General features: G+C 72.3%; 55 protein-coding genes, 1 tRNA gene and 1 pseudogene (2 of these 57 cut by a window edge). 26 read left to right on the top strand and 31 right to left on the bottom strand.

The features are described 5' to 3' along the window. From C2865_RS18535 to C2865_RS18515, 5 genes are all read left to right on the top strand, one after another. Window positions 1-4,377: the final stretch of a non-ribosomal peptide synthetase gene (locus C2865_RS18535; RefSeq protein WP_106399737.1), read on the top strand. Its footprint begins 5,034 nt before the window's first position; 4,377 of the gene's 9,411 nt are visible here — the last part of the coding sequence; its start codon lies beyond the left edge, outside the window; the stop codon is at window positions 4,375-4,377. Between the two features lie 66 nt (window positions 4,378-4,443). Beyond that, window positions 4,444-5,247, top strand: a complete 804-nt coding sequence (locus tag C2865_RS18530; RefSeq protein WP_106399736.1) for an enoyl-CoA hydratase — start codon at window positions 4,444-4,446, stop codon at window positions 5,245-5,247. Between the two features lie 84 nt (window positions 5,248-5,331). After that, a tRNA-Lys gene (locus tag C2865_RS18525) sits at window positions 5,332-5,405 on the top strand. A 187-nt stretch (window positions 5,406-5,592) separates the two neighbouring features. Beyond that, entirely contained in the window at window positions 5,593-6,087 is a 495-nt protein-coding gene (locus C2865_RS18520) for a SigE family RNA polymerase sigma factor (protein WP_232835691.1), read from the top strand. Further along, window positions 6,084-6,980, top strand: coding sequence for a hypothetical protein (locus C2865_RS18515; protein ID WP_106399734.1), 897 nt, complete (start codon window positions 6,084-6,086; stop codon window positions 6,978-6,980). Before C2865_RS18520 ends, C2865_RS18515 begins: the two co-directional genes overlap by 4 nt. A 54-nt stretch (window positions 6,981-7,034) precedes the next feature. On the opposite strand, the gene C2865_RS18510 is transcribed toward C2865_RS18515, so the two are convergent. Beyond that, window positions 7,035-7,418, bottom strand: coding sequence for an RNA-binding S4 domain-containing protein (locus C2865_RS18510; protein ID WP_106399733.1), 384 nt, complete (start codon window positions 7,416-7,418; stop codon window positions 7,035-7,037). 95 nt (window positions 7,419-7,513) lie between these two features. On the opposite strand from C2865_RS18510, the gene C2865_RS18505 reads away from it, so the two are divergent. After that, complete coding sequence (locus C2865_RS18505) at window positions 7,514-7,714, top strand: hypothetical protein (protein ID WP_157963795.1); 201 nt, start codon at window positions 7,514-7,516, stop codon at window positions 7,712-7,714. A gap of 19 nt (window positions 7,715-7,733) precedes the next feature. On the opposite strand, the gene C2865_RS18500 is transcribed toward C2865_RS18505, so the two are convergent. Further along, complete coding sequence (locus tag C2865_RS18500; protein ID WP_198653413.1) at window positions 7,734-8,231, bottom strand: MarR family winged helix-turn-helix transcriptional regulator; 498 nt, start codon at window positions 8,229-8,231, stop codon at window positions 7,734-7,736. 38 nt (window positions 8,232-8,269) lie between these two features. On the opposite strand from C2865_RS18500, the gene C2865_RS18495 reads away from it, so the two are divergent. Together C2865_RS18495 and C2865_RS18490 are read left to right on the top strand one after the other, a co-directional pair. Continuing rightward, complete coding sequence (locus C2865_RS18495) at window positions 8,270-8,692, top strand: nuclear transport factor 2 family protein (protein ID WP_106399731.1); 423 nt, start codon at window positions 8,270-8,272, stop codon at window positions 8,690-8,692. Between the two features lie 129 nt (window positions 8,693-8,821). Then, complete coding sequence (locus tag C2865_RS18490; protein ID WP_106399730.1) at window positions 8,822-9,808, top strand: LLM class F420-dependent oxidoreductase; 987 nt, start codon at window positions 8,822-8,824, stop codon at window positions 9,806-9,808. Between the two features lie 211 nt (window positions 9,809-10,019). On the opposite strand, the gene C2865_RS18485 is transcribed toward C2865_RS18490, so the two are convergent. From C2865_RS18485 to C2865_RS18470, 4 genes are read right to left on the bottom strand one after another with little or no spacing between them, the layout of a single operon-like run. Next, a complete protein-coding gene (locus tag C2865_RS18485) occupies window positions 10,020-10,496 on the bottom strand; it encodes a flavin reductase family protein (RefSeq protein WP_106399729.1) in 477 nt (158 codons plus the stop codon). Beyond that, window positions 10,493-12,187, bottom strand: coding sequence for a signal peptide peptidase SppA (gene sppA, locus C2865_RS18480; RefSeq protein WP_106399728.1), 1,695 nt, complete (start codon window positions 12,185-12,187; stop codon window positions 10,493-10,495). The genes C2865_RS18485 and sppA overlap by 4 nt, the downstream gene beginning before the upstream one ends. 9 nt (window positions 12,188-12,196) lie before the next feature. After that, window positions 12,197-12,679 carry a PaaI family thioesterase gene (locus C2865_RS18475; RefSeq protein WP_232835690.1) on the bottom strand — a complete coding sequence of 161 codons (483 nt, stop codon included), beginning with the start codon at window positions 12,677-12,679 and terminating at the stop codon, window positions 12,197-12,199. A gap of 47 nt (window positions 12,680-12,726) precedes the next feature. Further along, window positions 12,727-14,187 (bottom strand): serine/threonine-protein kinase, encoded by a 1,461-nt coding sequence (locus C2865_RS18470; RefSeq protein ID WP_106399726.1) that lies wholly within the window; start codon window positions 14,185-14,187, stop codon window positions 12,727-12,729. Between the two features lie 105 nt (window positions 14,188-14,292). On the opposite strand from C2865_RS18470, the gene C2865_RS18465 reads away from it, so the two are divergent. After that, complete coding sequence (locus C2865_RS18465; RefSeq protein ID WP_106399725.1) at window positions 14,293-15,105, top strand: NUDIX hydrolase; 813 nt, start codon at window positions 14,293-14,295, stop codon at window positions 15,103-15,105. Window positions 15,106-15,112: 7 nt separating this feature from the next. On the opposite strand, the gene C2865_RS18460 is transcribed toward C2865_RS18465, so the two are convergent. Beyond that, window positions 15,113-15,868 (bottom strand): GntR family transcriptional regulator, encoded by a 756-nt coding sequence (locus C2865_RS18460; RefSeq protein WP_232835689.1) that lies wholly within the window; start codon window positions 15,866-15,868, stop codon window positions 15,113-15,115. A gap of 120 nt (window positions 15,869-15,988) precedes the next feature. On the opposite strand from C2865_RS18460, the gene C2865_RS18455 reads away from it, so the two are divergent. The 3 genes from C2865_RS18455 (at window position 15,989) to C2865_RS18445 (ending at window position 19,035) form a co-directional block, all read left to right on the top strand. Then, on the top strand, window positions 15,989-16,201 hold the full coding sequence (locus C2865_RS18455) for a hypothetical protein (RefSeq protein WP_106400053.1): 213 nt from the start codon (window positions 15,989-15,991) through the stop codon (window positions 16,199-16,201). Between the two features lie 294 nt (window positions 16,202-16,495). Next, window positions 16,496-17,797 (top strand): glycoside hydrolase family protein, encoded by a 1,302-nt coding sequence (locus C2865_RS18450; protein WP_106400052.1) that lies wholly within the window; start codon window positions 16,496-16,498, stop codon window positions 17,795-17,797. After that, window positions 17,794-19,035 carry a cytochrome P450 gene (locus tag C2865_RS18445; RefSeq protein WP_106399723.1) on the top strand — a complete coding sequence of 414 codons (1,242 nt, stop codon included), beginning with the start codon at window positions 17,794-17,796 and terminating at the stop codon, window positions 19,033-19,035. Before C2865_RS18450 ends, C2865_RS18445 begins: the two co-directional genes overlap by 4 nt. Window positions 19,036-19,056: 21 nt before the next feature. Here C2865_RS18445 and hutU read toward each other — a convergent pair whose 3' ends face one another. Continuing rightward, a complete protein-coding gene (hutU, locus tag C2865_RS18440; RefSeq protein ID WP_106399722.1) occupies window positions 19,057-20,736 on the bottom strand; it encodes a urocanate hydratase in 1,680 nt (559 codons plus the stop codon). Between the two features lie 174 nt (window positions 20,737-20,910). Between hutU and C2865_RS18435 the strand changes: the two genes are divergently transcribed. Both C2865_RS18435 and C2865_RS18430 read left to right on the top strand, forming a co-directional pair. Next, window positions 20,911-21,477, top strand: a complete 567-nt coding sequence (locus tag C2865_RS18435; protein ID WP_232835688.1) for an RNA polymerase sigma factor — start codon at window positions 20,911-20,913, stop codon at window positions 21,475-21,477. Window positions 21,478-21,511: 34 nt separating this feature from the next. Beyond that, window positions 21,512-22,297 (top strand): hypothetical protein, encoded by a 786-nt coding sequence (locus C2865_RS18430; protein ID WP_106399720.1) that lies wholly within the window; start codon window positions 21,512-21,514, stop codon window positions 22,295-22,297. A gap of 302 nt (window positions 22,298-22,599) precedes the next feature. Here the strand turns inward: C2865_RS18430 and C2865_RS18425 are convergent, their stop codons facing one another. The 9 genes and pseudogenes from C2865_RS18425 to egtA all read right to left on the bottom strand — a co-directional run bounded on the left by C2865_RS18425 (window position 22,600) and on the right by egtA (window position 30,809). After that, entirely contained in the window at window positions 22,600-23,502 is a 903-nt protein-coding gene (locus C2865_RS18425; protein WP_106399719.1) for an ABC transporter substrate-binding protein, read from the bottom strand. Continuing rightward, window positions 23,499-24,185: an ABC transporter permease gene (locus tag C2865_RS18420; protein ID WP_106399718.1), complete on the bottom strand. Its 687-nt coding sequence runs from the start codon at window positions 24,183-24,185 to the stop codon at window positions 23,499-23,501. The genes C2865_RS18425 and C2865_RS18420 overlap by 4 nt, the downstream gene beginning before the upstream one ends. Continuing rightward, window positions 24,182-24,832: an ABC transporter permease gene (locus C2865_RS18415; RefSeq protein WP_106399717.1), complete on the bottom strand. Its 651-nt coding sequence runs from the start codon at window positions 24,830-24,832 to the stop codon at window positions 24,182-24,184. The genes C2865_RS18420 and C2865_RS18415 overlap by 4 nt, the downstream gene beginning before the upstream one ends. Window positions 24,833-24,864: 32 nt before the next feature. Beyond that, window positions 24,865-25,629: pseudogene (locus tag C2865_RS18410) on the bottom strand (ABC transporter ATP-binding protein); the annotation flags it as partial. A gap of 35 nt (window positions 25,630-25,664) precedes the next feature. Beyond that, complete coding sequence (locus C2865_RS18405; RefSeq protein WP_106399715.1) at window positions 25,665-26,681, bottom strand: LacI family DNA-binding transcriptional regulator; 1,017 nt, start codon at window positions 26,679-26,681, stop codon at window positions 25,665-25,667. Further along, window positions 26,681-27,691, bottom strand: a complete 1,011-nt coding sequence (gene egtD / locus C2865_RS18400) for an L-histidine N(alpha)-methyltransferase (protein ID WP_106400051.1) — start codon at window positions 27,689-27,691, stop codon at window positions 26,681-26,683. The genes C2865_RS18405 and egtD overlap by 1 nt, the downstream gene beginning before the upstream one ends. Window positions 27,692-27,698: 7 nt before the next feature. Next, entirely contained in the window at window positions 27,699-28,433 is a 735-nt protein-coding gene (gene egtC, locus C2865_RS18395) for an ergothioneine biosynthesis protein EgtC (RefSeq protein WP_106399714.1), read from the bottom strand. Between the two features lies 1 nt (window position 28,434). Beyond that, window positions 28,435-29,700 carry an ergothioneine biosynthesis protein EgtB gene (gene egtB / locus C2865_RS18390; protein ID WP_106399713.1) on the bottom strand — a complete coding sequence of 422 codons (1,266 nt, stop codon included), beginning with the start codon at window positions 29,698-29,700 and terminating at the stop codon, window positions 28,435-28,437. Continuing rightward, window positions 29,688-30,809, bottom strand: a complete 1,122-nt coding sequence (egtA, locus tag C2865_RS18385) for an ergothioneine biosynthesis glutamate--cysteine ligase EgtA (RefSeq protein WP_106399712.1) — start codon at window positions 30,807-30,809, stop codon at window positions 29,688-29,690. Before egtA ends, egtB begins: the two co-directional genes overlap by 13 nt. 256 nt (window positions 30,810-31,065) lie before the next feature. Here egtA and C2865_RS18380 point away from each other — a divergent pair, with 256 nt between their 5' ends. Genes C2865_RS18380 through C2865_RS18370 form a run of 3 tightly spaced genes read left to right on the top strand, consistent with a single transcriptional unit; the run spans window position 31,066 to window position 33,760 of the window. Then, window positions 31,066-32,718, top strand: coding sequence for a serine/threonine-protein kinase (locus C2865_RS18380; RefSeq protein WP_106400050.1), 1,653 nt, complete (start codon window positions 31,066-31,068; stop codon window positions 32,716-32,718). A gap of 52 nt (window positions 32,719-32,770) precedes the next feature. Further along, window positions 32,771-33,028 (top strand): hypothetical protein, encoded by a 258-nt coding sequence (locus C2865_RS18375; protein ID WP_157963794.1) that lies wholly within the window; start codon window positions 32,771-32,773, stop codon window positions 33,026-33,028. 48 nt (window positions 33,029-33,076) lie between these two features. Beyond that, window positions 33,077-33,760 carry a lamin tail domain-containing protein gene (locus tag C2865_RS18370; RefSeq protein WP_198653412.1) on the top strand — a complete coding sequence of 228 codons (684 nt, stop codon included), beginning with the start codon at window positions 33,077-33,079 and terminating at the stop codon, window positions 33,758-33,760. Window positions 33,761-33,810: 50 nt separating this feature from the next. Here C2865_RS18370 and C2865_RS40820 read toward each other — a convergent pair whose 3' ends face one another. After that, window positions 33,811-35,520, bottom strand: a complete 1,710-nt coding sequence (locus tag C2865_RS40820) for an NAD(P)H-binding protein (RefSeq protein WP_106399709.1) — start codon at window positions 35,518-35,520, stop codon at window positions 33,811-33,813. A 114-nt stretch (window positions 35,521-35,634) separates the two neighbouring features. On the opposite strand from C2865_RS40820, the gene C2865_RS18360 reads away from it, so the two are divergent. Together C2865_RS18360 and C2865_RS18355 are read left to right on the top strand one after the other, a co-directional pair. Further along, a complete protein-coding gene (locus C2865_RS18360) occupies window positions 35,635-36,597 on the top strand; it encodes an AraC family transcriptional regulator (RefSeq protein ID WP_106399708.1) in 963 nt (320 codons plus the stop codon). 5 nt (window positions 36,598-36,602) lie between these two features. Beyond that, window positions 36,603-37,307: a hypothetical protein gene (locus C2865_RS18355; RefSeq protein WP_106399707.1), complete on the top strand. Its 705-nt coding sequence runs from the start codon at window positions 36,603-36,605 to the stop codon at window positions 37,305-37,307. Between the two features lie 80 nt (window positions 37,308-37,387). On the opposite strand, the gene C2865_RS18350 is transcribed toward C2865_RS18355, so the two are convergent. Next, complete coding sequence (locus C2865_RS18350) at window positions 37,388-38,197, bottom strand: GntR family transcriptional regulator (RefSeq protein WP_232835687.1); 810 nt, start codon at window positions 38,195-38,197, stop codon at window positions 37,388-37,390. A 474-nt stretch (window positions 38,198-38,671) separates the two neighbouring features. Between C2865_RS18350 and C2865_RS18345 the strand changes: the two genes are divergently transcribed. After that, complete coding sequence (locus C2865_RS18345) at window positions 38,672-39,079, top strand: ATP-binding protein (RefSeq protein ID WP_157963793.1); 408 nt, start codon at window positions 38,672-38,674, stop codon at window positions 39,077-39,079. A 164-nt stretch (window positions 39,080-39,243) separates the two neighbouring features. Next, complete coding sequence (locus C2865_RS18340; protein WP_157963792.1) at window positions 39,244-40,290, top strand: WD40 repeat domain-containing protein; 1,047 nt, start codon at window positions 39,244-39,246, stop codon at window positions 40,288-40,290. 31 nt (window positions 40,291-40,321) lie between these two features. Here C2865_RS18340 and C2865_RS18335 read toward each other — a convergent pair whose 3' ends face one another. Genes C2865_RS18335 through C2865_RS18325 form a run of 3 tightly spaced genes read right to left on the bottom strand, consistent with a single transcriptional unit; the run spans window position 40,322 to window position 42,884 of the window. Beyond that, a complete protein-coding gene (locus tag C2865_RS18335; protein WP_106399703.1) occupies window positions 40,322-40,978 on the bottom strand; it encodes a hypothetical protein in 657 nt (218 codons plus the stop codon). Between the two features lie 39 nt (window positions 40,979-41,017). After that, window positions 41,018-42,127, bottom strand: coding sequence for an STM4015 family protein (locus C2865_RS18330; protein ID WP_106399702.1), 1,110 nt, complete (start codon window positions 42,125-42,127; stop codon window positions 41,018-41,020). A gap of 22 nt (window positions 42,128-42,149) precedes the next feature. Beyond that, entirely contained in the window at window positions 42,150-42,884 is a 735-nt protein-coding gene (locus C2865_RS18325) for a DUF1963 domain-containing protein (RefSeq protein WP_157963791.1), read from the bottom strand. Window positions 42,885-42,935: 51 nt separating this feature from the next. Between C2865_RS18325 and C2865_RS18320 the strand changes: the two genes are divergently transcribed. After that, complete coding sequence (locus tag C2865_RS18320; protein ID WP_106399700.1) at window positions 42,936-43,763, top strand: MOSC domain-containing protein; 828 nt, start codon at window positions 42,936-42,938, stop codon at window positions 43,761-43,763. On the opposite strand, the gene C2865_RS18315 is transcribed toward C2865_RS18320, so the two are convergent. Then, window positions 43,741-45,177: a pyridoxal phosphate-dependent decarboxylase family protein gene (locus C2865_RS18315; RefSeq protein ID WP_106399699.1), complete on the bottom strand. Its 1,437-nt coding sequence runs from the start codon at window positions 45,175-45,177 to the stop codon at window positions 43,741-43,743. The two genes, C2865_RS18320 and C2865_RS18315, sit on opposite strands and share 23 nt — an antisense overlap. A gap of 161 nt (window positions 45,178-45,338) precedes the next feature. Between C2865_RS18315 and C2865_RS18310 the strand changes: the two genes are divergently transcribed. From C2865_RS18310 to C2865_RS18300, 3 genes are all read left to right on the top strand, one after another. After that, window positions 45,339-46,235, top strand: coding sequence for an ATP-binding cassette domain-containing protein (locus tag C2865_RS18310; RefSeq protein WP_106399698.1), 897 nt, complete (start codon window positions 45,339-45,341; stop codon window positions 46,233-46,235). Then, window positions 46,232-46,981, top strand: a complete 750-nt coding sequence (locus C2865_RS18305) for an ABC transporter permease (RefSeq protein ID WP_106399697.1) — start codon at window positions 46,232-46,234, stop codon at window positions 46,979-46,981. Before C2865_RS18310 ends, C2865_RS18305 begins: the two co-directional genes overlap by 4 nt. Before the next feature lie 208 nt (window positions 46,982-47,189). Then, window positions 47,190-47,681, top strand: coding sequence for an RICIN domain-containing protein (locus C2865_RS18300; RefSeq protein ID WP_157963790.1), 492 nt, complete (start codon window positions 47,190-47,192; stop codon window positions 47,679-47,681). 51 nt (window positions 47,682-47,732) lie between these two features. Here the strand turns inward: C2865_RS18300 and C2865_RS18295 are convergent, their stop codons facing one another. The 6 genes from C2865_RS18295 to C2865_RS18275 form a co-directional block, all read right to left on the bottom strand. Beyond that, on the bottom strand, window positions 47,733-50,159 hold the full coding sequence (locus C2865_RS18295; RefSeq protein WP_106399695.1) for an HAD-IC family P-type ATPase: 2,427 nt from the start codon (window positions 50,157-50,159) through the stop codon (window positions 47,733-47,735). Between the two features lies 1 nt (window position 50,160). Next, window positions 50,161-50,283: a hypothetical protein gene (locus C2865_RS41450; RefSeq protein ID WP_269802727.1), complete on the bottom strand. Its 123-nt coding sequence runs from the start codon at window positions 50,281-50,283 to the stop codon at window positions 50,161-50,163. Between the two features lie 155 nt (window positions 50,284-50,438). Continuing rightward, window positions 50,439-51,086, bottom strand: a complete 648-nt coding sequence (locus C2865_RS18290) for a response regulator (protein ID WP_106399694.1) — start codon at window positions 51,084-51,086, stop codon at window positions 50,439-50,441. Next, entirely contained in the window at window positions 51,083-52,582 is a 1,500-nt protein-coding gene (locus C2865_RS18285) for a sensor histidine kinase (RefSeq protein WP_106399693.1), read from the bottom strand. The genes C2865_RS18290 and C2865_RS18285 overlap by 4 nt, the downstream gene beginning before the upstream one ends. Before the next feature lie 10 nt (window positions 52,583-52,592). Next, on the bottom strand, window positions 52,593-53,180 hold the full coding sequence (locus C2865_RS39470; protein WP_157963789.1) for a TetR/AcrR family transcriptional regulator: 588 nt from the start codon (window positions 53,178-53,180) through the stop codon (window positions 52,593-52,595). Between the two features lie 201 nt (window positions 53,181-53,381). After that, window positions 53,382-54,311 (bottom strand): hypothetical protein, encoded by a 930-nt coding sequence (locus C2865_RS18275; protein ID WP_157963788.1) that lies wholly within the window; start codon window positions 54,309-54,311, stop codon window positions 53,382-53,384. Between the two features lie 75 nt (window positions 54,312-54,386). Between C2865_RS18275 and C2865_RS39465 the strand changes: the two genes are divergently transcribed. Next, on the top strand, window positions 54,387-54,530 hold the full coding sequence (locus C2865_RS39465; protein ID WP_157963787.1) for a hypothetical protein: 144 nt from the start codon (window positions 54,387-54,389) through the stop codon (window positions 54,528-54,530). A 28-nt stretch (window positions 54,531-54,558) separates the two neighbouring features. Here the strand turns inward: C2865_RS39465 and C2865_RS18270 are convergent, their stop codons facing one another. After that, complete coding sequence (locus C2865_RS18270; protein ID WP_106399691.1) at window positions 54,559-55,224, bottom strand: hypothetical protein; 666 nt, start codon at window positions 55,222-55,224, stop codon at window positions 54,559-54,561. Between the two features lie 73 nt (window positions 55,225-55,297). Next, a protein-coding gene (locus tag C2865_RS40815; protein WP_106399690.1) for a hotdog family protein crosses the window boundary here: on the bottom strand, window positions 55,298-55,322 show its 3' portion. Its footprint extends 836 nt past the window's final position; 25 of the gene's 861 nt are visible here — the last part of the coding sequence; its start codon lies off the right edge, out of view; its stop codon occupies window positions 55,298-55,300.

The following is a 55,322-nucleotide window of genomic DNA, read 5'->3' as shown; positions in this document are numbered from 1 at the left end:
TTCCCGGACTCCGGAGGAGTCCCCCGGCAGCAGATCCTGGACACGGCCGCGGCGCGACCGCGGGTCCAGTACGCCGAGGCCACCGCGGCGACGCTCCCCGCCCTGCTGGCCCAGGCCGCAGGACACGGCTTCGACATCTCGGTGGAGCCGCCGCTGCGCGCCCACCTGTTCCGGCTCGCCCCCGACCAGCACATCGCGCTCCTGGTGATGCACCACATCGCCAACGACGGCTGGTCCCTGGCCCCCCTGGCACGCGACGTCATCACCGCGTACGTCGCCCGCGCCGAAGGCGGCGAACCCGGCTGGCAGGCGCTGCCCGTCCAGTACGCCGACTACACGCTGTGGCAGCAGGAGCTCTTCGGCTCCGAGGACGACCCCGGCAGCCTGCTGTCCCGGCAGATCGCCTTCTGGCGCGAGACCCTGGCGGGGCTTCCCGACGAGCTGGCGCTGCCGGCCGACCGGCCCCGCCCCGACGAGGCGTCCTTCCGCGGCGGGACCCTGCGGTTCACGCTGGACGCCGCCGTCCAGGCCCGGATCTCCGCGCTGGCGCGGGAGACCCGGTCGTCGGAGTTCATGGTCGTCCAGGCGGCGTACGCGACGCTGCTGTCCCGGCTGAGCGGAGCCACCGACATCCCGATCGGCTCCCCCATCGCGGGGCGCACCGACGCCGCGCTGGACGACCTGATCGGCATGTTCGCGAACATGCTCGTCCTGCGCACCGACACCTCCGGCGACCCCACCTTCCGCAAGCTGGTCGGCCGCGTACGCGAAGGCGGGCTGGCCGCGTACGCCCACCAGGACCTGCCGTTCGAACGGCTCGTGGAGGTCCTGAACCCGCCCCGCCACCTGGGGCGCCACCCGCTCTTCCAGAACGGGCTCGCCTTCCAGAACAACCCCGAGGCCAAGCTGGAGCTGCCGGGGTTCACCGCCGAGGTGGAACCGCTGCATGCGACCGTCGCCCGGTTCGACCTGCTGGTGGCCCTCACCGAGCGGTTCACCCCCTCGGGAGCTCCGGCGGGGTTCGACGGCGAGCTCGAATACGCCCTCGACCTGTACGACCCGGCCACGGCACGGGAGTTCGTCGCCCGGTTCGAGCGGCTGCTCAAGGGGCTCCTCGCCGCCCCGGACGCGCCGATCAGCACCGCGCCGCTCCTCGACGACGCCGAGCGCAGGACGATCCTGGAAACGTGGGGCGGCGGGACGGCCGAGCCGTTCGAGGCGGCCGAGGCGTTCGAGCACACGACGATCCCGGCGGTCTTCCACGCGCAGGCCGTGCGCGCTCCGCACGCGGTGGCCGTCACCTACGAGGACGAGCGCCTCACGTACGCCGAGCTGGAAGCCCGCGCCAACCGGCTCGCGCACCTGCTGATCGAACGCGGCGCGGGCCCGGAGAAGTTCGTGGCCGTCGCGCTTCCGCGTTCGACGGAGCTGATCATCGCGCTGCTGGGCGTGCTGAAGACGGGCGCGGCCTACGTGCCGATCGACCCCGACTACCCGGCGGACCGGATCGACTACATGCTGGCGGACAGCGAGCCGGTCCTGGCCGTCGACGCCGCCGTCCTGGCGGCCGCCTCCGACCGGCCTTCCACTCCCCCCGAGGTGCGGATCGACCCGGGCAACCCGGCGTACGTGATCTACACGTCGGGCTCCACCGGACGTCCCAAGGGCGTGGTCGTCCCCCACGAGAACGTCATCCGGCTGCTGAAGACCACCGATCCATGGTTCTCCTTCGGCCCGAACGACGTATGGACGCTCTTCCACTCGACGGCCTTCGACTTCTCCGTCTGGGAGCTGTGGGGTTCGCTGCTGTACGGAGGCCGCCTGGTCGTCGTGCCTTACGCGACGTCGCGCAGCCCGGAGGACTTCCTCGAACTGCTCTTCCACGAACGCGTCACCGTCCTGAACCAGACGCCTTCCGCCTTCTACCAGCTGATGGCCGTCGACGACGGGCGCGATCTGGCGCTGCGGTACGTCGTCTTCGGCGGTGAAGCGCTCGAACTCGGCCGGTTGCGGGACTGGTACGCCGCCCGGCAGGACGCCGTACTGGTCAACATGTACGGCATCACCGAGACCACCGTGCACGTCTCCTACATCGCGCTCGACGAGGCGTACTGCCTGACGGCACCCGGTTCGATCATCGGCACGGGCCTCCCCGACCTGCGCGTCTACGTGCTCGACGAGCGGCTCCAACCCGTCCCTCCGGGGGTCGTGGGCGAGCTGTACATCGCCGGGCCCGGACTGGCTCGCGGTTACCTGAACCGTCCTGGACTGTCGGCGGAGCGGTTCGTCGCCGACCCGCACGGGACGCCCGGGAGCCGCATGTACCGGTCGGGGGACCTCGCCCGGTGGCAGTCCGACGGGGCCCTGGAGTACCTGGGACGCGCCGACTTCCAGGTGAAGATCCGCGGTTTCCGGATCGAGCTGGGTGAGATCGAGGCCGCGCTCGCCGAGCATCCCCGGCTGTCCGGCGTCGCGGTCGTCGCCCGCGACCAGAGACTCGTGGCCTATGTCGTGCCCGGACCCGGCGAAGCCATCGACACCGCGGATCTTCGGCGGTACCTCGGTCAACGGCTGCCCGTCCACATGGTCCCGGCGGTGTTCCACGAGCTGGACGTACTGCCGCTGACCGTCAACGGCAAGCTCGACCGCGACGCCCTGCCCGAACCGGCGGCGCCCGTCGGCACCGACGGCAGGAAGCCGCTCAACGAGGCCGAGGAGACCTTCGCGGCACTGTTCGCCGAGGTGCTGGGACTGCCGCGGGTCGGCGTCGACGACGGGTTCTTCGACCTGGGCGGCGACTCGATCATCGCCATCCAGCTCGTGTCGCGGGCCCGCCAATCGGGGCTCCTCATCACGCCCCGCGAGGTGTTCCAGCTCCAGACGGTCGCGGAGCTCGCCGAGGCCGCCCGCCCGGCGGGCGAAGGCGACCAGGTCGAGACCGAACCTCCCGGGACCGGCACCGGGCCCCTGCCGACCACGCCGATCATGGCGTGGCTGCGGGAGCTGGGCGGCGTCAGCGACGGGTTCCAGCAGTCCGTGCTGCTGCGCGTGCCTCCGGGGCTCGGAGTCGAGCGGACGACGCAGGCCCTGCAGGCCGTCCTGGACCACCACGACATGCTGCGGCTGCGGCTGGAGGACGGGCGGCCGTTCGTGCAGCCCGTCGGGGACGTCTCCGCCGAGGGGCTCGTCCGCCGCGCCGAAGGGATCGACGCCGCCACGATCACGGCCGAGGCGAAGGCCGCGGCCGCCCGGCTGAACCCCGAGACGGGTCCGCTGGCCCAGCTGGTCTGGTTCGACGCGGGCCCGGACGACCAGGGGCGGCTGCTGGTGATGCTGCACCACCTCGTCGTGGACGGCGTCTCCTGGCGCATCCTGCTGCCCGACCTGGTCTCCGCGTGGGCGTCCGACGCCCCGCTCGCACCCGTCCCGACCTCGTTCCGGCGCTGGGCGCAGAAACTCACCGCCGAGGCCACCGATCCCCGCCGCGCCGAGGAGCTCGACACCTGGCTCGACCTGGTCGAAGGCCCCAACCCGAAGCTGGGCCGTCGCGGCCTCGACCCCGCCGTGGACACGGCCGCGACGGCGCGCCACCTGAGCGGCTCGCTGCCGCCCGAGATCACCGAGCCGCTGCTGACCACCGTCCCGGCGGCGTTCCACGGGCAGATCAACGACGTGCTGCTGACGGGCCTCGCGCTGGCCGTGGCCCACTGGCGCAGGCAGCGCGGCGGCCGGGGGACCGGCGTGCTGCTGGACCTGGAGGGCCACGGCCGCGAGGAGATCGTGCCGGGCGTCGACCTGTCCCGCACCGTCGGCTGGTTCACCACCCTCTACCCGGTCCGCCTCGACCCCGGCACCGCCGACTGGCAGGAGGCGGTGTCCGGGGGCCCCGCCGCGGGGCTGGCGCTCAAGGCCGTCAAGGAGCAGCTCCGCCGCATCCCCGACAACGGCATCGGCTACGGCCTGCTGCGCCACCTCAACAGGGAGGCCGCCGAGGAGCTGGGCGACCTGCCGCGGCCGCAGCTGGCGTTCAACTACCTGGGCCGGTTCGCCTCCTCCGCGGACGACTGGAGCCCCGCGCCCGAGGAGCTGCCGGCCGGCGAGGACCCGCGCATGCCCATGGCGCACGTCCTGGAGATCACCGCCGTGACGCACGACCGCCCGGACGGCCCCTGCCTGTCCTTCACCTGGACGTGGCCGGACGCCCTGCTCTCGGAGGCCGACGTGCGCGCCCTGTCCGAGGCGCTGGAGGCCGCCCTGGCGGGCCTGGTGGCGCACGCCCGCACCGAGGACGCCGGCGGCTTCACCTCCTCCGACCTGCTCGTCGAGCTCGACCAGCAGGAGATCGACGCCCTGCAGACGGCCTGGCGCAAGCGGTGATAACACGTTCCCACGAACCTGGAAGGCTATTGTCATTGCCATAGAACCTGTTCTACTTTCGCGTCCATGAGCTATGTTCTGCTGGACCGCCCCCGCGAAGGCGTCGCCCTGGTCACCCTGAACCGCCCGGAGCGCCGCAACGCCATGGCCTTCGACGTCATGATCCCGCTCCGGGAGACGATCGAGCGGGTCAGCCGCGACAACGACGTCCGCGTCATCGTGCTGACCGGCGCGGGCGACGGCTTCTGCTCCGGCGCCGACCTGGAGGACCCCGGGCCGCTCCCCGACATCGACGGCCTCACCCTGCCCTCCATCGCCCGGCGTGCCATGGAGGAGCTCGAGGACGTCGTCCTGGCCCTGCGCAAGGCGCACCAGCCCGTCATCGGCGCGATCAACGGCCCCGCCGTCGGCGGCGGCATGTGCCTGGCCATGGCCACCGACATCCGCTTCGCCGCCGAGACCGCCCTCTTCCGCGCCGCCGGGATCAACAACGGCCTCACCGCCGCCGAACTCGGCCTGTCCTACCTGCTCCCCCGCGCCATCGGCGCCTCCCGCGCCTTCGAGATCATGCTCTCCGGCCGCGACGTCGGCGCCGAGGAGGCGGCCCGCATCGGCCTGGTCTCCCAGACCGTCCCCGGCCCCGACCTCCTGGAGACCGCCTACGCCCTCGCCTCCCGCATCGCCGCCTACAGCCGCCTGGGCGTCGAGCTCACCAAGCGCATGCTCTGGTCCAGCCTCGACACCGCCGGCCTCCAGTCCCACCTGGAGCAGGAGGGCACCGCCCAGCTCCTCGTCCGCCTCACCACCCGCAACTTCGAGGAGTCCATCCGCGCCCGCAAGGACGGCCGCCCCCCGGTCTTCACGGACTGACCACCCGATATCGGTTCGCGCACTCCCCCGCCTGCTGGTAGTGTTCTCATGTCGAGAGGGGCGGAAGCCGCTCTCACACCACCCGCGCCGCTAGCTCAGTTGGTTAGAGCAGCTGACTCTTAATCAGCGGGTCCGGGGTTCGAGTCCCTGGCGGCGCACAGCGGAAAAGGCTCCATCTCTTCGGGGATGGGGCCTTTTCGTCTTTCCGGTGGACCTTTGATCGGGCGTCCGATCCGTCGCCTTTACCTTGTAGATCACGACTTGCCGGGAAGGCTTTTTCCGTACCGGGCCGGCATAGTTCCGCGGCGCCTCCGCGTCTTGAGGGGTGAAGAGGGAGGCCCCGCCGTGAACCAGGAAGCACGCGAGAGCTTCACCGCGTTCGTCGCCGCACGGTCAGGCAGTCTGATCAGGACCGCCTACGTGCTCACCGGCGACCAGCACGCCGCCGAGGAGCTGCTGCAGAACGCGCTCGCCAAGACCGCGGCCAGGTGGCGGTCCGTCCGGGACAGCCCCGAGGCGTACGTGCGCAAGGCCATGTACCACGACCAGGTCAGCCGGTGGCGCCGGCGCGGACGGGAGTACGCGACCGGCTCACCGCCCGAGGGCGTCCACCACGACGCGGACGTCGACCTGCGGGTGTCGCTGGAACGCGCCCTGTTCGCCCTCCCCCCGCGCAAACGCGCGGTGATCGTGCTCCGCTACTTCGAGGACCTCCCCGAGGCGGAGATCGCCTCGATCATGGGCTGCTCGGTGGGAACGGTGCGCAGCCAGGCCCACAAGGCGCTCGCCCGCCTCCGCGAACTCGCCCCGGATCTCGCCGTCCACCTGGAGATGTCATGAACCCCGAGGACAACGGCAGGCTGCTCACCGAAGCCCTCACCCGCATCGCCGACCGCGCCGACCCCGTCCACGACCCGGCCGGCCTGGCGGAGCGGGCCCTGCGCCGGGCCGGCGGCCGCCGCCGCGTCCGCACGGCCGCGGCCCTGACCGCCGTGGCGGCCGCCACCGCCCCGCTGCTGCTCCTCGGGGGCGGGGAGACGGTCCGGCCCGCCCCTCCCGCGGCGACGGCCGCGCCGGACACCGCCGCGGCCGACGAGCGGCGGCTCGTCAACGCCTGCATGCACCACGGCCCCCCGACGGGCGGGATGGGCGGCCCCCACCTGCTGCCGAAGAAGGGGCGGCCATCGGACTTCCGGGTCCTGGTGAGCACCGAAGCGGGCGCGGAGACGGTGGCGGCCGTCGGCAGCCCCGGGGGTTTCGTGCTCTGCGCCGTGCAGAACGAGCTGAGCACCGAGCCGCCGTACTTCCTCCCCTGGCCCGGGGACATCTCGCGCGGCCTGTCGTCCTTTCCCGGAAAGCTGCGCGTCGACTCCACCGCCTTCCTGACCCGGGTCGGCGAGAACGGCCGGGGCACCTCCTACGACGGCCTCCACCACCTGGTCACCGGCCGCTTCAAACCGGACGTCGCACGGATCGAGGTCGTCTGGAACCGGGACCGCCGCGCCGACGCCGTCCTGCGGGACGGCCACTTCCTCGCCCGCATCGGCAGCCGCTACGCAAAGACCGACGACATCGACGTCATGGTCCGGCCGCAGGACCGGATCCGCTCCATCACCGCGTTCGACGCCGCGGGGAAGGTCCTCCAGACCTGGAAGGCACCCGGCAAGGGCCTGCGCGACTTCGACTCCAACACCTGCCGGCGCCCCGGAGCACCGGCGTTGTGCTCCGGCTGAGGCACACCCGCGAGACCGGGCACCGTGCTCCGGTCGGGCCCGCCCGCGAGACGGCTACCCCGTGGGACGGCCGAAGAGCCTCTCGATGCTGCGGCGTTCGCGCTTGGTGGGGCGGCCCGCGCCGCGGTCGCGGACGGGGACGCCCAGGAGCTGCTCCTTGGCGGGGGGCGGGGGGCTCTTGTCGATGTAGCACTCGGCGGCGACGGGGGCGCCGACGCGCTTGGTGATGACGCGGGTGACGACGACGATGCGGTCGCGGCCGTCATGGCGGAAGTGGATCTCGTCGCCGGGCTTGACGGCGCGGGCGGGCTTGACGCGGGTGCCGTTGACCTTGACGTGGCCCGCGCGGCAGACCTCGGAGGCCAGCGAGCGGGTCTTGGTCAGGCGGACCGACCACAACCAGGTGTCGACGCGGGCGCTTGCCGGCTCTGCTGCCATGGCGTCCACTTTAGGCGGTGCGGGGCGGTGGGCGCAGGTCTCAAACCCGCTGTCGGAGAGTGAGAGGACAACCACATTTTGGTATGTTCCCGGGCTTGAGCGGGCATTCCTCCCGTATGAAGCTCTTCACGAAGTTCAAGCGGAAGACCGGCAAGCACCACGCGCACACGCCCACCCGCCGCGAGCGCGCCGCCGCCGAGCGCACCGCCAGGGCGGAGGCCGACCTGCGCGAGACCGAGGCGAAGATCTACGAGCTGGCCGACCGCGCCCGCCGCGAACTCCGCCGCTCCGCCTGAGCGGCCCGGCCTCCGGTCCCTACGCGGGCCGCACGCCGCGCCGTCTGACGGCCTCGGCGCCGCCGAGTGCCTCGAGGAGTTCGACGAGCAGCGCATGCGCTCCGGCCAGGCGCTCCGCGCCGTGCGCCTCGGCCAGAGACGCCTCCTGGGCCGCCCGGATCCGGCGGGCCGCCTCCACCGCGGCCCGGCCCCTCCCGGTGAGGCGCACCCTGCGGATCCTGGCGTCGGAGGGGTCGGGGAAACGTTCCACGTAGCCCCGGCCCTCCAGCTCCGCCACCGTCTTCGAAGCGCCCTGCTGGGTCATCTCCAGCCGCGCCGCCAGCTCCGAGATGGTCGGCTCCCCCTCGACGAGGTGCTGGAAGACGTAGCCGTGCGAGAAGCGCAGGTCCGCGTACCCCTCCCCGGCCAGCCGCTCGCGGACGCGTTCGGCCGCGGCGAGGCCGACGAAGAGGGCCAGGCTGCCGATGTCGAGCTCTGCGGGGAGGTCCATGGCCTCCATGATGACTTCCACAACCATGGTTGTGTTCTTGTTGCCGCACAACTACGGTTGTGCTCATGGAGAACACCACCGAAGGCGGCACGGCGGCCAACATCGAAAGGGCCGTCGCCTACCACGAGGCCGTGGGGCGAGGAGCGACCGGCGCGGAGCTCGCCGCGTTCTTCACCCCGGACGCCGTGCACCGGGAGCTTCCCAACGCGCTGTTCCCCGACGGGGCCGTCCGGGATCTGGACGGCGTCCTGCGCGGCGCGGAAGCCGGGCGGGAGCGGATGAGCGGCCAGACGTTCGAGGTGCTCAACGCCGTCGGCGCCGGCGACACCGTCGCGCTCGAGGTCCGCTGGACGGGGGTGCTCGCCCGGCCGGCCGGCGGGCTCCCCGCCGGGCACGTGATCCGGGCGCACATAGCGACGTTCCTGGAGTTCCGCGGTGGGCTCATCGCGGAGCAGCGGAACTACGACTGCTACGAGCCGCTGTCCTGAGACGCCCTCTCCCGCGCGGCGGAGGCGTCACCCACGCGGTGGACTCCACGGACCCGTTCACGGATGGGACGGATGCTACTTTGTGGGCTGACTTCTCCCGAAGAATCACATGCCCCTTGGAGCCATGCCATGGATTCCGCGACCACCCCCCGGCTGACCGTCTCCCTGGGCTTCTGGCAGGACCGCCCGGCCGGGGAGGCGCTGGCAACGGCGCAGGCCGCCGAGCGGCTCGGCTACGACGAGCTGTGGGTGGGCGAGATGGCCACCTACGACGCGTTCGCCCTGGCCACCGCCGTCGGCCTCCGCACCGAGCGGATCCGGCTGACCGTGGGGCCGCTGGCCGTCCCGGTGCGGGACCCCATGACGATCGCGCGGGGCGCGGCCTCCGTGGCGGACCTGACGGGGCGGCGGGTGGACGTCGCGCTGGGGACGTCCAGCCCGATGGTGGTGGAGGCCTGGCACGGGCGGGACCGGAGCCGGTCGTTGACGCGGCTGCGGGAGTCGGTCACGGTGCTGCGGGAGCTGCTCGACGGCGGCAAGCCGGCCTTCACGGGCCGGACCGTCGGCTCGCGGGGCTACCGCCTGCGGCTGGACGCTCCGAAGTCGGAGCTGACGGTGGCGGCGTTCGGCGACGGGGCCGTGCGGGTCGCCGGCGCGGCGGCCGACCGGATGGTCCTCAACCTGATCACGCCGGAGTCCGCGGCGTCCCTCGTCGGGCGGCTGCGCGAGGCCGCCCGGGAGGCCGGACGCCCCGTGCCGAAGGTCGCCGCCTGGGTGTCCGCGGCCGTCGACCCGTCCGAGGAGGCGATCGAGCAGATCCGGCGCGCCGTCGTCGGCTACCTGGCCGCCCCCGGCTACGCGGAGATGTTCGTCGAAGCCGGGTTCGCGGACGTCGTCGCGTTCGCCCGCACCCGCCCGCACCCGCGGGAGCTCCTCGCCGCCGTGCCCGTCGACCTCGTCCGCTCCGTCGCGCTCGTCGGAGACGAGAAGGCGGTCCGCGAACGCATCGCGGCATACGCGCGCGCCGGAGTCGACGAGATCGCGCTCCTGGCGGCCTCCGTCGACTCCGACCCCGCCGGAGAGGCGACCCTGGCCGCGCTGAGCCCGGCCCGCTGAACCCGTCCGACCGGGACCCTCCCACCGAACCCGGCCCGCTCGGCCCGCCGAGCCCGGCCCGCTGGCCCCTGCCCGCCGAGCCCGGCCGACCGAGACCGTCCCGCCGGACCCTGCCCGCCGAGCCCGGCCGACCGAGACCGTCCCGCTGAACCCGTCCCGCTGGACGCTGCCGATCGGGACCGGCCGCCGGGCCCGTCCTCCGGGATCGGGTTCAGCGGTAGCGGCGGTTCACCCGGATCAGCGGTTCGCCCTGGTCCAGGTAGTCCACTGCGAGGACCTCCGCGACGATCAGCACGTGGTCGCCCGCCGGGATGCGCAGCCGCGTCTCGCACTCCACCGCGGCCATCCCGCCTTCGATGACGAGCGCCTCGGAGCGCGGGCCGCGGTGGTGGGGCTGGCCGCCGAGCAGCAGCCGCGCCGAGGGGCGGCCTTCGGCGGCGAAGCGCCCGGCGAGGGCCCGCTGGGCCACGGCGAGCACCGTGACGGCCCAGCGGTCGCGGCGGTGCAGCACCTCGCACAGGTAGGACTCCTCGGCCACGCCGACGAGGACCATCGGCGGGTCGAGCGACACCGAGGTGAAGGCGGTGACGGTGGTGCCGATGTCGTCGCGGCCGTCCCTGACGGTCACCACGGCGACCCCGGTGGCGAAGGAGGCCAGCGCGGCCGTGAAGTCCTGCGGCGCGGTCAACGGGGTTCCCAGGCCCCCGGCAGCACCAGCGGGCCCGCCGCGGGCAGGCCGAGCTGCGCCGCGAGCCCGGCCAGCGAACCCCAGCCGGAGAAGCGGGCGACGGCGGCCGTGCGGTCCTCGCTGGACTCGGCGGGGCGGAACCGGTCGAGCGGCGAGACGTGCGGCAGGGAGCGCACCGGCGCGTTCGCCGGCAGCCCCGCCTTGCGGCGGGCGAGGTCGAGGGCGCGGTCGAGGCCGCCCAGCTCGTCGACGAGGCCGTTGTCCACCGCGTCGGCGCCGGTCCACACGCGTCCGCGCGCGAGCCGCTCCAGGTCGGCGAGTTCCATGCCGCGGCCGCGGGCCGCCTTGGCGGTGAAGTCGGCGTAGATGCGGTCGAGGGAGTGGTCGAGCCGCTCCCACTCGCTGTCGGTGAAGTCCCGCGTGGTGGAGTTCATCTCCGCGTGCCGCCCGAACGCGGCGCTGCCGAAGTTCACCCCGAGCCGCTCCATCAGCTCGCTGACGACGGGCTTGCCGGAGTACACGCCGATGGACCCGGTGAGCGTCCCGGGCTGGGCGACGATCGTGTCGGCGGCCATGGAGATGAAGTAGCCGCCGGACGCCGCCAGGTTGCCCATCGAGACGACGAAGGGCTTGCCCGCCTCGCGGGCCAGGTTCACCTCGCGCCAGACGGCGTCGGAGGCGACGTAGGACCCGCCGGGGCTGTTCACCCGCATGACGATCGCCTTGATCTTCGGGTCCCTGGTCGCGGCGCGGATCGCGGCGGCGAGCGTGTCGGACCCGACGGCCCCGCCCTGTCCGGGCACCGGCCCGCGCCCGGAGCGGCCCAGCCTGATCATCCCGCCCGCCTGGACGAGCGCGACGGCCTCCTTGCCGCCGGACGGGAGCCTGCCGGAGAGGCCGGACCGGTTGTACCGGGAGACGTACTGCAGCCGCGCCTCCTTGCCTGCCCGCCGACGGACGTGCGCGTACACCTCGTCCCGGTAGGCGAGCTCGTCGACGAGCCCGGCGTCGAGCGCCTCGGCCGCCGTCAGCGGCGCCCGGTCGATCAGCTCGCGCACCTTGTCCTCGGACAGGCCGCGCGCCTGGGCGATCCCGGCGGCGATCTGCCCGCCGAGCGACTCGACCATCCGCCGGGACGCCTCGGCGTGCTCGGCGGTGTAGTCGTTCTCCAGGAACGTGTTGGGCGCCGTCTTGTACTCGGCGCGCTTGCCGAACCGGAAGGCGACGCCGGCCCGGTCGAGCGCGTCCTTGAGGAACGGCTCGGACAACGCGATGCCGGTGACCCCGACGTCGCCCGACGGCTGGAGGTAGATCTTCTCGAAGGCCGTGGCCAGGTAGTAGGAGGTCGTGCCCTGCCCGGTCTCGCCGAACGTCTCCGTCCAGGCGACGGCGCTCTTGCCGGCCGCCCTGAACCCGGCGACGGCCTCGCGCAGCTCCTGCACCATGGCCAGCCCGACCGGGCCGCCGACCTTGGCGACGAGCGCCTTGACCCGCGGGTCGCGGCGGGCCTTGCGCAGGCCCTCGACCACGTCCCGCAGGTGCACCCGCCGGGCGCCCATCAGCGCCGCGAGCGGGTCCGGCTGGGCGCCTTCGACGAGCCCGTCGGAGAGGTCGAGTTCCAGGACCAGCGGGGCGTGGCGCCGCTCACGCAGGTCTTTGACCGTGTCCAGTGCCTTCAGCGGATCCACCATGACCCAACACTATGCGCCGTCGGCGGACTTCCGGTCCCTGGCGAAGATCTGGTTCCCGGTGACGCTCGCCGTGGCGGCGGCGCACGCCCGGTCCCGCGCGTCGAACAGGGTGGCGGCGGAGACCGTGCGGGAGCGCCCCGCGTGGGTGACGGTGCCGATGACGCGGTAGGTCTCGCCCGCCTGGACCGCCCGCAGGTAGTCGATGTTCAGGTTGAGGGTGAGCTGCGGCACGAAGACGTCCCCGAGGCTGCTGGCCGCCAGGCAGACGGCGTTGTCGAGGATCGTGGCGATGAACCCGCCGTGCACGGTGCCGCCGGGGTTGCAGAGTTTCACGTCGGGGGTCCAGGCCAGTTCGACACGGCCGGGCTCCGCCCCCACGATCACCTGCCCGATGTAGTCGGACACATCGGTCACTTGCGGGAACTTCCCCTCACCGATGGCCCGGATGAGCTCGGCCCCGGTCAGGGTGTCCCAGAGTTCTGCTGCTGACACGTACGCGAGGGTAACTAATGAATCCGCCTCCGGCGCCGTGACCCCGCTCACTCGGCCTTGCTCAGGCTGGTGCTCCCGTCGGCCGTGCCCGCCACGTCCGCCGCGTAGGCCAGCGACAGCCCCTCCCCCTCGGGGCTCAGCCGCACCGTGCCGTTCGGGCACTCCCGGTTCTGGTCGGTCAGGTCCAGCTCCAGCTGCTCCGGCCGGACGGCCTTGACGCCCAGCGTCCCGTTGCAGACCCCCTCCCCGGTGAACTGCGCGCCCCCGGACCGCTGCCCCTCGAAGAGCGTCAGCTGCACCTCGTAGTACCTCTCGCCGCCCTGCGCGTCGCGGATCTCCAGCCCTCCCGTCCACGTCCCCGCGAACGCCGCCGGAATGGTGTCCCCGCCCGGCGTGATCCCCCCCTTGCGCAGCTCCTCGTACCCGAACCAGCCGCCCGCGCCCAGCAGCACCGCCAGCGCCAGGAGCACCGCCGGCCACTTGCGGCGCCGCCTGCGCGGCACCGGAACGCCCGGCGGGTAGAGCGGCGGCGGGGTGGTCGGGGGCGGGCTCACCGGGAAAGGCGGCGGAGTGGCCGGCTGGACGGGGGGCGGCGTCGGCGAGGAGCGGTCGACGGTCGCGTCCATGGAGGGCCACGACGGGGAGAAGGCGGGCGTCGGCACCGGCACGCCCTCCTGCGGGCCGTCGTGCTCGTGCTCCAGGTCCGCTTCCAGTTCCTCCCGCAGCCGCCGGGCGCTCGGCCGCCGGGCCGGGTCCTTGTCCAGGCAGCCGCGCAGCAGCGGCTCGAACGCCTCCAGGCCGTGCCCCAGCCGGGGTTCGGCGTGCATGATCCGGCCGAGGACCGCCGCGATGTTGTCGCCGTCGCCGTCGAACGGGCCGAACGGCGGGTACCCGGTCGCCGCGAACACCATCGTGCAGGCCCACGCCCACACGTCGGACGCCTTGCCCGCGGGCTGCCCCTGCAGCTGCTCGGGCGCGATGTAGGCGGGCGTGCCGACGATCGCGCCGCTGAGGGTGTGCTGGTCGACGGGACGGGCGATGCCGAAGTCCACCACCCGCGGCCCGTCGGGGCCGAGCAGGACGTTGGCGGGCTTGAGGTCGCGGTGCACCACCCCGGAACCGTGGATGGTCACCAGCGCCTGGGCGGTGAAGGCCAGCAGCCGCTCCAGGTCGCCGCCGCGCAGCGGCCCCTGGGCGGCGACCCGCTCGAACAGGGACGGGCCGTCGACGAACTCGCTGACCACGAAGGGCCGGGTGCCCTCGAAGGAGTAGTCGACGACCCGGGAGATGCAGTACTGCAGCCGCACCCTCTGGGCGGCGTTCATCTCCCGTGCGAGCCGTTCGCGCGCCTCGGCGTCGGCGGCCTTGAGCACCTTGACCGCCACCCGGTCCCCCGTCTGCGGGTCGCGCCCCAGGTAGACGATGCCCTGGCCGCCCTCGCCGAGCCGTTCCAGCAGGGCGAACCTGCCGAGCGTGTGCGGATCGCCGGGTCTGAGGGGTTCGGCCATGGGATGCCTCCAGGGTTCGTGCCGACTCAAGCTTGCCCTGTCCCCGGGGCCACAAGGTAGGCGTCGGACCCCGAATCTCGATCACGGCTCGGCTACTCTGCGGGCGTGGACGGCGATGGGTTCACCCGGTGCGAACGAGGCCACACGCACTGGGGTCGGTTCGGGGCGGCGGGCCTGCTGCTGTTCAGCCAGGACCACGTCCTGCTCCAGCAGCGCGCGTGGTGGTGCAACGGCGGCGGCACCTGGTGCCTGTTCGGCGGCGGGCGGCACGCGGGCGAGGACGCGGTGACGGCGGCGCTGCGGGAGACGACGGAGGAGAGCTCCCTGGACGTCTCCATCGTGCGCCTGCACGGGCGGGTCAAGGACGACCACGGCGGCTGGTCCTACACCACGATGATCGGCTCCGCGCCGGAGCGCACTCCGGTGCGCGGGGAGTCCAGCGAGACGAAGGCGGCCCGCTGGGTGCCGGTCTCGGAGGTGGACACGCTGCGGCTCTTCGCGCCGTTCGGTGACGCGTGGCCTACGCTGCGCTCCATGCTCACCCGTGTGGTCCTCATCGTGGACGCCGCCAACGTCATGGGCTCGCGGCCGGACGGCTGGTGGCGCGACCGGCTGGGCGCGGCCCGGCGGCTGCGCGACGGGCTCGCCGGGCTCGGCCCGGTCTCCCTCGGCCCGTTCGACGAGGCCTACCCGGAGCTGGTGCTGGTGGTGGAGGGCGCGGCCCGGCCGCTGGAGAGCGCCGGGGGCGTGCGGGTGGTCGCGGCGCCCGGCAGCGGGGACGACGAGATCGTCGCCCAGGTGCGGCAGGACGGGGCGTACCACGTGGTGGTCACCGCCGACCGCGAGCTGCGCCGCCGCTGCGAGGAGGCCGGCGCGCAGGTGGTGGGGCCGCGCTGGCTGCTGGACCGGCTGGCCTGAGGCCGGCCTACAGGTCCAGGGAGTAGTCCAGGACCACCCGGTCCGCCGGGATGACGATGTCCCGGCACACCTCCAGGACGTGCTCGCCGGAGAACATCCGCCGGGTGACGGTGATGACGGGCACCCCTTCGGACATCCGCAGCGTCCCGGCCTCCTCGGGGTCGGGCATCCGGGCCCGGACGGACTCCTCGACGCGGGTCGGCGGGTGGCCGAGGTAGGCCAGCTGCGCGGGGGTGCCGCCGGGCCACGGCTCCCGGTCGGGGTCGGCGACGGGCGTGCCGCCGACGAGGTCCCACGGCAGGTAGTTGACGGAGATCTGCTGGGGTTCGCCGCGCGCCCAGAACACGAACCGCCTGCGCAGGAGCCCCGTGCCGACGGGCAGGAGGAAGAGCGCGGCGAGTTCGGCGTCGGCGTCGACCCGGTCGTAGGCGCGGTCGAGCCGGTACTCGTGCCAGCCGATCCGCTGGTCGTGGGTGAAGGACGTGGCGGGCTCGGGGCGCGGCGCGGTCTCCACCCGGTAGCGCTCCATCGCCATCCGGCGGACCGGTGGCCGGATCCGGACGACGGTGCCGCCGCCGCGCCGGGTCTCCACCAGGCCCTCGGCGCGCAGCACCGCCACCGCCTGCCGGACCACGATGTCCGAAACACCGTGTGCCCCTGCCAGGGCCGCGAGGGTGGGCAGCCGTGATCCGGGGGGATAGGTGCCGTCCCGAATTCCCTTCCTGAGCTCATCGGCTATCCGGATATAGGCGGGTTTCGGCACCGGCGACACCTCCCTGTCGGACCGCCGGGGGAATGTTGCTGTTACTCGAAGCTTGACGGTTCTCCCTACGCGTATCACTTTTGTATACGGAATGAGTTGTTCGGGGAAGGGACCACCCTGATGGTGGACTTCGCAGACCTCAAGGCGAGCATCGAATCGGAGCACCCCGGCTGGGTGGTGTGGCGCAGCGACGCGGGCAGGTGGTATGCCACCCGCAGCGGCGACCTGACCGACGCCCAGCTCAACGCGGGACTGGCGATGACGCTGGCCTCCGACGACGAGACGGGCCTGCGGGTTCAGCTGGACGAACAGGCACGCACGGAGGGCGCCTGAGAGGGCGCGGGGGATGGAGGGCGATCCCGGTCCGCCCCGCAGGGGTGGTGGAGCGGACCGGGGTCATCTCGCGTGTTCTTTCCCGCGCCCGCGGTGACACAAGAGTACGGTCCAGGTAAGTATTCACGATCGGCCAGAGAAGGCTCTTGCGAACCAGAGCGAACGGTTGAACGTTCTAAGGAAAAAGCAACCGACTCTGGAGGGTCAGTGAAAGGCCAGCCGTCTCCGACCTCCGTCACACCCCCTTTGGTCTCCGCGCGCAGGGGGCGGCACGGCCGCCGCACCCCCGTGTGGATGATCGCGCTGGCCGCCGCCCTCCTGGGAGTCGTCACCGCCTCGGTCGTGCTCTACCTCAACCGCGATCCCGGGCCGTCCGCGGTCCTGGACGGCGAGCCCGTCGGCGACATCTCGGCGGGCCCGGACGGCGACTGGGCGGCCTGGGGGTTCACCCACACCCAGACCAGCCTGGAGACCGACCCGGCGGCCGCCGCCGCGGTCGGCCGCCAGCGCACGCTGCAGGCCCAGCACATCATGGGGTTCGGCGCGAACAACCCGCAGCCGACGCCGGGCCGCTACGACTGGTCGTCGCTGGACCAGCGGATGCGGGCGATCCGCGACACCGGCGGCGTCCCGGTCGTCACGCTGTGCTGCGCGCCCGACTGGATGAAGGGCGGCCCGGCCGGGGCGACCGACTGGACGCACCTGGAGGACGCGCCGCTGCCGGAGTTCTACGACGCCTTCGCCGAGCAGGCCGCCGAGATCGCCCGCCGCTACCCGGACGTGCGGTACTTCTTCGTCTGGAACGAGTTCAAGGGCTTCTTCAACCGCAGCCAGAACCGCTGGGACCACGAGGGCTACACCAACCTCTACAACAAGGTGTACACGGCGCTGAAGCGGGAGAACCCCGACGTGCTGGTCGGCGGTCCCTACATCCCGCTCAACAGCTACGCCGACGCGCACTCCGAGGCGTCCGGCGAGGTGCGCGGCCCGTGGGGCGCGGCCGACCAGCGCGGACTCGACGCCGTCCGGTACTGGCTGGAGAACAAGGAGGGCGCGGACTTCATCGTCATCGACGGCTCGTCGCTGCCCGAGGACAGGACCGCGCACGGCGACGAGTTCGCCGCGAACGCCAAGTTCGGTGCGCTCACCCGCTGGCTGCGCGCCCAGGAGGACCTGCCGGTGGTGTGGGCCGAGTGGTACGTCGAGCCGGAGAACTCCGGGTGGAGCGCCGGGCGGCTGCACGCCGTCCAGGCCGCCGCGATGATCGAGTTCGCCCGGTCGGGCGCGGCGGGCGCGCTGTACTGGAGCCCGCAGGGCAGCCCGGGGGCGTGCAACGGCTGCCTGTGGACGCGCCAGGGCACGGCGCTGCCGTCGCTGGAGCTGCAGCAGAACTTCGCGCGCTGGTTCCCGCCCGGCACGGGCCTGGTGCAGGTACCGGTCACGAACGTGTCCGGGGGGTCGGAAAAAGACCTGAAAGTGCTGGCCTCGGCTGAGCAACTCCTCGCGGTGAACGCCACGGACCGTCCGCTTGCGGCTACGGTCGGTGGTGAACAGCTCAGGCTCCAGCCCTACGAGATCAGGTGGGTCGGCAGATGAACGCGAGTACGGATCTTGTCGGCGTCGACTTCTGGGCCCGGCCGCACGAGGAGCGCTACGCCGAGTTCGCCCGGCTGCGCACCCTGAAGCAGCCGGTCTTCTTCGCCGAGCCGCGGGTCCCGCTCGTCCGGTCGGGCAAGGGGTTCCACGCCCTGGTCCGGCACGCCGACGTCGTCGAGGTCAGCCGCGACACCAAGGCGTTCTCCAGCGAGCCGGCGGCGACGTCGCCGGAGCCGCCGCCGTGGATCGCGTGGCTGTTCGGCCGGCCCATGGTGAACATGGACGACCCCCGGCACGGGCGGCTGCGCCGGATCGTCTCGCGCGCGTTCAGCCCCAGGATGCTGGCCGGGCTCGCCGAGGAGATCCAGGCCACCGCCGCCGGCATCGTGGACGACCTGGAGCGCGAGGGCCCGCGGGACTTCGTGGAGCAGGTGGCCGCGCGGCTGCCCATCAACGTCATCTGCGCGATGATGGGCATCCCGCCGGAGCGGCGGCCGTACGTGCTCCGGCGCATCGACGTCATGACCGAGTACTCCGGGGTCCGCGGCTCCCTGTTCGATCCCAGGACGCTGCGGCTGCTGGCGGGCAACCTGAAGGCCATCGTCGACCTGCACCGGCTGGTGGCGCGGATGGCGCGGGAGCGCCGCGGGAACCCGCGGGGCGACCTGGTCTCGGCGCTGGTGAACGCCAACGTCGACGGCGAGTCCCTGACGACGCGGGAGCTGGGCAGCTTCTTCGACCTGCTGCTGGTGGCGGGCAACGAGACCACCCGCAACGCCTTGTCGCACGGCGTCCGGCTGTTCACCGAGCATCCCGACCAGCGGGAGCTGCTGCTGGCCGACTACGACGCCCGGATCGGCCCGGCGATCGAGGAGATCGTGCGGTACACCTCCCCCATCATCCAGTTCCGGCGGACGGTCACCCGGCCGTACGAGCTGAACGGGCTGCGGCTGGAGCCCGGCGACAAGGTCGTGTTGTTCTACCCGGCGGCCAACCGCGACCCCGAGGTCTTCGCCGACCCCGACCGGTTCGACATCACCCGCTCCCCCAACCCCCACGTCGGGTTCGGGGGGCCCGGCGCCCACCTGTGCCTGGGCGCCAACCTCGCCCGCATGGAGCTGAAGATCATGTTCCGTGAGCTGTTCACCCGGCTGCCGGGCCTTCGCACCACGGGCGAGCCGGAGTACCTGCTGTCGAACTTCGACAACGGCGTGGTCCGCCAGCCCTTCACGTTCTGAGCCCCGCGGGCCCGCCCCGGCTCATTCGCCGGCCTCCCGCGCCCCGCCGGGTTCGGGCGGCTCCATCGGGATCTCGAAACCGTGCTCCCCCGCGGTCTCGACGGCCCGCGCGTACCCGGCGTCGGCGTGCCGCAGCACCCCGATGCCGGGGTCGTTGGTCAGGACGCGCTCGAGCCTGCGGGCGGCCTGCGGGGTCCCGTCGGCGACCGCGACCTGGCCGGCGTGCACCGAGCGCCCGACGCCGGCGCCGGCGCCCTGGTGGAGGGACACCCAGGTCGCACCCGAGGCGGTGGCGAGCAGCGCGTTGAGCAGCGGCCAGTCGGCGATCGCGTCGGAGCCGTCGAGCATGCCCTCGGTCTCGCTGTGCGGCGCCGCCACCGACCCGCAGTCCAGGTGGTCGCGTCCGATCACGAGGGGGGCGCCGAGGTCGCCCCGCGCCACCAGCTCGTTGAACCGCAGTCCCGCCGCGGCGCGTTCGCCCTGGCCGAGCCAGCAGACCCGGGCGGGCAGCCCCTGGAAGGGCACCTTCTCCCGCGCCGCGCGGATCCACCGGGCGAGGGGCTCCTCGTGCGGGAACAGCTCCAGGACCGCCCGGTCGGTGACGCCGATGTCGTGGGCGTCCCCCGAGAGCGCCACCCAGCGGAACGGGCCCTTGCCCGCGCAGAACAGGGGGCGCAGGTAGGCGGGCACGAAGCCGGGATAGGCGAAGGCGTGCTCGTACCCGGCCAGCCGCGCCTGGTCGCGCAGGGAGTTGCCGTAGTCGAAGACCTCCGCGCCCGCCGCCTGGAAGCCGACCATCGCCTCGGCGTGCCGCGCCATCGACTCCAGGGCGCGCAGGGCGAGCCCGCCGGGGTCGTCCTCGCGCAGCGCGGCCAGTTCCTCGAACGGCACCCCGATCGGCAGGTACCGCAGCGGGTCGTGGGCGGGGGTCTGGTCGGTGACGATGTCGAGGGGCGCTCCGGCCGCCAGCAGCCGCACGGCGGTCTCGGCGGCGTTGCCGGGCAGCGCGACCGACAGCGGTCTCTGGGAGTCCCTGGCCCGCAGGGCGAGGGCCAGCGCCTCCTCCGCCGATTCCGCCCGGACGTCGCAGTAGCCCTGGGCGACGCGCTGGGCGACGCGCGCCGGGTCGCATTCGACGCAGATCACCGCCCCGCCGTTCATGGTGACGGCCAGGGGCTGCGCCCCGCCCATCCCGCCGAGCCCCGCGGTGAGGGTGACCGTTCCGGCGAGGGTGCCGCCGAACCGCCGGGCGGCGACGGCGGCGAAGGTCTCGTAGGCGGCCTGCAGCACGCCCTGCGCGCCGACGTGGATCCAGGAGCCCGCGGCCGTCTGCCCCGCCATGATGAGCCCGAGTTCCTCCAGCTGCCGGAACTCCTCACGGGTCGCCCATTCGGGCACCAGGTTGGAGTTGGCCAGCAGCACCCGGGGCGCCCACTCGTGGGTGCGCAGGACGCCGACGGGCTTGCCGGACTGCACCAGCAGGGTCTCGTCCTCGCCCAGTTCCGTCAGGCACCGCACGAGCGCCGCGTACGCGCCGGGGCCGCGAGCCGCCTTGCCGCCCCCGCAGACGGTCAGCGACTCGGGGTGCTCGGCCACCTCCGGGTCGAGGCTGTTGGCGAGCATCCGCAGCGCGGCCTCCTGCGGCCAGCCCCGGGCGCTCAGCGCGGTGCCGCGCGCCGCGCGGACCGGGAAGTGCTTCATCGCGGCCCCCTCCGTCCCCCCATGTCCTTGTCCTGCCCGTCCGGAACGGGACTGAACGAGGGAGTCGCGGGGTCCGGCCGGATCCGGAGGACCCCGGAAACCCTGGCAGGAAAAGAATCAAGAAAAGTCCTGTCTTGTTCACTTCTGCCCCGGGAAGACAGCATAGTTATGCGCGTGGATCGGAAGGTGGCCCAGCGGACCCCTCCGGACGAGGCCGAGCTGTCGGCGTGCGTCCGGGCCGCGCAACAGGGAGACGACACGGCTTTCCGGACCGTGTACCGGGATCTGCAACCGCGCCTGCTGCGCTACCTCCGCGCGCTCGTGGCCGAGGACGCCGAGGACGTCGCCTCCGAGGCCTGGCTGCAGATCGTCCGCGACCTGCCCGCCTTCCGGGGGGAGTACGACGGGTTCCGCGGCTGGGCGACGACCATCGCCCGCAACCGCGCCCTGGACCACGTCCGCCGGCGCCGCCGCAGGCCCCAGGCCGAGACGACGCTGGACGAGCTGACCGAGGTGGCCGGCGAGCACGACACCGAGCAGAGCGCGCTCGGCGCCCTGGGCACCGAACGGGCGCTGCGGCTGATCATGCGGTTGCCGCGCGAGCAGGCCGAGGCCGTGCTGCTGCGGGTCGTCATCGGCCTGGACGCCAAGACCGCAGGTCAGGTCCTGGGCAAGCGGGCCGGGGCGGTGCGCACCGCGGCGTACCGGGGCCTGAAGAAACTCGCTGCGGAAATCGAGTGACACTTTGCCGCACCGCGACGCTGAAAGAGATGAGATGAGCGCGAAACGGATCAACCGGCGGACCGCGGAGCGGATGCTCCGCGGGCGTTCGGTGGGCCACCCCGTCGCCCACCTGCTCGACAGCGCGGCCGCCCCCGGCCGGGCGGACGAGCTGGACGGCGAGGCGGAGGCGGTCGCCTACTTCCAGGAAGCGTTCGTCGGCGCGCCCGTCCCGTCCGCACTGCCCGAGGAGAAGCCATCACCCCGCCCCACGTCCACCCGCAGGCTGACCGCGAGGGTCGCCGGGGCCGTCCTGGCCATCGGCGCCATCGGAGCGGCCGGCGGGGTGGCGATAGCGGCGGGCGGCGTACCCGGGCAGGAGAAGGCCGAACCGAAGAAGCCGCCTCCCAGGACCAGCGCCCCCGCGCACACCCGCAAGTACGCGCCGCCGCCCCCCTCCCCCGCCCCGGCGGCGCGGCCGTCCATCGCCGACCTGTGCCGGAAGTACATCACCGAGGGCAGGAAGGACGAGCACCTCACCCCGCTCATCAAGGCGGCGGGAGGCAAGCAGAAGGCCATCGCCCTGTGCGTCGCCCTGATGGGCGGCGACCGGCCGGCGGGCGGGTGGCCGACCGACTGGCCCAAGGAGTGGCCCGCCGACTGGCCCAAGAACCAGAAGTGGCCGACCGCCTGGCCGACGGAGCTCCCGAAGGAATGGGTGCGGCCGCCGGACGGGCGCAAGGCCGAAGACACCTCGGGCCGCAGGGCCGAGGGCACAGCCGAACGCCAGTCCCTCTGGCCCGAAGGCTGGCCTGAGAACTGGCCCGAGCTCGGATTCTGAGCCCGGACCGCACGGCACGACCCGCACGGCACAACTGAATCAAAGGCTCCGGACGCCTCTCACGGGTTCTGCCCCCGTTCCCGTAACCGCGGCGTCCGGAACTGCCGGGGAATCCCCCGCGCCCTCCGGTCCGGAAGGTGCAGCGTTCCCTCGTGCGAGCGGCCTCCCGGTCGCGCGGCGGACCTCCGGCAGAAGGACGCCGTGTTCGCGGGCTTTGCCCGGGCCCGCGAACACGGCGCACCGTCCCGCAGGCGGGCCGGCCGATCCGCAGCGGTCGGCCGGCCCTTCCGGTCTCCTCCCCGTCAGACCGGGTGCGCGTCCAGCCACTCGGCGGCGACCTTGGCCGGGTCGGTCTTGTCGACGGCGACCTTCTTCATCATCTCCTGGAGCCCCTCGGTGGTGAGCTGGGCCGAGAGCCCGTCCAGCGCCTCCGCCGCGGCCGGGTCGATGCCGTCCTCGCGGACGAGGGGGGTGACGTTCTGCAGGCCGAAGACGCCCTTGGTGTCCTCCAGCACCACCAGGCCGTCCAGGACGATGGCGGGGTTGGCGGTGAAGACGTTGCCGACCTGGACCTTGTCGCTCTTGAGCCAGGTGGGGATGTTGCCGCCGCCGGAGCGGTCGGGGACCCATTCCTTGAACGTCAGGCCGTAGACGTCGGTCAGCTTGTCCTTGAAGCGCTGCTCGAAGGGGGCGGGGCCGCCGACGGTCAGCTCGCCGGCCGCGTCCTTGAGGTCCTCGATCGTCTTCAGGCCGTGCTTCTCGGCGGTCTCGGACGTGACGGTCAGCGAGTCGTTGTCCTGGGCCTCCGCCGACTTCAGCAGCTTCAGACCGGCCGGGAGCTTGGCGGATGCCGCCTGGTTCGTCTCCTCGGTCGTGGCGGGCAGCTCGGCCTCGGGGTCGAGGTAGGCCAGCAGCGCGCCGTTGTACTCCGGCAGGACGGTCAGCTCGCCGTTCTCCAGCAGCTTGTAGTAGACCTCGCGCTCGCCGATGCCGAGCTTGCGCTCGACCTTCAGGCCCTTGTCCTCCAGGGCTCCGGCGTACAGCTCGGCGAGCAGGATGTTGCCGGGGAAGGCCGCGGAGCCGACCACGACGGTCTTGCCGTCGGTGCTTCCCGTACTGTCGAGGGGGTTGTCCTCGCTGCCGCCGCAACCCGCCGCGAACGTCGCCAGCAGGGCGGCGCCCAGCAGGATCTTCAGGGGTCTCATACGGGGGTTTCCTTTCGGTTGTTCGATTCCTGCCGCAGCCCTCGGGGGGTGAGGAGCCGGCCGGCGTAGGTGAAGAGGATCTGGACGGCGACCGCGAGCAGCACCACCAGGAGCGAGCCGCCCACCGCGGCGCCGTACTGGCGCAGCAGGATGCCGTCCATGAGGTAGCCGCCGAGGCCGCCGAGGTTGATGTAGGCGGCGATGGTGGCGGTCGCGACCACCTGGACCGCCGCGGTGCGCACCCCCGTCATCACCAGGGGCACCGCGACGGGCAGCTCCACCCGCAGCAGGACCTGCCGCCCGGTCATGCCCATGCCGAGGGCGGCGTCCCGCACCCGCGGGTCGACCTGGCGGACGCCCTCGTAGGTGTTGACCAGCACCGGCGGGATCGCCAGCGCCACCAGCGGGATCAGGGCGGCCAGTTCGCTGCCGGCGCTCAGCAGGAAGATGAGCACCAGCAGGCCCAGGGTGGGCAGCGCGCGGAAGCCGTTGGCGGTGTTGATCACGGTGAAGGCGGTGCGCCGTCCGGAGTGCGCCAGCAGCAGCCCGAGCGGCAGCCCGACGAGCACGGCCACGGCGAGGACCAGGAGGGTGTAGCCGAGGTGCTCGGCGAGCCGGACGGGGATGCCGTCGGGGCCGTGCCAGTGCGCGCCGTCGGTCAGCCAGCGCCAGCCGTCGTTCATCGGGGGCTCCAGGGGGTGAGGAGCCGCTGGAGCAGTACCAGCGCCAGGTCGAACAGCACGGCCAGGGCGATGGTCAGCACGATCCCGGCCAGCACGGGGGTGGTGAACTGCAGGTCGAAGCCGGTCTTGAACAGGGAGCCGAGCCCGCCGATGCCGACCAGCGCGCCCACGCTCACCAGGCTGATGTTGGAGACGGTCGCGACGCGCAGGCCCGCGATGATGACGGGCACCGCGATCGGCAGCTCGACCGCGACGAGGCGGCGCAGCGGGGTGTAGCCCATCGCGGTGGCCGCCTGCCGGGTTCCTTCGGGCACCTGGCGCAGCCCGTCGACGACGTTGGGCACCAGGACGGCCAGGGTGTAGAGGGTGAGCGGGATGACGACCGTCCAGATGCTGAGGCCGGTGTAGTCGAGCAGCACCAGGAACAGGGCGAGGGACGGCAGCGCGTAGAGGATGTTGACGGCCGTCAGCACCGGCGTGTACAGCACGCGCCAGCGTGCGCACAGCACGCCCAGCGGCACCGAGACGAGCAGGCCGAGCAGGACGGGCAGCAGCGAGAGCTTCAGGTGTTCGACGGTGAGCTCGCCGAACAGGGCGTAGTGGTCGTGGATCCAGTTCCAGCGGACCAGGGGTTCGTTCTCGTTCACGCGCCCCGCACCCGTTCCTGCTCCAGCTCGCGGAAGAGGCGGAGCTTGCGCAGGCCGTGCTCGCCGCCGAGGAAGTCGGTGACGAAGCCCTTCTCGGGAGCGGCGAGCAGCTCTTCGGGGGTGGCGATCTGGGCGAGCCTGCCGCCCTGGGCGAAGACCGCCACGCGGTGGCCGAGGCGGAGCGCCTCCTCGATGTCGTGGGTGACGAACACGATGGTCTTGGGGGTGCCCGCGCCCGCGGTGAGCTCCGTCTGCAGGCGCAGGAACTCCTCCTGCAGGCTGTTCCTGACGATGGGGTCGACGGCGCTGAAGGGCTCGTCCATCAGCAGGACGGGCGGGTCGGCGGCCAGGGCGCGGGCCACGCCGACGCGTTGCTGCTGGCCGCCGGACAGCTGGTGGGGGTAGCGGCGGGCCAGCGCGGCGTCGAGGCCGACGAGCCCGAGCAGCTCCGCGGCGCGGGCCCGCGCCTTCTTCTTGTCCCAGCCCAGGAGGCGGGGCACCGTGGCGATGTTGTCCACGACGGTGCGGTGGGGGAAGAGGCCGCCGTGCTGGATCACGTAGCCGATGCCGCGCCGCAGCTCCGCGGGGTCGCGGCCGAGCACGTCGACGCCGTCGATCTCGATGGTGCCGCCCGTGGGCTCGACCATGCGGTTGATCATGCGCAGGGTGGTGGTCTTGCCGCAGCCGGAGGGGCCGACCAGGACGGTGATCTCACCGGTGGCCAGGGTGAGGTCGAGCCCGTCGACGGCGACGGTGCCATCGGCGTACTTCTTGCTCACGCCGCTGAAGGTGATCAAGGTCGTTACCTTAGTTCTCTACTTTATCCACGGGTTTAGTAAGGATGAGCCCTCCCGAGGATTCTGCTGGTGGACTCCCTCGGGCACAACACCGGGGAGCGCACGATCCTGCCGGGAGAACGTTCCTCGACCGCGGCGAGCACCAGGGAGACCGCGTCGGCCGCCACCCCCGGCAGGTCCCAGTCGACCGTGGTGAGCGGCGGCGTCGGCAGCACCGACAGGGCGTGCGCGTCATAGCCGCACACCGACAGCTCGTCCGGGACGGACAGGCCCAGCTCGCCCGCCGCCAGGTAGACGCCGTAGGCGATGGAGTCGGAGAAGCAGAAGACCGCGCTCGGCCTGTCCCGGCGCACCAGCAGCCCGCGGGCCGCGGCCGTGGCCTCCGGCAGCGCCGAGCGGGCGACCGCCACCTCCACCTCCAGGCCGAGCCGCCGCGCCTCGGCTCTGACGTGCACGTCCGCCGGGCGGTCGGGGGTGCGCTCCAGGGTGGAGGTGAGCACCCCGATCCGGCGGTGGCCCAGGCCGTGCAGGTGCTCCAGTGCCAGCGTCACCCCGGCGCGGTTGTCGAAGACCACCTCGCCGTGCGGGTTGCCGGCCAGCGCGTCACCGACCGAGACCACCGGCAGCGCCTCGGCCAGCTCCGCCCAGGCCGGGGCGGACGGGTCGACGGGCTGCACGATCAGCCCGTCGACCCGCTGCTCGCGCAGCCGCCCCGCCAGCTCCAGCTCGCGGCCCGGATCGTCGGCGGCGTCCAGGACGATGGCGTACCTGCCCTCCTCCAGCAGGGCGCGGCCGATCCCGACCGCCAGCTCCTGCTGCCAGAAGTCGGCCAGCGACCCGCACAGCAGGCCGACCATGCCCGTCCTGCCGCTGGCCAGGGCGCGGGCGATGGGGTGCGCCCGGTAGCCGAGCTCGTCGGCCGCCGCACGCACCCGCTTCTGCGTCTCGGCCGAGGTGTGGACGCCCCGCAACGCGTAGGAGACGGCCGCGGGAGACAGGCCCGTCACCCGGGCCAGCTCCCGGATCGTGACTCTCCGTCCGGGCTTCGGCATCACCCCACCGTAAGCGGACCCGCCGACGTTTTCTCCGAATCGTGATCTCCTCGTGGCCTGGCGAGGGTGAGGGAGAAATCACCTTCCGGATCCGTCCAGAAGGCGGCGAGGGCGTAACCCGCCGCGGCGAGCTCGGCCTCCAGCCGTTCCGGGCGGAACTTCGCGGAGATCTCGGTGCGCATCTCCTCGCCGTCGGCGAAGTGCACGCTCAGGTCGAGCGCGCCGATCCGCGCCTCCTGGCGGGCTCGGGAGCGCAGGCGCATCTCGATCCACTCGTTCTCCGGGTCCCAGACGGCGACGTGGTCGAACGCCTCCGGCACGAAGTCGGCGTCCAGGTGGCCGTTGATGACCCGCAGCACGTTGCGGTTGAACTCCGCGGTGACGCCGCTCTCGTCGTCGTAGGCGCGCACCAGGCGCTTCTCGTCCTTGACGAGGTCGGCGCCGAGCAGCAGGGCGTCGTCGGGGCCGAGCGTCCCCCGGATCGCGGACAGGAACGCATGCCGCTCCTCGGGCACCATGTTGCCGATCGTCCCGCCGAGGAAGGCGACGAGTTCGCGCGGCCCGCCCCGGATCAGGGACAGGTGCCGCTCGTAGTCGGCGGCCACCGGGCGCACCTCGAGACCCGGGTACTCGGCGGCGATCTTCTCCGCGGCGTCCACCAGGTAGTCGCCGCTGACGTCCACCGGGACGTAGGTCTCCAGCCCGGCCGCGCCCAGCGCGTCGAGCAGCAGGCGGGTCTTCTCCCCCGAGCCGGCGCCCAGCTCGACGAGCGTGCGCGCGCCCGTCAGGGCGGCGATCTCGCCGGCGCGGGCGGCGAGGATCGCCCGTTCCCGCCGGGTCGGGTAGTACTCCTCCAACCGGGTGATCTCGGTGAACAGCTCGCTGCCGCGGTCGTCGTAGAACCACTTGGGCGGCAGGGTCTTGGGTTCGGCGGTCAGCCCCGCGGCGACGTCCGCGCGCAGCGCCTCCTCCAGGTCCTCCGGTTTCAGGAAATGCTCGATCCGCATGATTGCCCCCTTAACTGAGTGGGTGGACGGTGACGCCGTCCCGGTCCGCGAAGACCAGGGAACGGTCGGGGATCCGCTGCCAGGCGGGGCTGTCGTCGTAGGGTTCGGAGGCCAGGACGACGGCGTGGTCGGCCGAACGGGCGAACAGGCTGTCGCCCCAGGTCGTCGCGGCCAGCGAGACGCCGTCGGACGCCAGCAGGTTGTAGCGGCCGGGCGCGATCGCGGTGACCGTCCGGACGGTCTCGGCCAGCCCTTCGGCGAGGCCCAGTCCGCCCCGCCAGGCGCGTACGGCGCGGGCGAACAGCAGCGCCGAATCGAGCGGGGCGCGGGCCTCGGGGACCAGCGAGAGGTCTCCGGCGAGCTCGCGGAGCTCGGCCTCCACCGCGCCGAACCCCTCGACCTTGCCGTTGTGGCTGAACAGCCAGCGTTCGCAGCGGAACGGCTGGGCACTGGACTCGTCGACGGGGAAGCCGACGGTCGCGCTGCGCACGGCCGCCACCGCGCACGGGCTCTGCAGGATCTCGCTGAGTTCGGCGAACGACACGTCCGTCCACATCGGCTGGGACCTGCGGTAGCGGACGAGCCTGTCCCCCGCGTACCAGCCGACGCCGAAACCGTCGGCGTTCAGGACGTTGCCGACGTTCAGCTTGGGGGCGTAGGACTGGCGTTCCAGGGAGTGCGCGGGCCCGTAGACCAGGGAGTGCAGGCTGCGGGGCGGGCCCAGATAGGCCAGGTGTCTGCACAAGTCAGGCGCTCCTCGCGCAGCGGAAACCGGCGAAGATCTGACGGCGGATCGGGAGGTCCCAGTTGCGGAACGTGGTGCGGGCGGCCGTCGGGTCCGTCGCCCAGGAACCACCGCGCAGGACCTTGTAGTCGTGGCCGAAGAAGACCTCGGAGTACTCCTTGTACGGGTGGGCGCGGAAGCCGGGATAGCCGTGAAAGGCCGTGGACGTCCACTCCCACACGTCGCCGACGAGCTGCCGCACGCCGGACGGGGAGGCTCCCTCGGGGTGGGAGCCGACCGCGGAGGGCTGGAGGCGCCGCTGGCCGAGGTTGGCGCGGCCCGGCAGGTACTCGTCGCCCCACGGGTACCTGCTGGCCTTCTGCGCCTCGGGGTCCCAGCTCGCGGCCTTCTCCCACTCGGCCTCCGTCGGCAGGCGCTTGCCCGCCCAGCGGGCGTAGGCGTCGGCCTCGTACCAGCAGACGTGCTGGACGGGCTGGTCGAACGGCACCGGCTCCACGTCGCCGAACCGGCGGCGCAGCCACACGCCCTCCTTGAACCAGAAGGCGGGGGCCGTGATCCGCTTGCTCTGCCGCCACCTCCAGCCCTCGGGATGCCACCAGCGCTCGTCGTCGTAGCCGCCCGACTCCAGGAAGGCCAGGTAGTCGCCGTTGCTCACCGGAACGGTGTCGATGAAGTACGCCGGGAGGTCTACCCGGTGCGCGGGGCGTTCGTTGTCGTAGGCGGCGGCGTCGAGGGTGCCCATGGTGAAGGGGCCCGCGGGGATGCGGGTCTCGGGGGTCCAGGGGTCGGTCCCGGCGGTTCCGGCGGGGAGGCCGTCCTCGCGCAGGGGGGAGGGCGCCCTGCGGAGCTGGTGGGTGGCGAGCATGGTCTCGTCGTGCTGGTGCTCGTGCTGGATGACCATCTCGAAGAGGGGGACGTTCTCCGGGCGCAGCCCCTCCAGGGTGTCCAGGACCTTGTTCCGCACCGTCCCGATGTAGGCGCGGGCCTCGCCGGGTGGCAGCAGCGGCAGCGACGGGCGGGTCGCCCGGGGGTGTTCGAAGGCGTCGTAGAGGGTGTCGATCTCCGGGCGCATCGGCTCGATGCCGACGGCCTCGCGCAGCAGCCACAGCTCCTCGTAGTTGCCGACGTGCGCCAGGTCCCACACCAGCGGGGACATCAGCGGCGACACCTGGGAGACCAGGTCGGCGTCGTCCAGGGAGGTCAGCAGATGGCTCCGCTCCCGTGCCGCGATCAGCTCCGCGGCGAGTCGTTCCTTCAGCGCGTCCACGCGTACTCCTCGATGTCGTCGGCCGGACACAGGCCTCGGGCGACATAGCGGTCGGCGTACTGTTCGGCCAGGTCCTTCAGCGGTCCGGCGAGCGCCGCGCAGGCCGCTTCGAAGCAGGCCAGCGCGGCCTTGGCCAGGGCCGGGTCGCGCAGCCCGTCCCGCGCCGCCCGCGTCCACAGCCCCGCGACGGGCTCGGCCGCGGCCTCGGCGGCGTCCGGGACGAGGTCGACGAGGGCGGAGGCCACCGCGACGGGCACCCGCCAGTACGGCTCGGGCAGCGCGTCGATCATCCGCAGCTCCAGCCAGCCCTGCGGGCGGACCGGCGGGAAGAGGGTGGTCAGGTGGTAGGCGAAGTCGTCCAGGGTGGGCTCGCCGGTGCGCATCCACTCCCGGAACGTCATGCCGGGCCCGACGATCCAGCTCTCGCCCCGCATCAGCATGAGCGGCGCGTCGAGCGCGTACCGCGCCCACGCCTCCTCGGGGTCGTCCCCGACCGGGGCGGTCGTGCGGGCCGGGTCCAGCCGCGCCCACACGGCCTGCCGCGTCGACCGCCAGCCCGTCCGCCGCCCGCACCACACCGGCGAGTTGGCGAACGCGGCGATCAGCACCGGCCCGAGCCGGTGCGCGAGCCGCCACCTGCGCGCCGCCTGCCCGGCCGTCCCGATGTCCAGGCAGACCTGGACGGACGCGGTGGAGCACATCATCGTCAGGTCCCCGAAGTACCCGCTCATGCAGCGGTACCGCAGCTCGTCCAGCTGCATCCGCGCCGGCCGGACGGGATCGACCCCGGCCCCCAGGAGCTCGATCCCCCGCACCCGCCTGTGCACCTCGGCCAGGTCCGCGGTGAGCGCCGCGCACACCGCCTCGGCCCCCCGCAGCGCCCGCGAGCTGAGCTCCAGCTGCCCGCCGGGCTCGAAGGTCACCTTGCTGCCGCCGGGCAGCGGCCGCCGCGTCAGCGGCCCCCGCAGCCTCCCGAGCGGCACCTGCTCCCCCGGCCTCCCCCGGTCCACCACCAGCCACTCGGTCTCGGCCCCCACCAGCCCCGGCGGCCCCTTCTTGAAACAGACACCCCGCACGTGCTCCCGCACGTCGTCCTCACTCAGGGACATCCGGCCTCCCGGTCTCTCGGTCCTCACGACCTTCCCTGGTGAACCGGATCAGCTATCCCCCCAAACCCCAAAAATTTGCTGAATCAAGGACGAACACCCCGCAGCAAGCACAGTCCGCAGCGCGCCCGTTCGAAAATCCAGAATCAACACATTGATCACTCGATCCCGAATCCCCCGGCCTCTATGATCGTCGCGATTCCGAGAATTCCACGAGCGGCTCGTGCCCGCCATGCGAGCCGAGCCCCTGGAGGCGAGCATGCGATCCCCGGTCTACGAGCCGCTGTCGGACGCCGATCCCCGTGGGATCGGCGGTTACCGTGTCGTCGCCCGGCTCGGTGCCGGCGGTATGGGCAGGGTCTTCCTCGCCACCACCCAGAGCGGTCGGCGACTCGCCATCAAGATCATCCGCCCCGAGTTCGCCGACGACCCCGAGTTCCGCCGCAGGTTCGCCCAGGAGGTCACCGCTGCCCAGCGGGTCCAGAACTTCTACACCGCGCCCGTCATCGACGCCGACCTGACCGGCCCTATGCCCTGGCTGGCGACCGCCCACATTCCAGGGCCTTCCCTCGCCACCGCGATTCACGAATCCGGCCCCCTGCCGGTGGATACCCTGCGGACGCTCGCCGCCGGGGTCGCCGAAGCGCTCCAGGCCATCCACCGCGCCGGCATCGTGCACCGCGACCTCAAACCGTCCAACGTCCTGCTCGCCGCGGACGGCCCCCGGGTCATCGACTTCGGCATCGCTCGCGCCGCCGACGCCACCCCGCTCACCCGCACCAACGGCGCGATCGGCTCGCCCCAGTTCATGGCCCCCGAACAGATCCGCGGCGGCGAACCCACCCCGGCGCTCGACGTCTTCGCCTTCGGCGCCCTGCTCTTCTTCGCCGCCACCGCCCGCAGTCCCTTCGGAGACGGCCCCGCCCAGGCGGTCATGTACCGCATCGCCCAGGAGGAACCCCGGCTCGACGGCTGCCCCGACGAGCTGAAGCCCCTCATCCGGCAGTGCCTGGACAAGGACCCCGCGGCCCGTCCCACCACCGAGCGGCTCCTGACCGAGCTCACCGGCGTCCCGGCGCCGACCTCGACCGACTGGCTCCCCGAAACGCTCACCGCCGCCCTGCGCGGCTACTCGGCCGTCCCCGAACCCGCCCCGCCCGTCTCTCTCCAGCCCACCGCGCCCGGAGGCGCTTCTTCCGCCGGGTTCCCCGGCCACCCGCCGAGCGCTCCGCACGTCCCGATCCAGTTCCCGCACCGGCCCGGGTCTCCCCCGCCCGCACCCGGCGGCGGGCGGACCGCCCTGCTGCTGGGCAGCGGAGCAGTCGTCTTGGTCCTCCTGGCCGCCTTGTTCTTCGTCCTCTCCCAGAAGGACGACGGGAACTCCTCCGACGACCTCCTCGCGCGGCAGCCCGGCACCGAAGACCTCGTACGACCGCCGACCGCCGAGAGCACCCCACCCACCGGGACGCCTGACGCCTCCGCGACCGTGGCCGATCCTTCGGCCTCCGACACGAGCGGTCCCGGCACGATGAAACCTGCGGGAACGTTTCTGAGCGAGCACAAGGGCATCGACATCACCGACGGTTATTCCATCTACTTCACCGATGACCCTCTGCGCCCCAAGAAGCTCGACTGGAATGCTTACGGCAAGTACCAGGGCGACCTCGCCTTCGGAGGGAGCGGCATCTCTGGTGAGAGCAAGTTCGGCGCCATCGAAGCCGGCCAGCCCGCCGACTACGAGACCTGCCATGCGAATACGAAATACATCGAAAACGGCCTCGGCAGTCCAGCGAAGGGGTCGATCTGGTGCGTCTACACCGACACCGACCTCCTGGGGATCATCACCGTCAAGTCCATCGACGCTGACTACCTGACCATCGACCTGAAGGTCTGGCAGGGGCCCGCCGACTGAGCGAGTGCCGTCCGGCGGGCCGTTCTTCGCCGGCCTCGACGAACAGCGACTCATGGACGTCAAGGATTCACACGACCTGGCATGGCAGGCGGACCGGGATCGCAAGTGGGCCGGGGCCTACGTCGGCTTCGTCTCCAAGAAGAAGAGCGTCGGCCTCATCGTCGCCGGCGCCCTACCCGAACTCGGCACCAGTGGCCCAGAGCCCTCTCGGTTCCGGGCTGTCGGCATGTCCGGTCCCGCGCAGAAACGCGTGGGGCGCTTGATGCCTAATTTTGCGAAATTTCCCCCGGCCGCGTGCCGTCTGCCCTAGATTGGCGAGCTCACCAATCGTGTGAATTGGAGTAACATGCGGTCTAGTGTGATCTCTGTCGTCACTATCGTGGCGGTCCTCGGCGGCACCGGGACCACCGCCCTTGCGGCGGCCAAGCCCGCACTGCGGTTCACGAAGATCCAGTACGACGCCCCCGGGGCCGACACCCGGGCCAACTCCCGGCTCAACCAGGAGTACGTCGTGCTCAAGAACACCGGCCGCAAAACGGTACGGCTGAAGAACTGGACCCTGCGCGACGCCCAGAACCACAACTACCGGTTCCCGGCCTTCGCCCTCAAGCCCGGCAAGAGCGTCACCGTCCACACCGGCAAGGGCCGCGACAGCGCGAAGCACCTGTACATGAACCGCGGCTGGTACATCTGGAACAACGACCGGGACACCGCGACCCTCCGCGACGCCCGGGGCACCAAGGTCCTCGTCCGGTCCTGGAGGAAGTCCGCCCCGCCTGCTCCTCCCGCGCCCCCGGCTCCCCCCGCACCTCCCGCACCTCAGCCGCCCGCGCCGCAGCCGCCCGCGCCGCAGCCCCCCGCCCCCCAGCCGCCTGCGCCGCAGCCGCCCGCTCCTCCGGCGCCACCCGCCCCCACGACCGACCCGCGTTACGGCACCTGCGCCGACGCCAAGGCGAACGGCTACGGCCCCTACTACGAGGGCCGGGACCCCGAGTACAACTGGTACACCGACCGTGACAAAGACGGGGTCGTCTGCGAATAGACGCGTCCCGCGCCCCCGACGCGGTCGCCGTTCTCCGCAACCGGCGGTCTTCAGGGAATGAGGGTGATCTTTCCTCGGATCCGGCCGTTCTCGCTTCTGCGGTGGATCGAGGCCAGTTCCGTCAGCGGGTGGGATTCGGCGACGTCGACGGTCAGGTCGCCGTCGTCGACCAAGGCGACGAGCCGCGCGAGCTGGGAGGGGTCGTTGCGGGCCACGAAATGCACGCCGCCGGGCAGCGGTGTGGTGACGGACACCGCCGTACCGCCCGGCCGCAGGAGTGACACCAGTCCGGCGGCGGCGTCCGGGGCGAGCGGGACGAGGTTGAGCACGACGTCCACGCCTCCCGGCAGGGGCTCGGCGGTGTAGTCGACGATCCGGTCGGCGCCGCGGGCGCGGACCGCGGCGGCGCTGCGGGGGCCTGCCGTGGCGATCACGGTGGCTCCCGCGCGCTTGGCCAGCTGGACGGCGAATCCGCCGACCCCTCCCCCGGCTCCGTTGACCAGCACGCGTCGGCCTTCACTCACCTCGGCGTGCTCGAACACCGCCTGCCAGGCGGTCAGCCCGGCGACGGGGAGCGCCGCGGCGTCGGCGAGAGGGATGGTGCGCGGAGCCCTGACCAGGACGTCCGCCGGGACCGTCGCGTACTCGGCGGCGGCCCCGCTGCCGCCGTCCAGCCGGCCGACCACCGCGTCGCCCACGGTCCACCCGGTCGCACCGGGGCCCAGGGACACGATCGTGCCGGAAACGTCCACACCCAGGGTGCACGGCAACGTCACCGGCAGCACATCCTGCAGCAGCCCCAGGCGCAGCCCCACCTCCGACGGGTTGAACGAGGTCGCGGCGACGCGGATGAGCACCTCGCCGGGGCCGGGCGACGGCAGCGGCACCTCCTCGTGGCGGATGACCTCAGGACCTCCGTAGGAGTGGATGCGCGCGGCCCGCATGGTGGTGCGGAAGGCGTGCGCGTGCTCGGCGGCCCAGGAGAGGAACGTGCGCGCGGCGCTCCCGGTGACCTGCTCGACGGTGGTGGTGACCCGTTCGGGGGCGCCGGTCAGCTCGGCTTGTGCGCGCAGGACGTCGTCCACGGCCTCGGACGGCCAGCCGCGGTCGAGCATCCGCCGCCGGGCGTCCTGCGGGGATGCCTCCTCCCAGCGCACCGGCCGGCCGATCGCCTCGCCGATGATGCGCGCCTGCCCGGCCTGGGTCAACCAGTGCGGTCCGGTCAGCTCGTAGACGGCGCCCGCGTGCCCGTCCTCGGTCAGCGCCCGCACGGCGACCGCCGCGATGTCCCGTTCGTGCACCGGGGCCATGGCGGCCTGGCCGAACGGTTCGCGCACCACGTGTCCGGCGCGGATCTGCTCCGCCCAGCGCAGGGCGTTGGCCGCGAAGGCGTGCGGGCGCAGGACCGTCCCTTCCAGGCCGGACCGGGCGATCAGCCGCTCGGCCTCCCGCTCGTGGTCGCGCACGGCCGCCGACGACAGGTAGACCACCCGGCGGGCGTGCCGAGCGGCCGCCTTCAGCAGGGGTTCCAGGCCCTCCGCCGAGGCGAACGGCCAGACCAGGAACACCGCTTCGACGTCCTCGACGGCAGGGTCAAGGGAGCCGGGATCTGAAAGGTCGCCGCGTATGCGCTCGACGGTGGGCGGCAGGGCGGCCGGTCGCCGGGACAACGCGCGGACCTCGGCTCCGGCTTCCAGCAGCTGCGATGTCACATGACGGCCGACTTTGCCGGTCGCCCCGGTGACGAGAATGCGTGGCAAGTGTCTCTCCTCCGAAGGTTTCACTGATCGTCAACCGTAGGGAGGGGGCAGGGGATGAACCATGCTCAAAAAGCTGTGTTTTATACGCGTTCGTCTCGCATAAGATCTTTTCGCATGGATGTGCTCAGCGACGTGGTCGCGCTCCTGCGTACCGGGCGGCCCCGTTCGGCGCGCATCGCCTGGCGGTCCCCGTGGGGGCAGCGCTTTCCCTCGGTGCCCGGCTCCGCAGGCTTCCAGGTGATCTTGCAAGGTTCGTGCTGGCTCATCCCGCCCTCCGGAGGCGAGCCCGTCGCGCTCGGTACCGGCGACGTGGTGTTCTTCCCCCACGGTCACGGATGCGCCCTCGCCGACAGCCCGTCGACACCGCCGGCCGAGCCGCCCTGCGACCCGCTGGAGGACGCCGAGCTCTTCGTCTCCGACTCCGTGGGAAACCACGGCCCGCTCACCGTGACCCTGTGCGGCGGCTACCGGCTCGACCCCCGCCACTCCCACCCGCTCCTGGCCGACCTGCCCGAGTTCGTCCACCTGCCCGCCCGCCCCGGCCACCACCCCGAACTGCGCACGGCCGTCGAGCTGCTGGGCAGCGAGATCGGCGCCCCCCGCCCCGGCGCGGACACCGTCGTTCTCGCGCTGCTCGACATGCTGCTGCTGTACATCCTGCGCGCCTGGTTCGAGGAACTCCCCGCACCGGTGAGGTCCACCGGCTGGGCCAGGGCGCTGACCGACCCCGCCGTCAGCGCCGCACTGCACGCCATGCACCGCGCCCCCGCCGACCCCTGGACCGTCCGGTCCCTCGCCGCCGAAGCGGGCCTGTCCCGAGCCGCCTTCTCCCGCCGCTTCACCACCCTGACCGGCCGCCCGCCCCTGACCTACCTCACGTGGTGGCGCCTGACCCTCGCCGCCGACCTCCTCCACACCACCGACGCCCCCCTCAGCGAAGTGGCCGCCCGCATCGGCTACACCTCCGAATTCGCCTTCGCCAACGCCTTCAAACGCCACCACGGCATCGCCCCCGGCAAATACCGCCGCCAGTCCGGTGCCGGGATTGACGGTCACACAACCTCACAAGGAACCTGACCGCCATGACGAAGGCGTGGCTCCATACCGATCAGCAGCTGCCCCCCGAGACCGAGCTCTACCGAAGCGATCGCTGCTTCCGGCTCTGGGCTTACTCCGTCAGCCACAGCCGACTGCTGCTGCGCAGCAATACCCTCGAGGAGCACGGCAGCACCATCGACATGCTGTTCACGGGGATGGAGGCGGTCAAAACCCGAGCCGCCTACAACGGCCTGGCGATCAGATCCCCCGGGCCTGAGGACATCGCCCGCTTCAAGGACGCGACACCCGGCATCGAGCTTCGTGGCCGCAGGCTCTTCCTGCTGGAGAGCCAGGGCGAAACCGACTATGTCCTGGCCAATGCCGTCGGCTGGCAGGAAGGCGTCCTCGGGTCCACGCGAATGAGCTTCTTCGCCGCCATCGACCCAGAACGACCCGCATGGGCCCGGCACGCACTCGGCCCCGGCTACGAAGCCGGCCTCGCCCTGGCCTCTGCGGAAGAACTCATCAACGCGCTCACCGCGACCGGCACTCCGGCCCGCACAGAGCGCTACCGCGACGTCTACGTCGTCATGGCACGGATGGAACGCGACACCAAGCTAGGAGAACCGCTGATCGAGACCTACGCGGCCGGTGCCTTCCTCACCCGGACCGACGCCGAAGACCTCCACGCCCGCCTGCAGCCGCGCACAGCAGCCTGCTGGATCGAGGAAGTCCCCATCGCGATCTGACACAACGCCCACCTCGGCAGAAACAGGAGATCGGCCGGGATCGCGGTGATGTCGGGATCCGTTCGGAAGGTCCCGTCCGGTCAGGTGCCGTCGGGCCAGGCCGCGGAGGCGTCGCGTTCCAGCCTGCTGATGATCTCGACACGGTCGCCGGGGATGCGGACGACGGTGACCTCGATCGGGCGTTCGGTGCGGGCCGAGTAGCCGATGCGGAGGATCTCCAGGATCGGGATGCGGGTGGGGATCTGGAGGAGGTCGGCCTCCTCCTTGAGGGGCATGCGGACGCGCTGGACCTCGATCCACTGCAGCGGCCCGTGGCCTGCTTCTTCGAGGCGGTCGATCCACGCGCCGGGCCCCGGGCCCGGCTCCGCCACGGCCGGGACCTCCGCGTAGGCATCGGGGTGGATCCAGGTGTCGCTGAGCTGGAACGGGGCTTCCCCTTCCGTGCCGGTGCAGCGTCGACGGCGCAGGACCGGGGTACCGGGCAGGACCTTGAGCTTGCCGGCCGGACGCTCCGGGATCGGGACCTGTTCGGCAGTGGGAGGGATGTGGTGCACCCACACCTCGTCGCCGCTCAACGCGGCGGGGAAGTTGTACCCCCCGCTCGTCCGGGTTCCGTCGGACGCGGCGTGCCGGGTGTTGCGCCTGACCAGGTTGCCGCGCTGGATCGTCCGCCGCTCACCGGGGCGCAGCACGACGGTGCCGCGCTTGCGGGCCGCCCAGAGAAGCCTCTCGTCTTCGAGCATCTCGACGGCCGCCGCAACGGTGTTGCGCGCCGCTCCGTAGTGCACCGCGAGGGCGGCCATGGGCGGGAGAACGTCCCCCGGCCGCCACTCGCCCTCCCGGATCCGCCGCCGAAGATCCTCGGCGATCTCCTCAGAACGCAGTGCCACAGCAGTCCTCCGCAAGGTTTCGTTTTGCTCAAGCATATTGACCCGACTCGCAGCCACAGGCAACATGTCTTTTGCTTAAGCAAAAGCAGCTTGAGCGGTGCTTCCCGAACCGCCGCACCCGCCCTCGGGTCCCGGCCGAAAAGCGTGGCACCGCTCGAACGGAGGCCGCCGCGCGACCGGAGTTCGGATTCCCAGCCTGGTCCGGCCGCGCGGCTCCACCCCTCACAGGAGAGGTATGACGACGATACTGCGAACGCCCCTGCCGGTTTCCGCCGTCGCGGCAAGGCGAACGAGCCCGGTACGACGAGCGACCGAGCGTCGGATGGTGTCCTCATGAACCAGCACTTGCCGAGGCGCGCTCACCCGGGCGGGGATCGAACCCCCGGGCCTGCGAGTACGGGCGGCAGCCCTGTTCACGGAGCCGATGCCATCGGGCCCTCAAGTAGTCCTCCGGCAGTCGGAGACGAGCTGCGGATGCCCATGGTGGCTTCCCCGGCCTGTGTGGGGCTGGCCTGGAGTCTGGTCGAGCAGCGGCTGATCACGTGGCGGCTGGACGGCGACGCCCGGTACGACGCCCACCTGGTCCTGGCGGAGCTGGTCGCCAACGCCGTCGCGGTCACGCCCGCCGGACGACGCATCACCGTCCACTGCCGCCGCGGCGGAGACGGCGTGACGATCGGGGTCGCCGACCCCTGCCCCGGCCTTCCCCGCGCGCCGGGACCTCTCGTCGAACCGGGCCCCGACGACCTGGACCTCAGCGAGGAGAACTTCGACGACAACGGCGGCTGGGGGCTGACCATCGTCACCGCACTGTCCGCCGCCTGCGGTGTCACCCCACTGGCCTCGGGCGGGAAGGTCGTCTGGGCACGACTCAGAACCTGACGCGGCGGAGCTCTCCGAGGCCGTCCCCGACCAAGATCAGAGACGGCGTGGAGCAGTGACGGTGACCGGCTGCCCGCAAAGCCGAGTGTTCGGACATCATGCCCTTCGGAATCTCACCGGCCGGGGTGAGATGCTGGCGGCCGGTCCCTTGCCGAGGAGGACGCGTGGACGCACCGGTGCGGGTCATGCTTCCAGGCAAGGGATTGATGGCCGTGCAGTACTTCGTGCCGTCCGGTGGCGGTCGGCCTCTGCTGGCGGGCGCCAGGCCCGGAAGGATCGGCTGCTGGGACGCGTCGACCGGTCAGGTTCTCTGGCAGGCCGAGCTGGGCGACGTCGGCTGCTTCGACCTGGTATTCGCCGATACAGGGGAAGGGTCCGCAGTTCTGGCCGCGGCGACACGGCGCGGCATCGGAATCTGGGATGCCGCGACCGGACGGCTCCGATGCGCTCCGCTATCCGGTGAGATCAGTGGCTCTCGCTGGGATGTGAAAGTCCAATCTCTCGGGGTGGGCCGTCTCCCCGACGGGCGGAGCTTCTTTGCCGGTGCGGGCTACTGCTGCGATGTGCTGCGGTGGGACGCCGCGACCGGTGAGCCGGTCGGCCGGCCCTTGCACGGCCATAAGTACTCGGTCTCCTCGGTCGAGGTCGTCGAGCTCCCGAACAACACCACGATCATTGTTTCGGGTGCCGAAGACGAAACCATCGTCCGATGGGACGCCGCTTCCGGAAGACAGGTCGGTCAGACCATTGCGGCGGGTACGGATGCGGCCAAGTTCGCGTCACTGCTCTTGCCGGACGGTCGGTTGCTCGTGGCCGAGTGTTACGGCGGAGATCCCATCTACTGCCGGGATGCCGCCACCGGCAACCTTGTAAGCCGACCTGTGACGACGGGTCCCCCGCAACAATGGATCAGCAACATCGAACTGGTGATGGCGGAGGGCAGGCCCCGGTTGGTCGCCTCGCCGAGATCGGGTGACGCCCGACAATGGGATGTCTTCAGTGGACGAGAACTGGAGCCTTTGGCGGGCGGCGCCTTCGCCGTCTTCCGGGGCAACCGTGAGTGCCTCATCGCGGGACTGCGCCCTTCTCCCGGCGAGATCTATATCGGGCCGGTGGAAGTCCTCCAAAAGCTGGGGTCCGCTGCCTCTTCCGTAGCCCTCCAAGAACTCCAGGGTCCCGAACGCCCTTATCGGCTCCGTGATCACCTGTGAACGGGGTGCGGACAGATCTGGTGTGGGCCGTTCAGGGGTGGAGCCCGCACGTTGCTCCTCCTTTCTCCGATGACGAAGGGGTGAGGAGGCCGCTTGCTTCCAGGAGGCGCGTCCAGCTGTCCTTGTGCCGTCCTCGGCGGTCGCGTGCGGTGGCGGCGCGGGGGCCCAGGACGGCCTCGACGAAGCGGGGGTAGCCCTCGCCGAGGACGTGGTGGTCGAAGAACGTGATGATGTCGTCCGCGAAGTCCTCGCTGTCGATCTGTTCGACCTCGACGTTCTTGTACATGAAGATGTAGTCGTCGGGGTCGACGTAATAAACACTGCCGTCATGGACGTCCAGGCGGATGGGGGCGCCACCTTCGATGCTCTCCAGGACGTCCGCCGGTATCCCATAGCGCTCGTAGCCGATCTCGAGCGGGGAGCCGAGCGGGCAGTGCGGGTCGGGGTCCCTGGCCGCCCAAACTCGGCGGCTCTGGAGCGCGTCGGGCTGCTTGAAGCAGAAGTAGTCACCGCCCAGGCGGTAGAACAGGCGGAACACCTCGATCACCCCGTGAGGGAGGTCTGGGATGTCCTCCAGCTGTCGGGGCTGCTCGAAGATGATCCCGAAACCGTGCTCCGCCTCCGTCCGCAGTGCCAGCTCCAGCTTGGCCTTGAGTGCGGGCAGGCTCGCGTGCGGCTTCTCGTTCATCCGGTTCCCCGGTTTCCGGGCAGGGTGCAAATCCCGGGGTCACACGGGGATCGCCGGGTAACGGGACTCGTCCTCATATTCCTCCTCATCGTCCTCGTCGTCCCATTCCTCGAGTTCCTGGCGGTCACCGAGGTCGACGGCGACTCCCGCGGCGGTGAAATGGGCGTGGAGCCGGTCGGCCATGGCCTCGGACAGGTAGTGGTGGTGCAGGTCGAGGTGCTCCAGACCTCGATAGACCGGGGCGTCGAGCAGGATCTGGGCGCCCTTGTCGCCGAGGGTGCCCAGGGACAGGTCGAGCGCGGTCAGGCGGCCGGTGAGGGGGGCGTCCGCCAGGGCGGCGACCAGGGCGTCGGTGTCCTGGGCGTTGCGCAGGCCGAGGGAGCGCAGCGCGGGGAAGGGCACGCCCGTCAGCAGCGGCGCCAGGTCCTCGGGTGAGGGGCCGTCGCCGTCCTCCGCGCCGAGGTAGAGCTCCAGGTGCTCCAGCGCCGGGAGTTCGCAGGCCAGGACGCCGCGTGCCACGGCGGGGTCGAGCCGGTGGGTCTGCAGCGTCAGGCGGCGCAGGCGGTCGTGACGAGGTGTGTTCCAGGCGAGCCGGTAGGTCCGCTTCCCGCCGTCGGCCGTCCCGAAGACCATGACGTCGCCGCCGCGGACAACGAATTCGCTCAACCCGGGGAAGGCCGCCAGGAGCGGTGAGACGTCGGTCGGCGCGATCCAGGAGATGCGCCCGCTCTCCTGCTCGAGGATCTCGCCGAAGAACAGCGCGGTCAGCGCGGGGAACGCCGCGGCGCGGTCGACCAGCAGGTCGCGCACGCCGTCGACGTCGTCCTGGGCCAGGGCGGGGTTCCAGCAGTCACCGATGAGCAGCGCGGTGACCACCGTGGTGTCGATCTCGTCGATGAAGCGGTCGAGCTGGTCGCGGAAGCACTCCTCGCCCTGACTGCTCTCCAGCCGCAGCCGCCAGGCGTACGCGCCCGGTTCGGCCTTCGCCGCCACGAGGCCCTCGTCCGGAGGCAGTCGCTCGGGTTCGGGGCGGCCTTCCTCCCTCGCTTCGTACCGGGCGCGCAGCAGCTTGAACTCCAGCGCCTCCACGGACGGGAAGTCGATGGCCGGCAGACCGGCGAACTCCGTCAGGTGGCGGTGATTCGGCATGTGCGGTCGTCCTTTCGGGGGCTCAGGCGACCTCGACGATCGTGGCGGCGCGGTCCAGGCGGCCCGCGGCGAGGTCCTCTCCGGTGATCCAGAACGCGACGTTGACGGCCTCGCCCCAGTCGACGCCGGGCACGGCCTCCAGCTGGAGCAGGGAGAAGTCATCCTTGGCGAGCATTCCGTTGTCGTGCCAGCCCAGTACCCGGTAGTCGATCTGGGGAAGGACCGCGTGCAGCGCGGCGACGGCGTCCATGGCCTCGATGAGGTCGTAGTCGTCCAGGAAGTCGGCGACCACGGCGGCATAAGAGGGCGGGAGCGACAGGGTGCGTGCCGCGCTGAGCGGAAGGACGGGGATCACGGCCGTTTCCGGAGGGGCGGGACGTTCGGGGGCATCGCCCGGCACGTGCAGGACGTGTGCGTCGGAGCCTTGGAAGTCGGCGAAGGTGTCGTCGTGGAAGAACAGCAGCAGTCCGTCATGCGGGAGGGGCCAGTCGTCACCGAGGAGCGGGTGCAGGGCTGCGCAGTCGAGCTGCGCCAGGAAGGTCAGGGGGCGGCCGTCGAAGGTCGGCCACTCGGCCTCTGCGGGGAGCGGGGGCAGGCCGCCGAAGCGGGTTCCGCCGCTCCCCTCCCCCTCCGCGGGGGTGAGGGAGAGCGATGGGCGCAGCAGCCCCAGCGCCTGGTGAGCGGCCGGGGGAAGGGGTGCCTTGTCGGCGGCTTCGACGAGCCGGGAGCGCAGTTCCTCCCCTGATGTGATCTCCACGGCGGCCAGTCTTCCACCACAGGCGTCCGTCGTTCTTCTAAAATCACTGCAATGCATCGGGTTCTGGACATCCGCCGCTATCCCCTCAAGTCCGCCGGAGCTGAGCGCCTCCGCGAAGTCGAGCTCGGCGAGCACGGCCTGGCCGGAGACCGGACCTGGGTGTGCCTCGACGCGGACGGCACCGTGGGCAGCGCCAAGCAGCCGCGCCTGTGGGCGGGCCTGCTGACGGTCGGCGCCCGGCAGGAGGCCGCCTCGGGCCGGGTCGTCATCGCGGTGCCGGGCGGTACGCCGGCCTTCGCCGGAAGCCCGGAGGCCGACGCGGCCGTCACCGCGTTCCTCGGTCGTCCGGTGCGTCTGTCGCGCACCGCGCCGCCGGGGGCGTCCCGCCGTCACCGGTGGCCCGACGAGCCGGGCATGATCCCGGAGTGGGCCGCCGGCGCCGAGCCCGGCGGCGAGGAGACGGTGGCCCTTCGCGACGGTTCCGGCGACGGCCGGTTCCACGACTTCGGCGCCCTCCACATCGTCACGACGGGCACGCTGGCGAGGCTGCGCTCGGAGCACGGCGCCGAGATCGACACGAGCCGCTTCCGGCCCAACCTCGTCATCGACCTCGACGAGGACCCCGAACCGGGGCAGCGGATCTCCCTCGGCCCCGAGGCGGTCGTCGAGGTCACGGTGCCGACGCCCCGATGCGTCGTCCCCTCCCTCTCCCACGGCCCGGTCCCCGAAGACCGGGCGCTCATGCGCACCCTCGCCCGGCACCACCGTACGGAGGTGCCGGGTTTCGGGCGCGCGGCCTGCTTCGGCTGCTACGCCGAGGTCGTCCGCCCCGGCCGGATCGAGATCGATGACCCGGTCATGGTTCTCGGACGAGAGTAGGACCCAGTTCGTGGAGCACCTGGAGGAGGAGCTCCACGTCGGCGGGGGTGGTGCGCCAGTTGACGATGGCGGGACGGAAGACCTTCATGCCGCGGTAGGTGGAGGTTCCCGCGTAGACGCGGCCGTCGGCGAGGAGGGCTTCTCCAAGGCGGGTGTTCAGGTCGTTCAGGCGGTCCTCGGGCACTCCTGCGGGGCGGTAGCGGAAGCACACGATGTTCAGGCGTACCGGGGCCAGGAGTTCCAGGTCGGGGTCCTGTTCGATCAGAACGCCCAGGTGGGCGGCGACGTCGAGGTGGCGCTCGACCATTTCGCGGTAGCCGTCCCGGCCGTAGGCCCTGAGCGTCGCCCAGATCGGAAGGGCCCGTGCTCTGCGCGACGACTCGGGGCCCAGGGTGTTGTAGTTGACCTGGTCGCCTCCGGCCTCCGGCAGGTAGGGGACTCCCCAGTCGCCGAAGGCCCGGGGCTGCAGCGCGGGGTCGCGGATGAACGAGAAGCCGCTCTCGTAGGGGACGTTCAGCCATTTGTGGCCGTCCGCGGTGATCGAATCCGCCCGCTCCACGCCGGCGGTCATGTGCGAGGTGCGGGGCGACAGTGCGGCGAACATGCCGAACGCCGCGTCGACGTGCAGCCAGCAGCCGTACCGGGCGGCCAGGTCGGCCAGGTCGGTGATGGGGTCGCTGTCACCGCCGTGGACATCGCCCACGTTGCCGACGATGACCGCGGGTGCGCCGTCGAGACCGGCCAGGGCCGCTTCCAGCGCCGCCAGGTCGATCCGGCCGATGTCGTCACGGGCGAACGTGCGCAGGGTGTCGCGGCCGTGGCCGAGGATCTGCAGTGCCTTGCGTGTGCTCGGGTGCACCAGGCCGCTGCTGAAGACGGGCATCGGCGGCAGCCCCGCCAGGCCCTGGGAGGCCACGTCGACCCCGTGGCGCTCGCCCCACCAGGTCCGCGCGCACGCCAGGCCGGTGACGTGCGCGAGCGTCGCACTGGGAGTGAGCACGCCGCCGTAGGAGAGGGGGATCCCGAAGAGGTCCTTCAGCCACCGCAGCACGGTCGTCTCCACCTGTGCCGCCAGCGGGGAGGCGACCCACATCCCGCCGGCCTGGTCGAGCAGGGAGGTGGTCCAGTCCCCGGCCATGGCCGCAGGGGTGGAGCCGCCCACCACCAGGTGGAAGAACCGGGGGCCCGAGGAGTGGGTCGCGGCCCGCGTACCGATCTCCAGCAGCCGCTCGACGCTCGCCAGGGCACCGTCGCCCCGGTCGGGGAGCGGTCCGTCGAGTTCGGCGAGCAGCGCGTCGGCGGACCGGTCGTGCACCCTGCGGTCCGGCAGGCCGTCGAGGTAGGGGCCCGCGGCCCGGAGCACGAGTTCCAGCGGGGCCGCGGCGGCACCGGCTTCGGCGAAAGGATCATCCATGCCACCAGTTAAACCATCCGGTCATCAGAATTCACTATGAATCCGCTTCTTCTGGTGCCGACCGGGCCCGCCCCTGACGAAAGTCGGGGGTCGCCGCTGCCTTCCGGTACAGGTTCCCGGCACCCCCCGATCCCTAGATTCACCGGGGAGACGGAGGCGAAATGATCACTTTGCGGAATCTGACCAAGCGTTACGGGGAGCTGACCGCCGTGGACGGCCTGGACCTGGAGGTCAGGGCCGGGAAGGTCACCGGGTTCCTGGGGCCCAACGGGGCAGGCAAGAGCACGACCATGCGCATGGTCGTGGGGCTCGACCTGCCCACCTCGGGGCAGGCGCTAATCGGCGGGCGGCGGTACGCCGACCTCCGGTGGCCGCTGCGGGAGGTCGGGGCGCTGCTGGACGCCAAGGCCGTGCACCCGGGCAGGAGCGTCAGGGCGCACCTGCTGGCGCTGGCGCGCAGCAACCGCATCCCCGTCCGGCGGGTGGACGAGGTGCTGGAGACCGTCGGCATGGGCAAGGCCGCGCGGCGGCGGGCCGGGGGGCTGTCGCTCGGGATGAGCCAGCGGTTCGGGATCGCCGCCGCGCTGCTGGGCGACCCGCCGGTGCTGCTGTTCGACGAACCCGTCAACGGGCTCGACCCGGACGGCGTGCGGTGGGTCCGCCAGCTCATGCGGTCGCTGGCCGCCGAGGGGCGGACCGTCTTCCTGTCCAGCCACCTGATGAGCGAGATGCAGCTGACCGCCGACCAGCTCGTCGTCATCGGCAGGGGGCGGCTCATCACCGACACGCCCATGCGCGAGCTGATCGCGGGCGGGAGCTCCGTCTCGGCGGTCTGCCCGGACCCGGCGGGGATGGCGGCGCTGGAGGCGCGGCTGCCGGGGGCGCGGGCCGTCTCGCGCGACGAGCTGCGCGTTCCCGGCGTCACGACGCGGCAGGTCGGGGACCTGGCGTACGAGCTGGGCGTCCGGCTGCACGCGCTGCGGGAGAACGAGGTGTCCCTGGAGCAGAAGTACATGGAACTGACCGAGCACGCCGTCGAATACGGAGCCGCCCGATGATGCCGGAACTGCGCGCGGCGGTCGCCGCCGAATGGACGAAGTCGTGGTCGGTCCGCTCCACCTGGGGGACCCTGGCGGCCTCGGCCGTCCTCATGATGATGGTCAGCGCCCAGCTGGGCATCGCCCACGAGAACAACAACACCAACGAGATCACCACGGACGACACCGGAGTGACGACGGCGGGCGCCATCGCGATCGAGTCGTTCGCCATGATGCAGCTCGTGCTGTTCACCGTGGCGATCCTCACGGTCACCTCCGAGTACGCCAACCGGAGCATCGGCTGGACGCTGCAGGCCGTGCCCGTCCGCGGGCGGGTCCTGGCGGCCAAGGCGGCGGTCCTCGCGCCCGTCATGTTCGTCGCGGGCGCCGCGATGTGCCTGCTCGGCGCGCTCGCCGCCAGGCCCCTTCTCGGCGACTGGGGCACCCTGGACGGCCTGGCCTACGACGCGTTCGCGATGGGCGTCTACTCGGCGGCGGGCGGCGTCCTCACCGCCGGGCTGGCCCTGGTGCTGCGCAGCACCGCGACGACCCTCACCGCGCTCTTCGTGCTGCTCATGCTGCTGCCCCTCATGCTCGGCGCGGCCGGCAGCCCCGCCGCCGACTTCTTCCCGAGCACCGCCGGCGACCACTTCATGAGCGGTGACACCGGCGAGTACCCCCTGGCCGTCGCGCTCCTGATCGTCCTCGCCTGGACGGCCGCCGCCGCCCTGGCCGGACTCCGCCTCCTCAAGGCACGAGACGCCTGAGACCATGCGACGCCCGTCGCAGGCGGCGCCCCGGGACCGTGTCCCGATGCCCAGGACACGGTCCCGAAAATCAGGACGGCATTCCCCTGACCCGGGACTCTGTTCCCTGGCAGGCCGTTTTCGCCTCTCCTTAGCCTTCCCCCATCCGAAGAAAGGGGAAGGAAAAATGCTCACAGAGCGAAAAACCCGCCGCTCAGCACTCCCGCGTGTGGTGCTTCTCCTCACCATGGTCGCCGGAGCCCTGACGGCCCTCTCCGCCGTCGGCGCACCGGCCTCCGCCCTGCCGATCCGCAACGTCATGATCAAGAACTACGCGACCGGGGAATGCCTCTCCCGCCCCGAGAAGACCACGAACGAGAGGGCGTACATCGCGCCCTGCAGCGACGGCCCCCGGCAGAGGTGGAGCCAGATGTGCGCCGACCCCTTCTGCTTCGAATCGCGGATCTTCAGCCTCGTCGACCAGAAATGCATCAGCGGCGCGGGCACGGGGATCAAGACCGTGGTGGGCGTGTACGACTGCTGGTCCACGGGAGGCCGGGACATCTGGCGGTTGCAGGTGTCCGCCGAACCGCCGGGGACCTTCCGGATAGCGAGCTACGTCTACAGCAACCAGTGCCTGGACGTGCCCGGCAGGCCCACCGTCGACCTTGAGCCTTGCAGCACCTCGCCCGGTCAGTTCTGGAGCATCGTCTCCCCCTAGACACGGCTTTGGTGGCGGACCGCATGGCCCCTGACCGGGCGGACACCGAAGTCATCGGCCGCTCCCCTTCCTGCTCGGCTCGTCATCGGCGTCCCGGGCGGCGCCCTTCCGCGCGGCTGACCGGATCTCCGCCAGCAGGCCGGTGGCGCGGCCGTACCAGTCCTGCCGCAGCGCCAGCCAGAGGACGGCGCCCGTCGCCACCGCGATCAACGCGGCCACCGCGTCGTTGCGGGGGTCGCCGAGGTGGAGGGCGAAGAAGCGGCGCAGCGGGGCGTCGGCCACCACCGCCGCGAAGCACAGCCCCATCGCGGCGATAAGGAGGACCTTCCACCGGGTGAGCGGGCGGGCGATCAGCACCAGCACCCACAGGGCCAGCAGGAACAGCGCGAGTGTGGCGGTGGTCCTGTTCTCGGCGAAGACCGTGTGCGGCCGGTCCACGGCCAGGAGGTATCCGGCGAAGGTCGCCACCCCGCAGGCCAGCCCCGCGGGCACCGCGAAACTCAGCACCCGGGGCACGAACCCCGGCCTCGCCCGCTCGCGGTTGGGCGCCAGCGCCAGAAAGAACGCGGGTATTCCGATGGTCAGCGCGCTGATCAGCGTCAGATGGCGGGGAAGGAAGGGGAACGGCACGCTGACCAGCCCGACCAGCACCGACAGCAGGATCGCGTACACCGTTTTGGTGAGGAACAGGTTGGCGACCCGTTCGATGTTGCCGAGCACCCGCCTCCCCTCCAGGACCACCTGAGGCAGAGCGGTGAAGTCGTCGTCCAGCAGCACGAGCTGGGCCACCGCCCGCGTCGCCCCGCTGCCCGAGCCCATCGCGACGCCGAGATCGGCGTCTTTCAGCGCCAGGACGTCGTTGACGCCGTCGCCCGTCATCGCCACGGTGTGCCCCCGCGCCTGGAGAGCCCGCACCATCTCCTGCTTCTGACGCGGTGTGACACGGCCGAACACCGAGCGCTCCTCCAGGGCGCCGCCGAGATCCGCCGCGGTCAGGTCGCGCGCGTCGCACGGGCGGTCCGCGCCGTGCAGGCCCAGCACCGACGCGATCGCCCCGACGCTCGCCGGTTCGTCACCGGACAGGACCTTCACCGCCACCCCCTGCTCGGCGAAGTACCGCAGGGCTTCGCGCGCCTCGGGCCGCGGACGCTGAGCCAGCACGATCAACGCGGCGGGCTCCAGAACGGTCTCTGCGCCGCCCTCCAGCTCCGCCAGGCCGCCGGCGGGGGCCTTGGCCAGAGCCAGCATGCGCAGCCCCGTGGCGCCGAGCCGCTCGGCCTCCTCGCGCGCCTCCCCGCGGGGCAGCAGGACATCGGGCGCGCCGAGGAGCCAGTCACCGTGCTCGCCGAAGGACGCGCCGCTCCATTTGCGGGCGCTGGAGAAAGGGACGGTGCGCCGGGCGGACCAGCCGCCCGGCCCTGCGCCCAGCCCGTCCGCGACGGCGCGCAGCGTGCGGTTGGGAGAGGGGTCGGCGGCGACGAGCGCGCGCAGCGCGGCGTCCACCGGCAGCTCACGCCCGAGCCGGATGATCCGCTCCAGATCCATGCCCGGCTCGGTGAGCGTGCCGGTCTTGTCGACGCACAGCACGTCGACCCGGGCCAGGACCTCGATCGCGGGGAGCTCCTGCACCAGGCAGCGCCGCCGGCCCAGCCGCACCACCCCCACCGCGAAGGCGATGCCGGTCATCAGCACCAGCCCCTCGGGCACCATGGTGACCACTCCCGCAACGGCGCCGACCACCGCCTCGGACAGGTCGTCGGCGGAAAGGAGCTGGCTGGCCGCCAGCAGCACCCCCACCGGCACCAGCAGCCAGGTGACGCCGCGCAGGAACCGGTCGATGCCCTCCAGCAGCTCCGAGTGCGTCCGCGTGAACCGGCTCGCCTCCTCGGACAACCGCGCCGCGTAGGCGTCGCGGCCGACCGCCGCCGCCGTGTAGGCGCCGCCGCCCGCCACCACGAAACCGCCTGAGCGCACCTCGTCGCCCGGCTCCTTGGGGACGGGGTCCGCCTCCCCCGTGAGCAGTGACTCGTCGAGCTCCAGCGAGCGCGAGACCGCCACCGGGCCGTCCACCACGATGCGGTCCCCGGACTCCACCAGGATCAGGTCGCCGAGCACCACCCCGTCCTGCGGCACCTCCACCCGCCGCCCGTCCCTCACCACCCGGACCCGCTGCTCGCCGACCACCGCCAGGCGGTCGAGCGTGTGCTTGGCGCGCAGCTCCTGGGAGACGCCGATCACGGTGTTGGCCAGGGCGACCACGCCGAACAGCCCGTCCTGCCACTGGCCGAAGACCATCACCAGGACGAACAGGGAGCCGATCAGCGCGTTGAAGCGGGTGAGGACGTTGGCGCGCAGGATCTCCCCGACACTGCGGCTGGTGCGCCGCCCTGCGTCGTTGGAGAGCCCGGCGGCACGGCGCGCGGCCGCCTCCGCCGAACTCAGCCCGCCCTGCGGGACCTCTGCGTTCTTCTCCCCCATCTCAGCCCTGGCCGTCGTCCACGGGCTGCTCGGCATGCCGGCCGTGCGGTCCGCAGGCGAAGACCGGGTGCAGATCCGTCTCCTGAACGGTATCGCCGCCACTCGCGTCCTGCACGACGCTCATCCCCTCATCACCACCGCCGACGAAGCCCGCCCGGCAGATCAACACCTACCCTGGCCCGGTCCTCCGCCACACCTGCCCGCTCCCTCCCGGAGACCTCACCCGTTCCCGGCACCGGCTCCTGCACGCCCCCGATCGAAGTTCCGCCCACGGGCGGCTTAGATCAGGCCCGCTTCGTGCGCGATGATCGCGGCGCGGACGCGGTTGGACGCCTCCAGCCGGACGAGGATCGAGCTGACGTGCATCTTCACGGTGCCCTCGACCAGGTGGAGGCGCCGGGCGATCTCAGCGTTCGACAGGCCCTCGCCGAGCAGCGCCAGCACCTCGCGTTCCCGGGGGGTCAGCCGCTCCAGCCGTTCGCGGGCGGCGGCGCCCCGGTTCAGGCGGTCTCCCGCGAGCTCCCTCACCACGCGGCGGGCGACCTTCGGGGCCAGGCAGACGCCGCCCTCGGCAACGGCGCGGACGCCGGTGAGCAGCTCCTTCGGGTCGCCGGTCTTCAGCAGGAAGCCGTCCGCGCCGTCGGCCAGGGCGCGGGCGATGTAGGCGTCCTCGGAGAACGTCGTCAGCATCACCACGGCGGTGGACGGCGCGACCCGGCGCAGCTCCGCGACGGTCTCCAGGCCGTCCATGCGCGGCATGCGGATGTCGAGCAGTATCACGTCGGGGCGGTGCTCCAGGGTCCGCGCGACCGCCTCGTGCCCGTCGGACGCCTCCGCGACGACGACGAGCTCCGGGTCCGCGGCCAGGATCGCGCGGACTCCGGCCCTGATCAGCGGCTCGTCGTCGGCGAGCAGTATCCGGATCAACGTTCTCCCTCTCGCAGGGTCTGCTTGGACGTGAGCCGCCCGCCGGTGAAGCAGAGCCGGTGGACGTCGCCGCCGCCGAGCGGTTCGGCGCGCACGTGGTAGTAGCGGCAGCCCGGACGCCGTTCGCCCTCGGGGAGCGGCGCCTGCCGGGACGGCAGCAGCGGGTCGAGCTCGCCGGGCGTCCGGCCGAGCTCGACCCGGCGGTAGTCCGCGGGCGACAGCACCGAGGCGTAGGTGACGTACAGGTGGTACGCCGCCATGATCGCACCGAGGAGGGCCAGGAGCACCGCCGGGACGGCGACGGCCGCGGCCAGCCCGCGCCGCACCCTGCGCCGCCCGGACGCCAGGTGGGCCGCCGACTCGGAGTCCGGGCGCCCCGCGACGGGGGCGGCGGCGTGCGGCACCCAGGCGCGGACGGCGAAGCCCCCCTCGCCGGTGGGGCCCGCCTCGAAGGTCCCGCCCGTCAGCTGGACCCGTTCCCGCAGCCGCATCAGCCCGAGCCGCCCTCCCGGCGCGCCCGGCAGCGGCCCGGCCGGAGGAGGCCCGTTGACGACCTCGACGCGTGTCTCGCCGGACTCCCGGCTCAGCCGGACGCGCACCGGCGCGCCCGGGGCGTGCTTGGTCGCGTTGGTGAGCGCCTCCTGGACGAGCCGGTGCGCGGCCAGATCGGCCAGCAGCGGGGCGGGCCCGCCCGTCTCGGCCAGGTCCACGGCCATGCCGGAGGAACGTGCCCGTTCCACGAGGTCGGCGACCGTCTCGCCCGCGGGGCGGGTGCGCGCCGCCTCCGGCTCCTCCCGCAGCACCCCGATGATCTGCTGGAGCCGCTCGGTGGCCGAGGCCGTGCCCTCCCGCAGCTCGCGGGCGGAGTTCTGGTAGCGCTCCGGCAGCTCCGGCGCGACCTCCAGGGCGGCGGCGCGCAGCGCGAGGAGGCTCAGCTCGTGGCCGAGCGCGTCGTGCATGTCCTCGGCGATGCGGGAACGTTCCCGCAGCCGTTCCCGCTCCCCGATGATCCGCTGCTCGCGTTCGAGCTGCTCGGCCCGCTGCCATCCGGCGGCCACCAGCTCGGTGTACTGCCGCCAGCAGCGCCCCGCCAGCCACGGCAGCACGCCCAGCAGCACCAGCCAGACGGTCAGCGGGAACCAGGTGGTCACCTCGACGCCCCGCACCACGTTCAGCAGCGCCCCGCCCGCGAACACCGCGGCGAGCGCCCGAGCGACGGGCCTGGTCCGCTCCATCCGCAGACCGGCCAGGCAGGCGAAGACGGGGGCGCCGAAGACGAAGTTGCCGTGCAGGGCCGTCAGCGACAGGCCGATGGCCAGCGCCGCCGCGGGCAGCCTCCGGGAGATCCCGACCGCCAGCGCCAGACCGGCCAGCCCCGCGCCCTGCGTCCAGAGCTCCGCCGGCCGGTCCGGCAGCGTGGCGACGATGGGGGCGGCGAGCACGGCGAACAACGCCATGTCCCAGATGGGGTGTTTTTTGGCTTTCCCGCCGGTCATACCCGCCAAGTTAACGGAACAGGAAACGGGTCAGGACGGTGCGCAGCGTGCGCAGCTCCCGCTCCGCGTCGAACCCGGGATCGCCGCAGCGCAGGTAGAGCCCGTCGATGATCGAGCTGACCCAGCGGGCGGCGTGCTCGGCGGGCAGGTCCGGATCGACCCCGCCCTCCTTCTGGAGCCGGGTGAGGAACCCGGTGAGCCGGGCCAGCACCGCCTCCTCCGCGGCCACGAGGACGGTGGCGAGCCGCGGGTCCATGGGGAGCCTGCCGAGCAGCGCGATGACCAGCCCGCCCGCCGCCGGCTCGGCGGCGTCCCGGGCCAGCAGGTCGACGATCGCCCAGAACCCGGCGACCGGATCGGTGTCGTCGAGGGCGGCGAGCTCGGCGAGGATGCGCTCGTGGTCCTCCTGGAAGATCGCCCGGAAGACGGTGGCCTTGTCGGGAAAGTAATGGAAGAGCGTGCCGGAGCCCACGCCCGCCGCCCGGCAGATCTCCGCCACGGTCGCCGCCTCGAACCCCTTGACCGCGAAGACCCCCGCGGCCGCGTCGAGGATCTGCCCGCGTCGTGCCGCGTGCTTCGCTGGATCGACCGTTCGCACCGTCCCACCCTAACCGCCGCCCCGTGAGCCGCCCGTTCCCGCACCCCGGGTCCCGCCCGCACATCATTCCTCCGCTTGCGCGCCGTCCTCTCCCCCCGTGCCCCGTCCACCGCGCGCACGTCATTTCTCCGCTTGCGCGCCGTCCCCGCCCGCACGCCACCCGCTCGCAGGCCTCCCGCCCGTACGACTCCCGCCCGCGCGTCATTTCTCCGCTTGCGCGCCGTCCTCCGCCCGCGCGTCTCCAGCCGTCGGAGCATCATCCGCCGTCAACGCGTCGCCCGCCGACCGCGCGTCACCCGTCGTCGGAGCATCGTCCGCCGTTCGCACGTCGTCCGCCACCGGCGCGCCCCCTTCCGGTCGGACTTCGCCTTCCGGGCGGGTGCCGGGCCGCTCGAAGCGCCGCTCCCGCTCGCGGCGCTTGCGGCGGCGTTCGGTCTCCTGGAGTCCGACGCCCAGGGCGATCAGGAGGGGGATGACGTACTTGAGCCAGCCGAAGTCCCAGTCGGGCAGGAAGGACAGGTCGATGTCCGGCAGCCTCCAGTCGTCGGGCCAGAGCCGGCGGATCCAGTAGCCCGGACTCAGGTAGCGCAGCCAGTCCGGCGGGTCCAGGTCGGGCAGGTCGGGCAGGTCCGGGAGCCACGACCAGTCGATGCTCGGCAGCAGCCGGCCGAAGAACGCCGACAGGAGCGCGCCGATCCCCAGGAAGCCCACCACGATCGCGAGCCCCTCGAGCGCGACGTGCCGCATGGCGTAGAGGTTCGGGTGCCGCTCCCGCATCTCGTACCGCCTGCGGGCCCGCGTCCCCTCCGGCGGCACGAACGGCGTCTTCAGGGTCCGCTTCCGCAGTTCCTCGTCGCCCGCGCGCACGTCCTGCAGGATGCACTCCCGCACCTTGCCGCCCCACCAGAACCCCGCCTTCACCTGCTGCTGGACGGCCTTGCCCTCCTCGTCCACCTCCCCGAGGTCGAACTTGGCGTCCTCCAGCACCCCGACGGCCTTCTCCCCGACGGCCTCCCCGTCCACCAGCAGCCGGGCGTGCTGCCTCCCGTCCGCCTCCCACGCCTCCACGACCAGCTCGCGCCCGCGGTCGCGCAGCGTGTAGCGGGCCACTCCCTCATTAATGGAATGCATACTCCAAGAATAACCGCCAGGTTCCCGAATCACTCCCCTCTGCCCGATCGGGTAACGATCGGGCAGGATGGAGGTATGAGCGACGACCGCTGGAAGACCCTCCCCGAGCACGTCCGGCTGGAGGACACCATCGCCACACAGCCCGTCCTGGAGCGCACCGAGCCCCTCCCCGACCAGAAGGAGATCGACCGCGAGTGGGCCGTCAGGTGGTACGGCTGACCCGCCCGGCACGAAGGGGCGGGCGGCCCTAACACCCGTCGCGTCCGCCCTCCCCGCGCTCCTCGGTGAAGCGCCGTTCGCGCTCCCGGCGCCTGCGGCGGCGCCCGACCTCCCGCAGCGCGATGATCAGCGCGACGAGGAGCGGGATCGCGTAGTTCAGCCAGTCGAGATCCACATCCGGCATGTCCGGCAGGTCCCAGTCCGGCAGCCGGAACTCCGGCAGCCACGACCAGTCGATCCTGGGCACCAGCCGTTCGAAGAAGGCGGTGACCAGCGCGCTGAGTCCCAGCAGCGCCGCGGTGACCACGACCACCTCGTTCACCACGTGCCGCAGCGCGTAGACGTTCGGATGCCGCTCCTGGAACGCGTGCCGCCGGTGGACGAGCGTCCCCTCCGGCGGCACGAACCCCGTCACGACGGACCCGCGCCGCCTCCGCTTCACCGGGGTCTCCACCAGGTCGCAGGCCCACACCCGCCCGCCCCACAGGAACCGCACCCGCACCCGCTGCCGCACGGCCCCGCCCCGGGCCCGCTCGTCCGCCGCCCTCCCGAGCTCGAACACCGCGGTCCGCAGCGGCCCGACCACCCGGTCTCCGACCGGCTCCCCGTCCACCAGCAGCCGGGCCCGCTGCCGGCGGCCCGACCTCCAGGCCGCCACGGCCAGCTCCCGCCCCCGATCCCGCAGCGTGTACACCGCGTCCCCTCATCCCCCGACCAGGGGATTCCTTCCCTGGACGGGGGGAGTCGGCACGGGCGCGGCGGGTCTTTCAGCGGAAGGTCACGGCGGCCTTC

It is taken from the genome of Actinocorallia populi (assembly GCF_002995495.1).
GTDB classification, from domain to species: Bacteria; Actinomycetota; Actinomycetes; order Streptosporangiales; family Streptosporangiaceae; genus Actinocorallia; species Actinocorallia populi.
The sequence above is the reverse complement of the archived record's forward strand: the minus strand, read 5'-3'. Positions and strand labels throughout refer to the sequence as shown.

Excerpts from the sequence above, each read along its gene's own strand:
- C2865_RS18405 (WP_106399715.1), bottom strand. The coding sequence starts at position 26,681 with ATGCCGAAGCCCGGACGGAGAGTCACGATCCGGGAGCTGGCCCGGGTG.
- C2865_RS18430 (WP_106399720.1), top strand. The coding sequence starts at position 21,512 with ATGAGCGCGAAACGGATCAACCGGCGGACCGCGGAGCGGATGCTCCGC.
- C2865_RS18295 (WP_106399695.1), bottom strand. The coding sequence starts at position 50,159 with ATGGGGGAGAAGAACGCAGAGGTCCCGCAGGGCGGGCTGAGTTCGGCG.
- C2865_RS41450 (WP_269802727.1), bottom strand. The coding sequence starts at position 50,283 with ATGAGCGTCGTGCAGGACGCGAGTGGCGGCGATACCGTTCAGGAGACG.
- C2865_RS18335 (WP_106399703.1), bottom strand. The coding sequence starts at position 40,978 with ATGAACGAGAAGCCGCACGCGAGCCTGCCCGCACTCAAGGCCAAGCTG.
- C2865_RS18315 (WP_106399699.1), bottom strand. The coding sequence starts at position 45,177 with ATGGATGATCCTTTCGCCGAAGCCGGTGCCGCCGCGGCCCCGCTGGAA.
- C2865_RS18445 (WP_106399723.1), top strand. The coding sequence starts at position 17,794 with ATGAACGCGAGTACGGATCTTGTCGGCGTCGACTTCTGGGCCCGGCCG.
- C2865_RS39465 (WP_157963787.1), top strand. The coding sequence starts at position 54,387 with ATGAGCGACGACCGCTGGAAGACCCTCCCCGAGCACGTCCGGCTGGAG.
- egtA (WP_106399712.1), bottom strand. The coding sequence starts at position 30,809 with ATGTCCCTGAGTGAGGACGACGTGCGGGAGCACGTGCGGGGTGTCTGT.
- C2865_RS18530 (WP_106399736.1), top strand. The coding sequence starts at position 4,444 with ATGAGCTATGTTCTGCTGGACCGCCCCCGCGAAGGCGTCGCCCTGGTC.
- C2865_RS18425 (WP_106399719.1), bottom strand. The coding sequence starts at position 23,502 with ATGAGACCCCTGAAGATCCTGCTGGGCGCCGCCCTGCTGGCGACGTTC.
- C2865_RS18310 (WP_106399698.1), top strand. The coding sequence starts at position 45,339 with ATGATCACTTTGCGGAATCTGACCAAGCGTTACGGGGAGCTGACCGCC.
- C2865_RS18375 (WP_157963794.1), top strand. The coding sequence starts at position 32,771 with ATGGACGTCAAGGATTCACACGACCTGGCATGGCAGGCGGACCGGGAT.
- C2865_RS18355 (WP_106399707.1), top strand. The coding sequence starts at position 36,603 with ATGACGAAGGCGTGGCTCCATACCGATCAGCAGCTGCCCCCCGAGACC.
- C2865_RS18455 (WP_106400053.1), top strand. The coding sequence starts at position 15,989 with ATGGTGGACTTCGCAGACCTCAAGGCGAGCATCGAATCGGAGCACCCC.
- C2865_RS18305 (WP_106399697.1), top strand. The coding sequence starts at position 46,232 with ATGATGCCGGAACTGCGCGCGGCGGTCGCCGCCGAATGGACGAAGTCG.
- C2865_RS18320 (WP_106399700.1), top strand. The coding sequence starts at position 42,936 with ATGCATCGGGTTCTGGACATCCGCCGCTATCCCCTCAAGTCCGCCGGA.
- C2865_RS18330 (WP_106399702.1), bottom strand. The coding sequence starts at position 42,127 with ATGCCGAATCACCGCCACCTGACGGAGTTCGCCGGTCTGCCGGCCATC.
- C2865_RS18495 (WP_106399731.1), top strand. The coding sequence starts at position 8,270 with ATGGAGAACACCACCGAAGGCGGCACGGCGGCCAACATCGAAAGGGCC.
- C2865_RS18420 (WP_106399718.1), bottom strand. The coding sequence starts at position 24,185 with ATGAACGACGGCTGGCGCTGGCTGACCGACGGCGCGCACTGGCACGGC.
- hutU (WP_106399722.1), bottom strand. The coding sequence starts at position 20,736 with ATGAAGCACTTCCCGGTCCGCGCGGCGCGCGGCACCGCGCTGAGCGCC.
- C2865_RS18360 (WP_106399708.1), top strand. The coding sequence starts at position 35,635 with ATGGATGTGCTCAGCGACGTGGTCGCGCTCCTGCGTACCGGGCGGCCC.
- C2865_RS18275 (WP_157963788.1), bottom strand. The coding sequence starts at position 54,311 with ATGCATTCCATTAATGAGGGAGTGGCCCGCTACACGCTGCGCGACCGC.
- C2865_RS18470 (WP_106399726.1), bottom strand. The coding sequence starts at position 14,187 with ATGGCCGAACCCCTCAGACCCGGCGATCCGCACACGCTCGGCAGGTTC.
- C2865_RS18515 (WP_106399734.1), top strand. The coding sequence starts at position 6,084 with ATGAACCCCGAGGACAACGGCAGGCTGCTCACCGAAGCCCTCACCCGC.
- C2865_RS18285 (WP_106399693.1), bottom strand. The coding sequence starts at position 52,582 with ATGACCGGCGGGAAAGCCAAAAAACACCCCATCTGGGACATGGCGTTG.
- C2865_RS18500 (WP_198653413.1), bottom strand. The coding sequence starts at position 8,231 with ATGGTTGTGGAAGTCATCATGGAGGCCATGGACCTCCCCGCAGAGCTC.
- C2865_RS18345 (WP_157963793.1), top strand. The coding sequence starts at position 38,672 with ATGCCCATGGTGGCTTCCCCGGCCTGTGTGGGGCTGGCCTGGAGTCTG.
- C2865_RS18450 (WP_106400052.1), top strand. The coding sequence starts at position 16,496 with ATGATCGCGCTGGCCGCCGCCCTCCTGGGAGTCGTCACCGCCTCGGTC.
- C2865_RS18490 (WP_106399730.1), top strand. The coding sequence starts at position 8,822 with ATGGATTCCGCGACCACCCCCCGGCTGACCGTCTCCCTGGGCTTCTGG.
- C2865_RS18510 (WP_106399733.1), bottom strand. The coding sequence starts at position 7,418 with ATGGCAGCAGAGCCGGCAAGCGCCCGCGTCGACACCTGGTTGTGGTCG.
- C2865_RS18380 (WP_106400050.1), top strand. The coding sequence starts at position 31,066 with ATGCGATCCCCGGTCTACGAGCCGCTGTCGGACGCCGATCCCCGTGGG.
- sppA (WP_106399728.1), bottom strand. The coding sequence starts at position 12,187 with ATGGTGGATCCGCTGAAGGCACTGGACACGGTCAAAGACCTGCGTGAG.